Raw genomic sequence first — 55,525 nt, forward strand, 5'->3', positions numbered from 1 at the left:
TGATCTACCGCGTCTGGCGCCCGGTGCAGCTCTGGGCCATCCTGCGCGACGGCCTGCGCGAGTCGGGCATGCTGCTGCTGATCATCGGCACCTCGATCCTGTTCGGCTACATGATGAGCTCGCTGCAGGTGACGCAGTCGGTGGCGGAGTCGATCGCCGCCATGGAGGTCAACCGCTGGGTGGTGATGGCGGCGATCAATGTCATGCTGCTGGTGGCCGGCTGTTTCCTGCCGCCGGCGGCAATCATCCTGATGACCACGCCGATCCTGATGCCCGTCATCACCGCTGCCGGCTTCGACCCGATCTGGTTCGGCGTGATCCTGACCATCAACATGGAGCTCGGTCTGATCACGCCGCCGGTGGGGCTGAACCTGTTCGTCATCAACGGCATCGTGCCGGACGTGCGCCTGCCCACCATCCTGCGCGGCGCCTTCCCCTTCATGCTGTGCATGGTGGCAGCGATCGTGATCCTGTGCGTGTTCCCCGAAATCGCCACCTGGCTGCCGGCCAAGGTGATGGGCTGAGGACTGAACAATAACCGGACGCGAAGGACGCGAAAGGAAACCTGTCTTTTCTTGATTCAGGCTTCTTCTGCGTCCTCTGCGAAACCTTCGCGTCCTCTGCGTATGGATGTCCGGTGTTTCAGTGTCCGCCAATCATGCTCATGCCTTGGGTGCACGCACCGCGCTCTTGGGCCGGAACGCCTTGCACACCGCTTCGTCGGTCTCCAGGTAGGGCCCGCCGATCAGGTCGATGCAGTAGGGCACGGCGGCGAAGATGCCGTGCACCTTCGGCTTGCCGTCCGCGTCCTTCAGGCCCTCCAGCGTCTCCGCGATCGCCTTGGGTTGGCCCGGCAGGTTGATGATCAGCGACTTGCCGCGGATCACCGCGACCTGCCGCGAAAGGATGGCGGTGGGCACGAAGGCCAGGCTGATCTGGCGCATCTGCTCGCCGAAGCCGGGCATCAGCTTGTCGGCCACGGCCAGCGTGGCCTCCGGCGTGACGTCGCGCGGCGCGGGGCCGGTGCCGCCGGTGGTGAGCACCAGGTCGCAGCCGGCGTCGACCAGCTCGACCAGGGTGTGGCTGATGCGCTCCTGGTCGTCGGCGATCAGGCGCGGCTCGAAGCGGATCGGATTCTTCAGCGCGCGGCTCAGCCAGTCCTGCAGCGCGGGCAGGCCCTTGTCTTCGTAGGCGCCACTCGCCGCGCGGTCGCTCACGGAAACGATGCCGATGGTGACGGAGTCGTGGTTGGTTGCCATGTCCTGCTTGTCCGTAGGGGGTGGGCGTTCAACCGGCGCGACTGTCGTCCACGTAGGCTGCATCGCTGCCGGGCAGCGTATCGGCGCGCTCCGCGCGCTCGAGCGCGGACTGGATGAACTGAAACAGGCTGCGAAACGCGCGCCCCTGGCGCACGCCCTGGCCGCTGGCGCGGGCCGGTTCGCCGGCCTGGAGCGAGGGTGCTTCCTTGCGCGCCTGGCGCAGCAGCGTGCGCAATTGCTGTGCGTCCGTGTCCGGAAACTGCATCATCCAGGCGCCCAGTGTCGCGTCGTCGGCCAGCAGGCGCTCGCGCCAGCGCTCGGCGGCATGCAGGCGCAGGGTGTCGCGCGCCGCGCCGCGTTGCTGCTGCTCCAGTGCGGCTCGGATGGCCGCGACGCTCTCGCCCGGCAGTCGACGCATCAGCTTGCCCACGTACTGGCCCTGGCGGCGCCGCCCTTCGAAGTCGCGGATGCGGCGCAGTTCCTCCAGCGACTCGAGCAGGCGCTCGGGCAGGGCGAGCGGCGCCAGCAGGTCGGCGCGCAGTTCCAGCAACTGCTCGCCCAGCGCCTGCAATTCGCTGCTTTGCGCCTTCAGCTCGGTCTTGCTCGGGCCGTCGGCACGTTGCTCGCGCTGCAGTTCGGCGTCCAGTTCGCTGCCCGTGGCGACGAACTGGCCGCGCACGAAATAGCCTTTGCGGGGTTTGCGGGTCATGCGTCGAAGGTCCAGGATGCGCAAGTATGATAGCCGCCACCATGACGCAATCCTCCAGGCCCCTGCCGGGCTTCTCCTATTCCCGTGCCTTCTTCGAGGACCTGGTCGACAGCGCGCTCGCGCACGCGCACCGGCTGGGCGCGAGCGATGCCGGTGCCGAGGCGTCCGAGGGCGTCGGGCTGTCGGTCGGGGTGCGCAAGGGCGAACTCGAGTCGGTCGAGCGCAATCGCGACAAGTCGCTCGGCGTCACGGTCTACCTGGGCCAGCGACGCGGCAACGCCAGCACCTCCGATTTTTCGCGCGCCGCGATCGAGGCCACGGTACAGGCGGCCTACGACATCGCGCGCTTCACCGCCGAGGACCCGGCGGCCGGGCTGCCCGACGTGGAGGACGTGGCGACCGAGATCGTCGATCTCGACCTGTTTCACCCCTGGACCCTGGACAGCCAGCAGGCCACTCGCATCGCGCTGTCCTGCGAGCGCGCCGCCTTTGCGGTGGACCGGCGCATCGGCAACAGCGAGGGGGCGAGCGTATCGGCCCAGCAAAGCCATTTCTTTTCCGCGCACACGCATGGCTTTCGGGGCGGCTACGCCAGTTCGCGCCACAGCCTGTCGGTCGCGCCGATCGCCATCGAGGGCGACGACATGCAGCGCGACTACTGGTACAGCTCGATGCGCGATGCCAGGCAGCTTGCCAGCCCCGAGGCCGTGGGACGCTATGCCGCCGAGCGCGCGCTGTCGCGCCTGCGCGCGCGCAAGATCGCGACGCGCGAATGCCCGGTGCTGTTCGAGTCGACGCTGGCGGCCGGCCTGTTCGGCAGCTTCGTGCACGCCGTCAGCGGCGGCGCGCTGTACCGGCGCACCTCGTTCCTGCTCGACTCGCTCGGGCAGTCGGTGTTTGCCGACCATGTCGACCTGGATGAAGACCCCTTCGTGCGCGGCGGCAAGGGGTCGTCGCCGTTCGATGACGAGGGCGTGCGCGTGCAGCGGCGCCGGGTGGTCGATGCGGGGCGTTTGCAGGGCTACTTCCTCAGCACCTATTCCGCGCGCAAGCTTGGCCTGAAGACCACCGGGAATGCGGGCGGCTCGCACAACCTGCGCCTGGCCTCGCGCCGCACGCAGCCGGGTGATGACCTGCCGGCGATGCTGCGCAAGCTCGGCACCGGCCTGTTCGTGATCGAGCTGATGGGGCAGGGCGTGAACCTGGTGACGGGCGATTATTCGCGTGGCGCCAGCGGCTTCTGGGTCGAGGGCGGCGAGATCGCCTACCCGGTGCACGAGATCACCATCGCCGGCAACCTGCGTCAGATGCTGCGCGGCATCACGGCGATCGGCGCCGATGCCTACACGTTCGGCGCCAAGACCGTGGGTTCACTGCTGGTCGACCGGATGACAGTGGCCGGCAGCTGAGGAGCGGGTCGGCGGCTTTCCTGGATGGCCCACGGGGCAGAGGCTGCCGTGGCTCGCACGGACCAGGCTCCCATCCTGGAGCAACGCCACGAGCGCCTGGCACGCCGCGCATCCCTGCCCGGGGCGGTCTGCTTCGTTGCAAATGCTCGCGAACCCCAGCCAACGCTGCGTCTCGCTCTTGCGGGGCGCGGTCGACCTTGTTGCGCCGGCTCGGCGCGGGGCCGCCGTGCCTGCGCCGCCCGTGCGCCGCGGCGCATGCGTGTCACTGGGAACTGAACTCGGGGCGGCCGTGCCGGCCGCCCGCAGGCTCCTCACGCTGTTGGCGGTGGCCCTCGGATCGTCCGGGTCTGTGCTCCTCGTTGGCCTGCTGGCGCGGCTGTGGCGCGCGTGCACGACCGGCGAACGGGGCCTCCTGCCGCCACGCCGCCTGCGCTCGTTCCGCCGATCTGCCCGCCGTCGGTGTCCGCGGGGCGGACCCGAGCTCTTCCTGCGGTCGGGTGGGGCGCCCGGGCGTCGGAGCCGCGCCGCGCTCGCCCGGGTCGAAACCGGGTGACTCACGCTCCAGGCGCCGGCTCGGTGCCCGTGGTTGTGGCGTTTCGGTCGGCTGCGCGCCGGGCGACATCAGCCGCCGCTCCTGTGTCGCGTCGTCCCGACGGTCGCGATCGCGTTCCCACTGCGGCCTGGGCTGGCGTTGCTCCGGGACCTGGCGGCGCCCGTCGGGTCGTGCCTGCCCTGGCGCCGCTTGCGTGGGCGGCGTCACCGGGGGCGCCGGCCGGCTGGCATCGCGCGTGCGTGGTGGCGGCTCCTGCCTGGACAACCCGCGTTCGGAGCCTTCGGGCACGAATGGGCGTTCCGCTGGAACCGGGCGCCCGTCGGGCCGCGTTCGTGGCTGTGGCCGACCCGCGGGAGCCGCGCCGGGGACTGGTGCGCGCGCTGGTGGCGGAGTCACCCGGCTGGCGCGCAGCCAGTCCGCGGGCAGGTCGCGACCATCGCGAAAGTGCGGCCGGGCCCCCGGCGCTGGCGGCCGGTCGAACGACCCGTGCGGCGCCACGCTGATGGCACCGGGTCGGTGCTGAAAGAAGTAACCGTCGCCGTGCGGCCGCGCCGTGGCGCGCCAGCGGCTCCAGTCGTTGATGCGGCGGAGATAGCGCGGGCTGGCATGGTAGTGCGGCTGCCACGCCTCGCCGGGGGCGAGCGGGAACCACGCCACGCCCAGCGGGCTGCTGCCGATGCTCACGCTCCAGCCGCTGCCGCTCGCAAAGAACTGCACCAGCGCCGGCGCATACACTGGCCGGCGCACCAGTGGGCCAGGCACCCAGGCCCAACGCATTCCGATCTGGATCCAGCGGCCGTAGTGAAACGGGGCGAAACCCCAGGGCGCGTCATCCACCCAGGTCCAGCCCCAGGGGTCGATCCAGATCCAGCGCCCGTAGCGGTAAGGGGCCCAGTCGACGATGATGATGCTGGGGTACCAGACCGGGCCCCAGGTGGCGTCCCGCGCCCATTGCCCATGTGCGTCCAGTTCCTGGTAGCCGGGCATGTCGCGCGGCAGGTAGCTCGCCGAGAGCGAGCGGTCCTCCTGCGCGTCTCGCAGGGCCACCCATTGCTCGAAGGCATCACGCCCAGGCGCCGCGCCCTGGGCCAGCAGCCCCAGGCTGCGGCCGGAAACCAGCACCTGGCTGCCGCCCGCCAGCGGCATGGCCTGTCCGGCCTCGCCGTAGAGCAGGGCCGCGCCGGCGCGCACCGTCACGCGGGTGGTGCCCGCATCGGGGTCGACGTCGACCCGGTATTCGCCGGGCTGCTGCGCGACCACCGCCAGTTGCGGGGTGTCGATCTCGACCCGCTCGCCCGCCTCGAGTTCGCGCAGGCGCAGCGACAGGCTGCCCGACGTCAGCGCCACCTGGGTCGTGCTGTCGTCCAGCACCGTGGTGTCGAGGTCGGCCGCACCCTGCAGGCGCAGTACCAGCCAGCCACTGTCCAGTTCTACACGGCTGCCCGAATCGACCTGCAGTTGCGTGCCCGTGGTGATCGGCCAGTTCAGTGTCGCAGGCGCCCACTGCGTCCGGTCGGGGGCCTGGCTGATTTCAGCCGTGCCCTCCAGCGCGCTGACATAGGCGACGCGGCTGGGCGGATCCGCCTGTGCCCAACCCAGCGTACCGGTGCCCAGCAGCAGGGCCGCGATCAGGCCGCGCATCCCGCGGCGCCAGGAAAAGGTAACGAAAGGGTGCATGTCGGAGACTCCGGCAGACGCAGGTCGCGCCTGCGGACACCCATTTAACGCGCGAGCCGGAGTCCGGGCTTGTCTCCGCACCTGGCTTTGTGCAAAGTTGGCTGCCAGGGTGCAACCAGATGCAAGCGCCCCGCGGCGATGCTTGGTCGGCCCGGTGCTCAGCGCCCGAGGGCGGCCTTCACCGTGGCACTGACCGTGCCCATGTCGGCCTTGCCCGCCAGGCGCTGCTTCACCGTGCCCATCACCCTGCCCATGTCGCCGGGGCCGCTGGCGCCCAGTTCGGCGACGATGGCTTGCACGGCGGCGCGGACCTCGTCCTGCGACAGGCGCGCCGGCAGGTAGGCCTGCAGCACCAAGATTTCGGCGCTTTCCTGGTCGGCCAGGTCCTGGCGCCCGGCCTGGGCGAAGGCCGCGACGCTGTCCTTGCGCTGCTTGATCAGCTTGTCGATGGCGGCGATCACCGCCGCGTCGTCCAGCAGCACGCGCTCGTCGACTTCCTTCTGCTTGATGGCCGCCTGCAGCAGGCGAATCGTGCCCAGGCGCTGGCTCTCGCGCGCGCGCATGGCTGCCTTCATGTCTTCAGTGATGCGATCCTTGAGTGTCATGGTTCAACCTGAATCGGGTGGTTGGGCGTGCCCGGCGATGTCGTCATCAGCGTGCCAGGCGAGGGAGGGCGCGAGCGGGTTCGGCCGGCGGCCGCGGGCCGCATCCTGCAGGGGCCAGGCCGCCATGCACGCGTGCGCGCCATGCCGCGGCGAAGGCGCGTTGGCGGGGGGGCGCGGCGCTCTGGCCGAACGTGCCGGCGTCGCAGCGGCCGCCAGACCGTGCGTCCATGCATGCTTTCAAGACGTTGACGAGCGTCAATCGCCGGATTGGGGTTGACTTGCTCCCGCAGAAACGACGAAGGCTCGCTGAGCGTCCTCGGCGAGCCTTCGAAAACGGCGCGGAAGCCGCGGGCGTTCAATACAGCTTCTTGGGCAGCTGCATGCTGCGCACGCGCTTGTGGTGGCGCTTGACGGCTGCGGCCTTCTTGCGCTTGCGCTCGGCCGTCGGCTTCTCGTAGAACTCGCGCGCACGCAGGTCGTTGAGCAGGCCCAGTTTCTCGATCGTGCGCTTGAAGCGGCGCAGCGCGACGTCAAACGGCTCGTTCTCTTTAACGCGGATGGTGGTCATTCGGTGACTGTGTCTTCGGTTTGCGGCCAGAGGGCGGGAAGGAGGACTCGACTTCGCGCCATGCACCGCAGGATTGCGCCCCGCCGAGCCAGGTTGGCAGGCGAAGCTTTTGCCAGCAAAGCCATGCATTATAGCATTGAACACCGAGGCCACCAAGATACCCTGCGGCGCTACCTGGCGCGGGCTGCCAGCGCATCCGCGCACGCGGCGCCACTGGCCCAGGCCCACTGGAAGTTGTAGCCCCCCAGCCAGCCGGTGACGTCGACCACTTCGCCGATGAAGAACAGGCCCGGCTGGCGACGTGCCTCCAGGGTCTGCGACGATAGCTCGCGCGTGTCGACACCGCCCACCGTCACTTCCGCCTTGCGGTAGCCCGCGGTGCCACTGGGCGTGAGCGACCAGTGCGCAAGCTGCCCGGCCAGGCGCGCCAGGGCCGCATCGGGCACCTCGTTGATCGGACGCTGCCAGCGCGCATCGCCGGCGCACCAGTGTTCGGCCAGGCGGGCCGGAAGCCAGGCCGCCAGCTCGTGGGCCAGGCGCCGGCGCGAACGCGCCTTGGCGGCGCCCAGTTCGGCCTCCAGGTCCACCTCCGGCGCCAGGTCGATCACGATCGGCGTGCCGGGTTGCCAGTAGCTGGAGATCTGCAGCACGGCGGGCCCGGACAGGCCGCGGTGGGTGAACAGGAGGTCCTCGCGGAACGTCACGGCGCCACGGTTCGTGCCGGTTCGAATGGCCACGGGCAACGACAGGCCGGCCAACTGGGCGAATGGCGTCCAGGACCGCGCGTCGAAGGTCAGCGGCACCAGGCCGGGGCGCGTGTCCGTGCAGCGCAGGCCGAACTGCCGGGCCAGCGCCAGGCCGAAATCCGACGCCCCGATGGCCGGGATCGACAGGCCGCCGGTCGCCACCACCAGCGCCGGGCTGCGCACTGACCCGCGCTCGGTCTCGATCCGGAAGTGTCCGGCGGCATCCGTCGTCGCAGGTGCGTGGTCGACCTGGCGCACGGTGCAGGGCTGCCAGCGTTCCACCCGGCCGGGTCCCAGCGCCGGCGCGGCCTCGCACTCGGTCAGCAGCAGCGTGATCAGATCCTGCGCCGAGCGGTCGCAGAACATCTGGCCACGGTGCTTCTCATGGAAGCCGACATTGTGGCGGCGCAGCAACGCCATCATGTCTTCGGGGCCGAAGCGCGCCAGGGCTGAGCGGCAGAAGCGCGGATTGCCACTGAGGAAATGGCGCTCCGGCGCCGACGTGTCGAGTGCGCGATTGGTGAAGTTGGCGCGTCCGCCCCCCGAGATGCGGATCTTCTCCGCCAGGCGCGGCGCGTGATCGATCAGCAGCACCTGCAGGCCGCGCTGCGCAGCCCGCCCGGCACAGAACAGGCCGGCAGCACCGGCGCCGAGGATGACCGCGTCCGGCGCGAGCACCCGCTTCAGGCGTTGCGCGCCAGTAGAGCCAGCAGCAGGGCACTCACCAGGTTGTGCACCAGCACCTGGGCCAGCGACAGCGTGTCCGGCGCCAGCAGCAGGCCGTTCGTGAGCTGCAGGGCGAGCAGGCCGGCCAGCAGCACGGCCAGCAGCCGCCGGCGGTCGAGCAGCGCGCGGCCGGCGGCGAGCAGGCCCGCGCCCAGCACGACCCAGGCGCCAGCGCGATGCAGCCACTGCAGCCAGGCGCCGCGCGGGTTCCCGGGCAGCAGGGCATCCGGAGTCGGGGCCAGCCAGGGATCGAGCAGGCGCCAGCCCCAGTCGGCGCCGCGCGCGGCCTGCGCGCATTCGCTCCAGCTCCCGCAACTCGTGGCGCTGAAGCTCGCGCTGACCAGGCCACCCAGGCAGGCCTGCACCAGCACCAGCAGCAGCGCCAGGCGCAGCCAGCGTCGCAGGGCGGGCGAGGGCGCTGCGGCGTCGTTCGCCACTGCCGCCAGGCGCGCACAGAGCGCCAGCGTCAGGAAGCCCCCCAGCAGGTTGCCCAGCACCACGGCGGGCAGGGTGGACCCGCGGGACGCCACGCCCAGCGCCGCCAGCGCCAGGGTCAGCACGAGCACGCCCAGGGCCAGCCGTCCTTCGCGGCGCAGTCGCGGTCGCGGCCCGAGGGTGAGCACGCCCAGGGCCAGCGCCAGCAGCAGCATCGCGGAGGCCGCGAGCCGATGCGCCTGGCGTGCCGCCGCCGTTGCTGCGTCCGCCACCACGCCGGTTGGCCCCGGACCGAGGATCGCGCCGTAGCAGGCCGGCCAGGGACTGCAGCCCAGCCCCGCCTGGCGCAGGCGCAGGTACGCGCTGAGGCCAACGATCGCAAACATCAGTGCCGCGCCAGTCCAGGCCAGCCAACCGGTCAGGCGGCGGCGCGTGGTGCCGGGCGGGCGCCGGGGGGTGGACGCGGCGGCGTCGCGCGTCACTTCGAGCGAGGGGGGCGGGGCGGTCATTGAACCTGAAAACGGCAGTTGGACGCGCTCTCACCCAACAGGTGGAGGTGATCGAAGCAGCGGAAGTCAGGGCTCATGCGGATCTCGTGAAGAAGGCAAGCGGTCAACTGCCGTTTTCAGGTTGAATGGGCGTGTGACAGGCAGGGCCGCCATGTTAGGGCAAGGTGGCTGCGTCGGATGGCCTGTGCAGACCTGCCGAGACTGCCACGCAGACGCGCCGCTACCACAGATCCGCCGTCCCAGCCAGACCCCGCCCGACCCGAAACAGCCCGATTGTTTGACTTAGTTCAAATTCAAAAACGTGACTCGCGTTAAGAATCGCCGGCAGCTTGGAAAAGTTTTTCCGATTGATCTGTATCCAGGCGTTTCGAGGAGTTTCTATGTCTGCGCCCGATCACGACGACCTCAACGACCCCAACGCGCCCATTCCGTGGATGCAGGAGCTGCTCGACAGCCCGCTCATCCTGCTCTTCCTGGGCGTGATGATCCCCATGGTCCTCTACAACCTCTGGGGCGTGGTCGAGATCCTGCTGGTACCTCTGTCCAAGTAAAAGAACCCTGGAGCACCTTCACATGAGCGCCATACTTCCTCCGGCAGACCGGCTCTGGTACAAGCACCCGATCGACCGCGTCGAGGGCACCTGGATCGCCATCGCGCTGATCTGGTGCCTGATCCTGTTCTTCATGATGGTCGGCTGGCATATCTGGGGCAACCAGAACCTCTCGACCGAGACCTACCGCACCAAGCCCGACCAGTTCATGGCCAAGGCGCAGGCGGTGGTCGACAAGTACACGGTGCGCACCGAGACCGACGAGAAGATCCCGGTCGTTGCGCCGCCGCCGGGCAGCGACGTCTACCTGCAGGGCCACCTGTGGGGCTTCTGGCCGATCCTCGAGCTGGAGAAGGACAAGACCTATCGCCTGCACATCACGGCCATGGACTACAACCACGGCATGTCGATCCAGCCGGCCAACATCAACATCCAGCTGGTGCCCGGTTTCGAGCACGTGGTGACCGTCACGCCGAACCAGGCCGGCACCTACTCGATCGTGTGCAACGAATACTGTGGCATCGGTCACCACCGCATGGTGAGCCGGCTGTACGTCAAATAAGGGGACAACGCAAATGGCTACCGTGGCTACCACCTACCGCACCTGCCCGCGCTCGGGGCTGCAGTTCGAGCGCCAGGCCGAGCAGCTGATCAAGGCACACGCCTTCTTCGGCGTGCTCTGGCTCGCCATCGGCGGCGTGCTTGCCATCGGCGTCGTGCTGACGCGCTGGCCGGCCGTGCGCTGGCTCGAGGCCGACACCTTCTACATGGTGCTGACCGCGCACGGCCTGGACATGCTGATCTTCTGGCTGATCTTCTTCGAGGTCGCCCTGCTGCACTTCTGCTCGTCCGTGATCCTGCGCAGCCGCATCGCGGCGCCCAAGATCGCCTGGCTCGGCTTCGCGCTGATGGTGATCGGCTCGATCGTCAACAACGTCGCCGTGTTCCGCGGCAGCTCCAGCGTGATGATGACCAGCTACGTGCCGATGATGGCCGAGCCGGCGTTCTACCTGGGCATCATCCTGTTCGCCGTCGGCGCGCTGATCGGATGCGGCGTGTTCTTCGCCACCCTGGTGGTGGCGCGGCGCGAGAAGACCTACGAGGGCTCGGTGCCTCTGGTGACCTTCGGTGCCACCACCGCCGCCATCATCGCCGTCTTCACCCTGCTGTCGGGTGCCATCATCATCATCCCGGCGTGGCTGATGTCGATGAACCTGATGACCGTCGATCCGCTCATCTACCGCACCGTGTGGTGGGCGCTCGGCCATTCGTCGCAGCAGATCAACGTTGCCACCCACGTCACCGTGTGGTACCTGGTGGCCGCCATCGCCCTGGGCGCCAAGCCGATGAGCGAGCGCGTCAGCCGCTTCGCCTTCTTCCTCTACATCCTGTTCCTGCAACTGGCGAGCGCCCACCACCTGCTGGGCGACCCGGGCCTGGGCACCGCCTGGAAGGTCGTCAACACCAGCTACTTCATGTATCTGGCGGTGCTGGCCTCGATGCTGCACGGCCTGACGGTGCCGGGCGCGATGGAGGTGGCGCAGCGGCAGAAGGGCTACACCAAGGGCCTGTTCGAGTGGCTGCGCAAGGCGCCCTGGGGCAACCCGACCTTCTCGGGCGTGTTCATCTCGATCATCGGCTTCGGCTTCCTCGGCGGCATCACCGGCGTGATGATGGGCACCGAGCAGCTCAACCTGATCATCCACAACACGATCTACGTGCCGGGCCACTTCCACGCCACCGTGGTGGTGGGCACCACGCTGACCTTCATGGCGCTGACGTTCTACCTGATCCCGGTGCTGTTCAAGCGCGAGATGATCGCGCCGACCCTGGCCAAGTGGCAGCCCTACCTGTTCGGCTTCTCGATGTATTTCTTCTGCCTGGTGATGATGGGCGCCGGTACCCTGGGCGTCTCGCGTCGCCACTGGGACATGGCGTTCCAGGGCGCGGCACTGGCCTATGAGTGGCCGGGCGCGGCCTATCTGATGATGGCGCTGGTTGGCATCAGCGGCGTCGCGGCGGTGGCCGGGGGCATCATCTACATCTACATCACGGTGGGTTCGCTGCTCTGGGGCCGCAAGCTCGAGGGCGGTGCCACCAGCCCGACCTTCACTCGCCTGGAGCGTGCCGCGCCGGCCGCCGCGGTGCAGACCTACGGCTCGTCCGGCTTCACGGCGCCGGGCACCTTCGTGCTGGCGATGGTGTTCCTGGTGGCCTTCGTGCTTTACTACTTCATCAACTGGAAGTACCTGTCGACGCTGTGGGGCCTGAGCTGAAGCGCGACAATCGGCCGGTCCTGTCGCATCGTCCACGCCGGAGCACGCCATGAACCACGTCGAGTCGCCCCTGGTCGCCAGCGCGGGTGCCAACGCACCCGCCCGGGTCGGATGGCGGGTGGTGCTCGGCGTGTTCAAGCTGCGCATCGGCGTGCTGATCACGCTGACCGCGATCGCCGGCCTGGCGATCGTGCCCGGCGGCTCGATCACGCGCTGGCAGGCCCTGGTGCTGGCACTCTCGGTGCTGGTGGCCTCGGCCAGCGCGGGCGCCTTCAACCAGTACTACGAGGCGACCAGCGATCGCCTCATGGCGCGCACGCGTGGCCGCGCCTTTGCCAGCGGCGTGCTGACGCCGGGGCCGGGCTGGCTGCTGCTGATGGCGGCCATGCTGGCGGGCGCCGTGTCCGCCGCGGCGTGGTGGGTGAACCCGGTGGCAGCCGGCTTCGTGCTGCTGGGTGCGCTCACCTACGCTTTCGTCTACACCGTGGGCCTGAAGCGCCGCACGCCCTGGAATATCGTGATCGGCGGCCTGGCTGGCAGCTTTGCCGCGCTCGCGGGCAGCGCTGCGGTCGACCCGCAGCTCGGGCCCCTGGCCTGGCTGCTGGCGCTGGTGCTGTTCCTCTGGACGCCGCCGCATTTCTGGAGCCTGGCGATCGCCACGCGGGCGCAATACGAGGCGGCCGGCATCCCCATGCTGTCGGTCGTCGTGGGCCCCGCCCGCGCGGCCCGCATCGTGCACGCGAGCGCCGCGCTGCTGGTGGCGGCGACGCTGCTGCCCCTGGCCTTCGGTGCTGGCTGGGCCTACGGCCTGGGTGCCGTGGTCGGTGGCGTGCACTTCCTGCGCAAGACCGCTGCGCTCGCGCGCCAGCCCGCGCGCGAGCAGGCGATGGCGGCGTTCTTCGCCTCGATGGTGCAACTCAGCGCGCTCATCGTGGGGATCCTGATCGATGCCGCAATCCGCTGAGGCCGGGTTTGGCGTGCGCCTGGCGGGCACACTCGGCGGCTGGCGTGCGCTGCTGTGCGGCGCCGCGTTCGCGCTGCTGGCGGCCGGCGCCTGGGCGCATGGCGGGTCCGCCGTCGCGCCCCGGTCTCCCGGTGAAGTGCCTCGGCTCGACGAAGCCAGGGCCGTGGAGCTGGCCAACGCCGCGCTCGGGCGCACGGTGCCCGACATCGAGATGCGCGATCGCCGCGACCGCCCGGTGCGGCTGTCTGCCTATCGCGGCAAGCCGCTGCTGGTGAGCTTCATCTACACGGGCTGTTTCGAGGCCTGCCCGACGCAGACGCGCACCCTGTATGAGTCGGTCAAGGGTCTCGATGTCATGCTGGGCGAGAGCCAGTTCAACGTGGTCAGCATCGGCTTCAACCAGCCGTTCGATTCGCCCACCGCGATGCGCGCGTTTGCCGCCCAGCACCGCATCGCCTACCGCAACTGGGAATTCCTCAGCCCGCCCGCCGACCAGGTCGAGGCGCTGATGGCGGCGTTCGGCTTCAGCACGGTGGCGACGCCGGCCGGCTTCGACCACGTGCTCGGCGTGACCGTGGTCGACGCCGAGGGCCGCATCCACAGCCAGGTGCTGGGCGACATCGTGCGCGCCGACCGCCTGGGCGTGCCGCTGCGGCGCCTGCTGCTGTATGACCAGCCGCTGCCGACCCTGGGCAAGCTGGAAAACCTGGTCGAGCGCGTGCGCATCCTGTGCACCGTCTATGACGAGGAGACCGGCCTGTACCGCTACGATTACAAGCTGGTTCTGGTGATCGTGAGCGGCGTGCTGTTCTTCCTGTCGACCCTGATCTACCTGGGGCTTGAATTGCGCAACCAGTGGCGTCGCAAGCGCCGATCGCGAGCGTCATGTCCAGCAGTTCCCCAGCCAGCATCCGGTCATGGGGCCTGAACGGCTGGCGCGCGCTCGAGCGGCACTTCGACTGGGCGTTCGGATCGGCATTCAACCCGCTGCGTCACCTCGGGCCGATCGGCTTCCTCGCCTTGTGGCTGCTGGTGGCCACCGGCGTGGTGCTGTTCGCGCTGTTCGATACCTCGGTCACGGGGGCCTACGAGTCGGTGCAGCGGCTGGCCGGCGCTCCGCTCGGCCTGGGCCGGCTGCTGCGCGGCGTGCACCGCTACGCCGCCGACACGCTGATGCTGGTGATGCTGCTGCACATCCTGCGTGAATGGCTGCATGGCCACGAGCGGGGGGTGCGGCGTTTTCACTGGCTCACCGGCGTGCCGCTGGTGGTGTTCTGCTTCGCCAGCGCGATTGGCGGCTTCTGGCTCGCCTGGGACCGGTTGAGCCAGTATTCGGCCCTGGCGATGGCCGAATGGCTGGATCTGCTGCCCCTGCTGGCGACGCCGCTGGCACGCAATTTCCTCACCGTGCATGCAGTCAGCGATCGCCTGTTCTCGCTGTTCATCTTCGTGCATCTGGGCGTGCCGGTGCTGTTCCTGTTCGGCCTGTGGTTCCACATCCAGCGGCTGGCCCACGCCTCGGTGCTGCCACCGCGCCGGCTTGCGCTCGGCCTGGTTGGCGTGCTGGCGCTGCTGGCGCTGGTGCGGCCGGTGCTGAGCGACGCACCCGCCGCGCTGGATCAGGTGCCGTCCGTGCTGCACCTCGACTGGCTGCTGCTGTGGCTGCATCCGCTCACCGACGCGACCTCGCGCGGCTTCACCTGGGCACTGGTGGCGGCGGCGCTGCTCCTGCTGCTGGCGTTGCCGTTCCTGCCCCAGCCGGCGCGCGCCGCGGTGGCGGTGGTCGATCCGGACAACTGCAGCGGCTGCCAGCGCTGCTTCGCCGATTGCCCCTATGCGGCGATCACCATGGTGCCGCATCCCGGGCGCAGCCCGGGCCACCAGCTGGCACAGGTCGATGCCGACCTGTGCATCGGTTGCGGCATCTGCGCTGGCGCCTGTCCCTCGTCGACGCCGTTTCGCGGCATGGCGCGGTTGGTGACCGGCATCGACATGCCGCAGCTGCCGGTCGACGTGTTGCGCCGCGACCTGCGCCAGGGACTGGCGGCGGCGCCGGCCGTGCCGCCGGTGGTGCTGTTTGCCTGCGCGCATGGCGCGCCACCGGCGGAGAGCCTGGGTCCCGGCGTGCAGGTGCATGCGCTGCTGTGCGCCGGCCAGTTGCCGCCGTCCTTCGTCGAATACGCGCTGCGCGACGGCGCGGCGGGGGTGCTGGTGGCAGCCTGCCCCGAAGGCGGCTGCGAATTCCGCCTGGGCGAGCGCTGGACGGCGGAACGCCTGGCGCGCCGGCGCGAGCCGCATCTGCGGGCCCGCGTGCCCGCGGAGCGGGTGGAACTGGTGCACGCCGGTTCGGGCGACCAGGCGCTCCTCGGGTCCGCCCTGGAGCGCTTGCGCCGACGCCTGCAAGGCCTTTCCGATGACCAGAGAATCTCGACCGATGAACGCTTCGACCCAACCTGATGCACGCGAGCGCGTCACCACCAGCAGCTATGGACCGCTGCAATGGGCCGGGCAGGTGGCCCTGTACGGCTTGTTTGCGCTGGTGATCGGCGTGTTTGCCCACTGGCCTCCCTATCACCCGATCGGCGCTGACCAGGCGTTGATCAAGATCAGCGTCTCGCGCCTCGGGCAGCCGGTGGGCGAGTGCCGGCGCCTCAGCGAAGAGGAACTGGCGAAGCTGCCGCCCAACATGCGCGACCCGGTGCAGTGCCCGCGCGAGCGCTCGCCGCTGACGATGGAGGTCGAGGTTGGCGGCGCCAGCGTGCTCAAGCGCGTGGTGCAGCCCACGGGGCTGTCACGCGACGGCGCGGCGTCGATCTACGAGCGGCTCACGGTGCCGGCCGGTCCGCAGCAGATCGACGTGCGCTTCAACGACGACGTGCGGCCCGGCGCACAGACCTATCACCGCACGGCCAGCGTGGAGCTCAAGCCCGGGCAGGTGCTGGTGGTCGACTTCGACGCCGAGAAAGGCGGCATCACCTTCGAATGAGCACCGACCCTTTCCTGACCCGCGCGGCCGGGCTCCGGCTGGCGCCGCCCGGCCCGCACGCCGACCGCGTCACGGCGTCGACGCCGGCGCGCTACGAACTGCCCGCGGTGACGGCCGAGGGGCGCGCGCTGGCACGTGGCTGGCTGCTGCTGGCGCTGGCGGCGCTGCTGGGTTCCGGCCTGTTCTCGATCCTGCTGGTGCTGGCGCGTACGCCCGGCATCAATGCCTGGCTGCCGGCCGGTGACTTCTTTCGCGTGGCGCTGGTGGTGCACGTCGACCTGTCGGTGCTGGTCTGGTTCGTCGCGGTTGCCGGGCTGCTCTGGAGCCTCAACCTGCGCCCGCCCGGTTCGCCTGGCGGGCGGCGCCTGACGCGCCTGCCGCTGGTGCTGTGCGGACTCGGGGCGCTGGGCATGGCGGTGGCGGCCTTCGTCGATCCGGGCGAGGCGGTGATGGCCAACTACATCCCGATGCTGGACAGCGCCACGTTCCGCGCCGCGCTCTGGTTGTTCGCCGCGGGTGGCCTGGTGCTGGTGCTGCTGGCCCTGCTGCGCACCGTGCCCGTGGGGCCGGCCGTGAACGGCACCGGGGCCCTGCGCTTCGGCCTGCACGCCAGCGCCGTGGCGGCGGCCGTGGCCCTGCTGGCGTTTGCCTGGTCGCTCGCGGAGGTGCCGACCACGCTGCCGGCCAAGGCCTATTACGAAATCCTCTACTGGGGCGGCGGCCACGCGCTGCAGTTCACCTGGACCCTGCTGATGCTGGTGTCCTGGCTGGTGCTGGTGCAGGCCTGCGGCGGCCAGGTGCCGCTCAGCCCGCGCGTGGTGCTGCTGCTGTTCGCGATTGCGCTGGTGAGCGTGTTCGTCACGCCACTGGCCTATCTCGCGCACGATGTCAGCAGTGTCGAGCACCGCGACATGCACACCTGGGGCATGCGCTTCGGCGGTGGGCTCGCGATTGCGCCGCTGGTGCTCGCGGTGCTGCTCGGCCTGGCGCCGCCGCGCCGCCTGGCGCCCAGCCGGCGCCCGCTGCGCGCGGCGGTGCTGGCCTCGATGCTGCTGTTCGTCGCCGGCGGCGTGATCGGCCTGACCATCGATGGCAGCAACGTCAAGATCCCGGCGCACTACCACGGCTGCATCGTCGGCGTGACGCTGGCCCTGATGGGCATGATCTACCACCTGCTGCCGGCGCTCGGCTACCGCGCGCCGGCCGGCCGGCTCGCGGTGCTGCAGCCCTGGGTCTACGGCATCGGGCAGTTGCTGCACATCATCGGCCTGGTGTGGTCGGGCGGCTACGGCGTGCAACGCAAGGTGGCGGGGGCGGAGCAGGTGCTGCGCTCGACCGGCGAGGTCTGGGGCATGGGTCTGATGGGGATGGGCGGGCTGCTGGCCATCGTGGGCGGCCTGCTGTTCGCGCTGGTGGTGATCCGGGCGATGCGGGGCGGCGCCGCGGCGCGGACGGAGGAAGAACAATGATTGCAATCGTGCAGCGCATCCTGCGCGCCGCGTTCATGGCGGCCGAGGCGGTGTTCAACCGCGCCTTCGGCGATCGCATGAACCCGTACTACCACCTGGGCAAGATCACCTTCTACCTGTTCTGGATCGTGGCCGGCACAGGCCTGATCCTGTATGCCTTCTTCGACACCAGCGTCGATGGTGCGTATCGCTCGGTCGAGGCCATCACGCATGGCGCCTGGGGCCTGGGCGGGCTGATGCGCTCGCTGCACCGCTACGCCTCGGACGCCATGGTGCTGTCGATGCTGCTGCACATGCTGCGCTACTTCGCCTTCGACCGGCTGCGCGGCTTCCGGGCCTTCTCCTGGGTCACCGGCGTGGCCCTGCTGTGGCTGACCTACGTCTCGGGAGTCAATGGCTTCATGCTGCCCTGGGACCGACTGGCGCAGTTCGTCACGCAGACCAGCTTCGAATGGCTGGACTGGCTGCCCGGATTCCAGGGCCGCCTGATCCGCAACTTCATCCTGCCCGAGCACGTCACCAACCGGTTGTTCTCGCTGCTGGTGTTCATGCACATTGGCGTGCCGCTCGTGCTGCTGCTGATGATGTGGGTGCATGTGCAGCGCGTGCCCAAGGCGGCGATGACGCCGCCCAAGCCGATCACGATCGCGCTCAGCCTCACCCTGATCCTGCTCTCGCTGGTGGTTCCCGTGCTGAGCCAGGGGCCGGCGGACCTGCACTCCGAACCGCTCGAACTGACCTTCGACTGGTTCCTGTTGCCGGTGTTCGCGCTGGTCGGCTCGATGCCGCTGGGCCTGCTGTGGGGGCTCACGGTCGGCCTGACGGCGCTGGGCATCATCCTGCCCTGGTTGACGCTGCGCCGCGGCAGCAGGGCCTCGCACCAGCTCAATTTCCACCCAGGGCCGGCGCTGGCCACGGCGCGCGCGGGTGAGACCCTGCTGGACGCCGGCCTGCGCGCCGACCTGGCGCTGCCCTACGACTGTCGCTCGGGCGGCTGCGGCGTCTGCGTCTGCACCGTGTTGAACGGCAAGGTCGACCTGGGCAACTACCAGGAAGCTGCCCTGACGCCTGCCATGCGCGCACGCGGCCAGGCGCTGATGTGCTGTGCGGTGGCGCTGGAGGACGTGGAGATCGAGGTCGAGGGCGTGACCTCGCTCGCCAAGGAGGATGCGCAGGCGCTGCGCCGGGTGAAGGCGCGCGTGCAGACCCTGGAGCCGCTCGCGCCCACGGTGATGCGGGTGGTGCTGGCCCTGCTCGACGGCGGGCCGCTGAAATTCACGGCCGGCCAGTACGTCAACATCATCCTGGAGGATGGTGCCAAGCGTGCGTTCTCGTTTGCCAACGCGCCGGCCGATCCGGCACAGCCCTTCCCGCTGCCGACCGACAACCTGGTCGAATTGCACGTGCGCCTGATCGAGGGCGGGCGTTTCACCACCCACGTGTTCGAGCAGATGAAGGTGGGCGACGTGCTCGAGCTGGAAGGGCCCATCGGCCGCTTCACGCTGCGCGAGAGCGAGCGTCCGATCCTGATGATCGCCGGCGCGACCGGATTCGCGCCGATCAAGAGCATCCTGGAGGACGCCTTCCGCCGCGGCATCCAGCGGCCGATCGCGCTTTACTGGGGCGTGCGCCAACAGGATGACCTCTACATGCAGGACCTGCTGGCCAGGTGGCAGCAGCAGCACGCCAATTTCCAGTATATCCCGGTGCTGTCCGACATCGCCGACGACGACCCCTGGACCGGGCGGCGCGGCTTCGTGCACGAATCGCTGCTGGCCGACCACCCCGACCTGACGGGCTACGAGGTCTACGCCTGCGGCTCGACGCGCATGGTCGAGGCGGCCGTGCCCGACTTCATCGCGCACGGCCTGGGCGAGCAGTTCTGCTTCTCCGACGCCTTCGTGCCGAGCGCGCCGACACCGGCGACGACGCCGCCCGCCTGAACGGTGCGCGCCGCCACGCGGCGGCGCGCACCGGCTCGGGTACATCGCCAAACACCCGGGCCCTGCGGTGGTCGGGTGTCGGATGGCCGCGTTTCAGCCCGGCGGGGATGCACGGTCGCGACCGATGCGGCCGATGTCCACCTGCCGTGCCCACGCGGATTTTGCGATGGCGCCCGAGCGGCCCGTTGCCAGAGCCTGGGGGCAATGCCTTTCGCACGACCCTGACGGCTCGCCGGGGCGTCGCGTTCGGAAATCTGGCCCATCTCGCCGGCTCGCGCCGGCCTGACGAATGGCAGCCCTGCCGTTCGTGCAGAGCGACGTCGTCCCTGATCCTGGAAACGGCAGTTGACTGCTTGGAACCTTCTCCAAACCCGCATGGCCATGGACGTTGGTGGCTTCTCTTTCGTTCACCACATGGGTGACGCGTCCAACTGCCGTTTCCAGGCTGATTCGCGATTCGAACGCGATTCCGTGCAAGCCATTCGCCGCGGCTTGGACCGGGATGCCCGGTGTTGTCGAGGCCGCGGCGGGGCAGGGCGTCGCGGGGGCGGGCGAGGCTGCGGCGCGAAGGGGGTCCATCCCACCGGCCCGTGGCCGTCCTCGCCATGTCGTTCGGCAGGCGGAAAAAGCCGCGGGAGCTTGCGGCTCCTGCGGCTCGAATGGCTTGCGCCCGCTCGCCGAGGGGGCGGTGCGGGCGCGGGTTCCCGTCAGTACACGTCGTGCTGCGTGTTGTAGACGTTGAACTTGCCGGTCGGCGTGATCAGCCTCGGATCCTTGAGCACGGTCTTGCAGGTGCGGGTCTTGTCGTCGACCACCACGATGGCCGACTGCTTGTCCTTGGCACTCCAGACCGAGAACCAGACCTCGTCGCCGGCCTTGTTGTACTCCGGCTGCACCACGCGCTTGGCGCCGTCGTCCTTCAGGTCGGCACAGGCGGCGATGTCGATGATCTGCGGCTCCTTGGACAGGTCGCGGATGTCGAACACGGCCACGCTCTGGCTCAGCTTCGGATCGGGGTTGAGCGTGGTGTCGACCCACAGGTTGTGGGACTTCGGGTGCGTCTTGATGAACAGCGATCCGCCACCCTGGCCCTTGAGCGACTGCACCACCTTCCAGGCGTTGGCCTTGTGGCCCTTCGGGTCGGTGCCGATCACGGCGATGCTCTCGTCACCCAGGCCCGAGGTGGCCCACACCGGGCCGTACTTCGGATGCTTGAAGTTGGCGCCGCGACCCGGGTGCGGGATCTTGCCCACGTCGATGATCGCTTCCAGCTTGCTCTTCTTGGTGTCGACCACCACGATCTGGTTGGACGAGTTGGCTGCCGTCAGGAAGTAGCGCCGCGTGCTGTCGAAACCACCGTCGTGCAGGAACTTGGAGGAGTCGATCTGCGTCGTCTTCAGGTTCTCGAGGTCCGTGTAGTCGACCATCCAGATCTTGCCGGTTTCCTTGGCGTTGACCAGGAACTCGGGCTTCTCGTGACTCGAGACGATGGCGGCCACGCGCGGCTCGGGGTGGTAGACGTTGTCGATGTCCTGGCCGCGCGTGCCGACGACCTTGCGCGGCTTGAGCGTGTCGCCATCCATCAGCACGAATTGCGGCGGCCAGTAGGTGCCGGCAATCGCGATCTTGTCTTCCCAGCCCTTGAACTTGCTGGTCTCGACCGAGCGCGCCTCGAGGCCGACCTTGATCTCGGCCACGTTGTCGGGCTTCTCCATCCACAGGTCGATCAGGTTCAGGCGGGCGTCGCGGCCGATCACGTACAGGTAGCGTCCCGAGGCCGACAGGCGCGAGATGTGCACCGCGTAGCCGGTCTTGATGATGTTGATGATTTCCTTGGTATCGCCGTCGATCAGCGCGATCGTGCCGTCGTCACGCAAGGTCACCGAGAAGATGTTGTCGATGTTGTACTTGTTCATCTTCTTGGTCGGACGCTTGGCGACCGGGATGTACTCCTGGCGCGTCTTCTCCATGTCCTCGAGCGAGAACTCGGGCGGCGTCGGCGGCGTGTGCTGCACGTAGCGCGCCATCAGGTCCACGGTGGCTTCGTCGAAGTCACCCGAGGTCAGCCAGTTCGGCATGCCGGCCGGGGAACCGTAGGCGATGAAGACCTTCAGGTACTCGGTGCCCTTCTCGAGCGTGATGTCGGGCGTCAGCGCCTTGCCCGTAGCGCCCTTGCGCAGCACGCCGTGGCAGCCCGCGCAGCGCTCGAAGTAGATCTGGCGCGCACGGTCGAATTCCTCCTGCGTCATGGCAGGCATCTTCGGATCGTCCGCTCGGTGCATTTCCTGGCCGGACATCGAATACGGGGCGCCGCGGAACTGTGCTTCGGGGCTCTTGACATCGGTGGTGGGGCCGCCGGGCTTGGCCGGTTCACCACCCGCCTGTTGCGCCGTCGCGGTGAAGGCCAGGGAGGCCAGGGCCAGCGCCACGAGGCTTGCCAGCTTGCGGGTTTTCATGAATTGGCTCCTTCAACTGCCGCAGCCCATGGACTTGACCCCGGTTCAGGATTTCCCGTCGGGGGCTGCGACGCCAGGGGCCGACGGGGGTTTTTCCCTATTGTTTCTGTGGTCAGCATGGTCTTTATTGATCCAAAGCAAATCGCGACGCTTCCGTGCCGTGAGGGTCTCTTTTTGTCCAATAATCGCGGCGCTCCCCTCACCTGGGCGTGCCTTTCTCATGGCGCGCCAGTCTTCTGCGATGATCCGTCCACGAATCTTCCCCGCTGCGGTGCCCGGTGCCGCAGTCTTGCCCACGCTTGGCCTGGCGTTGGCGCTCCTGCACGCCCCGATCGTCCAGGCACAAGCGAACGCCGGGGGCGCAGCCGATGGCAGCTTGCCGGAAGTGGTGGTCTCTGGCGCGGGCAATCACGAACTCGCCGACGAGTTGCCGATGTCGTTCGACGTCCTTGGTGCGGACGCCTGGACCGATCGTCAGGACGAGACCCTGGGGCAGGCGCTGCGCGACCTGCCCAATACCTCGGTACGCAGTACGCCGGCACGCCTCGCGGTGGGCGCGGCCTCGTCCGCCTTCGCGCGCGACGGCAACACCGACATCAACATCCGGGGCCTGGGCGGCAACCGCGTGCTGATGACGGTGGATGGGGTGCGCATGCCGCGCAGCTATGTCTCGCGCTCGGCCATCTTCGACCGCGAATACCTGTCGCTCGAGCTGTACAAGCGCATCGAGCTGATCCGCGGGCCGGCATCGGCGCTGTACGGCTCGGACGGCATGGCCGGGGTCGTCAATTTCGTCACCTGGGATCCCTGGGACTTCCTGCGCAGCGCCGACGGCGGCCCGGCCAGGACCGTCGGTGGCCGGGTTTCCACCGGCTGGAGCCAGGAGGACCGCGGCCGCAGCCTGGCCGCCACGGTGGCGGGTCGCGCCAGCGACAACGTGCAGTGGATGCTCACGGCGGCCGGGCGCGCCGCGCACGGCATCGAGACCCGCGGCACCAATGCGGAGCCGAATGCCAACCGTACCGTGCCCAACCCCGAGCGCGACCGCGACCAGGCGGTGCTGGGCAAGCTGGTGCTGTCGCCCAGCGCCACGCAGCGCCACGTCCTGAGCTTCGAGCACACGCGGCGCCGGTCCGACATCGACCTGCTGTCGAGCCGCGCGCCGGTTCCCACGCGACCCAACGACGTGCTGGACGAGCAGACCGCCTATACCGGCCAGCGCGATCGCCTGGCCTGGGATGGCCGCTTCGAGCCGAATGCCGGCTGGGCCGACAGCGTGCGAGCGCTGCTGGCGCTGCAGCATTCGGATTCGCACCGCATCGGCACCAGCGATCTGTTCGATGGCACCCACCGGGTGCGCGACAACCGCTACCGGGAGCGCGCCTGGCAGGCCGGGCTGCGCGCCGACAAGGTGTTGCGCACGGGCGCGGCGGCGCACCGCATCACCTACGGCGTGGACTACGTGCGCAACCGCATCACCAACCTGTACGACGGGGTCGCGCCGCTGCCGCCCGAGACCTTCCCGCTCAAGCGCTTTCCGGACACGCGCGAGACCTTCAGCGCGCTCTATCTGCAGGACGAATCGATCATCGGCGACTGGACCCTCACGCCGGGCCTGCGCTTCGATCATTTCGCCATCGACGTGACGAGCCAGGACGGCTACTACCCGCCAGCCAGCCAGCCGGGGCGCTCGCTTTCGGGTTCGGCGCTGTCGCCCAAGCTGGGCGTGCTGTACCGCGTCACGCCAGCCTGGAGCGTTTATGGCCAGTTCGCCACCGGCTTTCGCGCGCCCGAGGCGGGACAGCTGAACGACCATTTCGAGGCGCTGGCGCCGTCGCCGGTCGGCCCACCCATACACGTCGTGATCCAGCCCAACCCCGACCTCAAGCCCGAGAAGAGCCGCGGCTTCGAGCTGGGCGTGCGCGGCCGGCTCGAGCGTCTGAGCCTGGACGTCTCGGCCTTCAGCAACCGTTATCGCAACCTGATCGTCGACGCCGAGTTCGTCGAGCAGGTCGGCACCAATCGCCTGTTCCAGTCCGTCAACATCGGGCGCGCGCGCATCCACGGCTTCGAGCTCAAGGGCCGCTACGACTGGGGCCGGGTGGCCGGCGGCGAACTCGTCAGCACCTTCGCCTGGGGCATGGCGCGCGGCAGCAACCGCAGCAGTGGCAAGCCGCTGAACTCGATCGACCCGGCGCAGCTCAGTGTCGGCCTGCGCTACGACGCGGCGCGCTGGAGCGCGTATGCGGACGTGCGCCACCACCGGGCCAAGAAGCCGGGCGACATCGACAGCACCGCAATCATGAATGCGCGCGACGGCATCCAGTTCGCGCCGCCGTCGGCCACCACGCTCGACGTCGGCCTGCAATGGCGTCCCCGCAAGGACCTGCGCCTCAACCTGGGCGTGCGCAACCTGACGAATCGCAAGTACTGGCTGTGGCCCGGCGTCTACGGCGTGGCCGGCACCTCGACCATCCGCGATGCCTATACCCAGCCCGGCCGCAGCGCCTTCGTGTCGCTGGTGATGGACTTCTGAGGGCAGTTCGGGAGCCCTTGTGACAATCGCAAACCGTTCGGGCTGGCGCATCGGAGCCGCTTCTGGCACGATGCGGGGTGCGTGACTGACTGAAGGTGATTGCCGTGAACAACATTGCCCACGTCCTGGCCTCCAAGAAGCAAGCGCCCATGGCCTGGCTGCCGCCCACCGCCACGGTGCGCGAAGCCCTGCAGCTGATGGCCGACCGCGAGATCGGTGCCGTGCTGATCATGCAGGGCGAGGCCCTGCTGGGCATCTTCACCGAACGCGACTACGCGCGCAAGATCGTGCTCAAGGGCCTGTCCTCGATCGATGCCCTGCTGGCCGACGTCATGACGGCACGCCTCTACGTGGTCGGGCCGAACCAGCTGGTCGAGGAATGCATGGACATCATGACCAAGGCCCGCGTGCGTCATCTGCCCGTGGTCGAGGCTGGTGCCGTGATCGGCCTGGTGTCGATCGGCGACCTGGTCAAGACCCAGCTGGAGGAGCAGCGCTTCCACATCGAGCAGCTCGAGAGCTATATCGCGGGCAACCTCGCCTGATCGCGCCTGCCGGGCCCATCCGGCGTGACTGCCGGGCGGGGCGGGGCCCCACGCGATCCGGCAGGCCGGACCGATAATCGGGCCCCATGTCTCTCCTGGTTCTCGGCATCGAATCGTCCTGCGACGAAACCGGCGTGGCCCTGGTGCAGGCCGAGGCCGGCCAGGCGGTGCCGCGCCTGCTGGCGCAGGCCCTGCACACGCAGGTGGCGCTGCACGCCGACTATGGCGGCGTGGTGCCCGAACTGGCCAGCCGCGACCACATCCGACGCGTGCTGCCGCTCGCGCGCCAGGTGCTGGCCGAGGCCGGTCGCACGCTGGCCGAACTCGACCTGGTGGCGTACACGCGCGGGCCCGGGCTGGCCGGCGCGTTGCTGGTGGGCGCCGGCATCGCCTGCGCGCTGGCGGCGGCGCTGGAGCGTCCGGTGCTGGGCGTGCACCACCTGGAAGGTCACCTGCTGTCGCCCTTCCTGAGCGATGATCCGCCCGAATTTCCCTTTGTCGCGCTGCTGGTGAGCGGCGGCCACACCCAGCTCATGCGGGTGGACGGGGTGGGGCGCTACAGCCTGCTCGGCGAAACCATCGACGATGCCGCGGGCGAGGCCTTCGACAAGTCGGCCAAGCTGCTCGGCCTGGGCTATCCGGGTGGACCGGCGCTGGCGCGGCTGGCGGATTTCGGCGACGCCAGCGCCTACGCGCTGCCGCGCCCGCTGCTGCGCGCGGACAACCTCGATTTTTCCTTCGCCGGTCTGAAGACCGCCGTGCTGATGAAGGCGCGCGAGCTCGAGGGCCTGCCCTGCGAGCAGCCGCGCGCCGATCTCGCGGCCAGCACGCAGGCCGCCATCGTCGAGGTGCTGGTGAAGAAGTCGCTGCGGGCGCTGGACGCGACCGGCCTGGATCGTCTGGTGGTGGCGGGTGGCGTCGGGGCGAACCGGGAACTGCGCGCCCAACTGGACCAGGCCTGTGCCAGCCGCGGCGCGCGCGTGCACTACCCACAGCCCGAGTATTGCACCGACAACGGCGCCATGATCGCGCTGGCGGCCGCCATGCGCCTGCAGGCCGGCATTGCCCAGGCGAGCCGCGACTACGCCTTCGATGTGCGCCCGCGCTGGCCGCTCGAGCAGGCGTGAGCTGGGTGGCCGGCGCCCGCACGCCCCACCTGCGGTGCTGGCTTGGGCACGCCGCCGCGGCTGGCGTCCCGGTTCGGCGTAGCATCGCGAGTCTTTCCCGATGATGCCCTGGTCGATGTCGTTTCGTTTCCCGCTGCGTGCCGCCGGCGCCGCGCTGATGACGCTGGCCCTGCTGGGCTGCACTTCGCTCAACCGGACGCCGGTGACGCTGGTGGACTACCAGCCCGAGGCGTTCGACGCCACCACGCACGCGCGCCATTACCTGGGCTCGCCGGGGCGCACCTGCGAGGCCGCGCGCCGCGCCCTGCTGAGCCAGGGCTACGTGGTCACGGCGGCCACGGAGGACGGCGTGGTGGCGCGCAAGTACTTCCAGCCTGACGCCGAGCACCATGTGCAGCTCGAGTTCCGCGTGGTCTGCGCGCCCGAGGGGGCGCAGCCGGGCGCCAGCGTCGCCTTCATCAGCGGCCTGAAGGAGCAGTACATCGTGCGCAAGGTCAAGGAGTCGGCCTCGCTCGGCGTGGGCGGCATCGGTTCGCTCTCGCTGCCGGTCGAAGGCGGCATGGATTCGATGGTCAAGGTGGCCAGCGAAACCATCACCGAGGCCGGCGTCTATGATCGCCTGTTCACCCTGATGGCGGGCTTCTTCGACGCCATCGGGTCGCAGCCCAGGACGACCGTCCAGGCGACCTCCGAGTAGCTCGCGCGATCCAGGCCGCGGCCACGACCGTCACCCTGAAGGACGCTTCCCGATGCCATCCGTTTCTTCGCGCCGGGCGTGGCTTGCCGCCGCGCTGGCCGGCTTGTGCGGGCGCGTGACGCCGGCCGCTTCCGCGCCGCCAGCCGATGAGCCGGCTCCGATCCGGCTGGCCCTGGTCGAATCGCTCAGCGGCCCGTTCGCCAACACCGGCGAGGCAGTGGCGCGCAACCTGGCCTGGTCGGTCGAGCGCATCAACGCGCGCGGCGGCGTGCGCACCGCGCAGGGCCTGCGCCCGTTGATGCTGGAACGCTACGACAACAGCGGCCAGACCGAGGAGGCGCTGATCATGCTGCGCACCGCGATCGACCGGGGTTGTCGCATCGTGCTGCAGGGCAATTCCTCCGCCGTCGCCGCCATGCTGGTCGATGCCATCGAGAAGCACAACCAGCGCGACCCGGCGCGGCGCGTGGTGTTCCTCAACTACTCGGCGGTGGATCCGATCCTGACCAACGCGCGCTGCAGCTTCTGGCACTTCCGCTTTGACGCCCACGCCGACATGCGCATGGCGGCGCTGATGACGGTGCTGCGCGAGGATGCCCGGCTGCGCCGCATCTACCTGATCGGGCAGGACTACAGCTTCGGCCAGGCGGTGCTGCGCGAGGCGCGGCGCCAGCTCGGCCTGCAGCGGCCCGACGTCGCCATCGTCGGCGACGAGCTGCACCCGATCGGCAAGGTCAAGGACTTCCTGCCCTATGCGGTGAAGATCCGCGCCAGCGGCGCCGACGCCGTGCTGACCGGCAACTGGGGCAACGACCTCACCCTGCTGGTGCGCGCGGCGCGCGAAGTCGGCTTCGAGGGGCGCTTCTACACCTTCTACGGCAACGCGCTGGGCGCGCCGGCGGCGATCGGCGCGGCGGGCGTGGGCAAGGTGGTGGCCGTGGCCGACTGGCTGCCCAACGTCGCGACGCCGGAAAGCGAGGCCTTCTACGCCGCCTTTCGCGAGCGCTTTCCCGATCCGCGCGACGACTACGTGCACCTGCGCATGGCGCTCATGATGGAGGCGCTGGCCCAGGCCATCGAGCGCGCCGGCAGCGACGACGCGCTGGCGCTGGCGCGCGCGCTCGAGCACGCCGACGTCACCCTGGCGGGGCGGCGCGGCGTCATGCGCGCCGGCGACCACCAGTTCCAGCAGCCGCTGGTGGTCGGCATGATGGAGCGGCAGGGCACGCCCGGCGTGCCGCACGACGTCGAAGGCTCGGGCTACGGCTTTCGCGTGGTGCGCGAGATCAGCGCCGCGCAGGCCGAGCTGCCGTTCAACTGCCACATGGTGCGGCCGTGAAGTGAAACACCCCCGTTGCTCCACTCGCTGCGCGATGTTGCGCCTCCCCCCTCAAGGGGGCGCGGCCAGTGGCCAGGGAGACCCCGGCCACGGCTGCCGCTGGTGTGGCCTGCTCCGCGGCCATGGGAGCAGAGCCGTTTCATGCGCCCTGGGTGATGCGCAGCGCCATGAAAAAACCGACACGAACTGGCGTTCGAATGACGAAATGACCTGAATTCGTCATGCGCCACCAGGCGCGCCATCGAAGTGCAGCGAGGTCATTCTTCATGGCATGGCGCGCGCCGCCGCCTCGTCCCAGCCCTCGATCAGCAGCCGCACGCGCCGCGCGCCCTGCCATTCGTCGACCTCGAGCCGGAACGCCAGCAGGGCGCGCGCCGGCAGCGGCTCGGTGCGGCCGAACCAGATGCCGTCCACCGGCTCGCCCTGGTGGCGCAGCTTGAGCGCCAGGTGGCGCTCGCCCACCAGGCGCTGGCTGATGACCTCCAGCTCCTCGCTGAACACCGGCGGCGCGAAGCCCTGGCCCCAGACGCCGGCGCGCAGGGTTTCGGCGACGTCCGGGCGCCGGTAGGCGGCGGGCAGCGCGCCGTCGGTGGGCAGGCGCCGCGTCAGCGTGGCCTCGTCCAGCCATTCGGCGGCGATCTGCTGCAGCGCCTGCTCGAAGCGCTCGAACTGGTCCTCGGCAATCGTGCAGCCGGCCGCCATCGCATGGCCGCCAAAGCGCAGCAGCACGCCGGGCTGGCGCTTGCTCAGCAGGTCGAGCGCGTCGCGCAGGTGAAAGCCGGCGATCGAGCGGCCCGAGCCCTTGAGCTCGTGCGCCTTGCCCGGCGCGCCGCTGGGCGCGAACACGAAGGCCGGCCGGTGCCAGCGCTCCTTCAGGCGCGCCGCGACGATGCCGACCACGCCCTCGTGGAACTCGGGATCGAACACCGCCAGGGCGCAGGGCGGGTCGGCCTGCGGGTCCAGCACGCCTTCGGCGATCTGCATCGCCTGCTCGCGCATGCCGCCCTCGATCTCGCGGCGCTCGCGGTTGATGGCGTCGAGCTGGCGCGCCAGCTCCTGCGCGCGCCCCGCGTCGTCGGTCAGCAGCAGCTCGATGCCCAGCGTCATGTCGGCCAGCCGCCCGGCGGCGTTGATGCGCGGCCCCAGCGCGAAGCCGAAGTCGAAGGTGCTGGCGCGCCGTGCATCGCGGCCGGCGACCTCGAACAGCGCGGGCAGGCCGGCCGGCATCTGGCCAGCGCGGATGCGGCGCAGGCCCTGCGCCACCAGGCGGCGGTTGTTGGCGTCCAGCGGCACCACGTCGGCCACCGTGCCGAGCGCGACCAGCGGCAGCAGCGCATCCAGCTTGGGTTGCAGTACTTGGCTCCCACGCTGCGCGGCTTCGCCGGCGGCGCCCGGGTCGGCAAAGACGCCGCGCTCGCGCAGCTCGGCGCGCAAGGCCAGCAGCACGTAGAACATCGCGCCCACGCCGGCCAGCGCCTTGCTGCCGAAGCCGCAGCCCGGCTGGTTCGGGTTGACGATGACGTCGGCGGCCGGCAGCTCGGACCCCGGCAGGTGGTGATCCGTCACCAGCACCTGCAGGCCGAGCGCACGCGCGCGCGCCACGCCGTCGACGCTGGCGATGCCGTTGTCCACCGTGACCAGCAGGTCGGCGCCGCGCGCGGCCACGCGCTCGGCAATCGGCGGCGTCAGGCCGTAGCCGTCGACCACGCGATCGGGCACCAGGTAGTCGAGCCGGCGCGCGCCCAGCAGGCGCAGCCCGCGCAGCGCCACGGCGCAGGCGGTGGCGCCGTCGCAGTCGTAGTCGGCGACGATGCAGATGCGCCGGTCGGCGGCGACGGCATCGGCCAGCAGGCGGGCGGCCTCGGCCACGCCCTTCAGGCCGCCTGGGGGCAGGAGCTGGCCCAGGCCCTCGTCCAGCTCGCCGGGGTGGGTGACGCCACGCGCTGCGTAGAGCCGCGCCAGCAGCGGGTGCACGCCGGCCTGCTCGAGCGCCCAGGCGCTGCGCGGCGGCACGTCACGAACTTCGATCTTCATAATCCTTCGCGCAATTGTGCCAAGCGCTGCGGCTGGATTCGCGTGCCGATCCAGTGCCTCAGGCCGTGGCCGGTCGCCAGCGTGACGGCACGGCGCGGGCCGCACAGCGTGATGCGCACCTTTTCGCCCGCGCGCTGCCGGGTCGCCAGCGGCGCCATGGCCTCGGCATCCAGCGCGCGCCAGGCCGCGGCATGCGCCTCGGCGCTGGCCTGCGCTGGCGGCCGCGCGAGCCGGGTGTCGCCGTGCACGCCGGCGCGTGGTGCGTGCGTCTCGGCCAGCGCGCCGGCGCCGTCGATCCAGAGCGCATTGACGGTCCAGCGCCCGACCTGCTCGCGCGCCTCGTTCACCGGGTGGTTGTGGAGCAGCATCTGCAGTTCGCTTTGCAGGCGGCGCAACCGGGCGTGTTGCGCTGGGTCTGGCGTCCGCGCCAGCTGCCCGCGCGTGACCGGCTGCTGCAGCGCGCGGCGCAGCGACCAGCAGGTCAGTCCCCGCAGCAGCTCGCCCTGTGCCAGCCAGGCGTCGGGGCGCTCGCATTGCACGCGCACGCCAGCTTCGGCCAGCAGGGGCTGCAGGCCCGCGAGCAGGGCGCGTGCCTCGCTCTCGTCCAGCAGCAGCTCGTCCGGATCGGCCAGGGTCACGCTGTCCATGCCCATCTGCCAGTGGCAGGGCACGAGCCAGGCGCAGGGCGTGCCGACGGTGCCGGTCTCGAACGCGGCCCACGGCGTGTGGCCCGCCGCCCCCGGGAGGCCGTGGGCGCGTGCCAGCGCCAGCTCGAAGGGGGTTTCGGGGCTGTCGTCCTCGATCTCCAGCGTGTCGACGACGCGCATGCGCGCGAGCAGGGCGTCCAGCTCGGGCAATTCGGGCAGGGGCGGCTGGGTCGTGCCCGTGGGCAGGGCCAGGGCGGCGCCGTCGACCAGCAGGTGCGGCGGCGCGGAATCGGAGGCGGGCATGGCGCGATTGTCCGGGATGCCACAATGGCGGGCTTGTCTGCCTGCGCGATCCCACCGCCCACCTGATGTCTCTGGCCCGACGCCTGCCGTATGAATGGCTGCTTGGCTGGCGCTACACGCGCGCCGGCCGGGCCAGTCGGCGCAACGGCTTCATTTCCTTCATCTCGGCGGCGTCGATGCTCGGCATCGCCCTCGGGGTGGCGGCCCTGATCGTCGTGCTGTCGGTGATGAACGGCTTTCGCCAGGAGGTCACGGAGCGCATGCTGAGCGTGATTTCCGACGTCGAGGTGTTCTCGCCCGATGGCGAGGCCCTGGCCGATCCGGCGCGCACCCTGGCCGAGATCCGGCGCAACTCCGAGGTGGTGGGTGCGGCTCCCTACATCGGCGCCCAGGCGCTGCTGGCGCGCGGCGAAGCGATGCAGGGCGCGATGGTGCGTGGCATCGACCCGGCGCAGGAGCCGGCGGTGACCGAGGTCGTCGCCCAGATGCGGGATACGCTGTTGCCGCGGCTCGCGCCGGGCAGCTTTGGCGTGATCCTGGGCAGCGACCTGGCGCGCAAGCTGGGCGTGGGCGAAGGTGACGTGGTGACGCTGATCGCGCCCAGCGGCCAGGTCACGCCGGCGGGCGTGGTGCCGCGCCTCAAGCAGATGACGGTGCTGGGCACCTTCAGCAGCGGCCACTACGAGTACGACTCGGCGCTCGCCCTGCTTCACGTGGACGATGCAGCGCGCATCTTCCGGCTGGAGGGGCCGACTGGCATCCGCGTCAAGCTGCGCGACATGGACCGGGCGCGCGAAGTGGCCGACGAATTCGCGCAAACACTCAGTGGCCATCTGCTGATCCTCGACTGGACGCGCCAGAACCGGACCTGGTTTGCCGCCGTGCAACTCGAAAAGCGCATGATGTTCATCATCCTGACGCTGATCGTCGCGGTGGCGGCCTTCAACCTGGTCAGCACCCTGGTCATGACGGTGCAGGACAAGCGCGCCGACATCGCCATCCTGCGCACGCTTGGAGCGAGCCCGGCCAGCATCATGAAGGTGTTCGTGGTGCAGGGTGCGCTGGTGGGCGTGATCGGCACCCTGGCGGGGCTGGCGCTGGGCCTGGCGATCGCCTTCAACATCGATGTCATCGTGCCGGCGCTGGAGCGGCTGTTCCACGCCAGCTTCCTGCCCAAGGACGTCTACCTGATCAGCCAGATGCCGAGCGACCCGCAGGCCGGCGACATCGTGCCGATCGGCGTGATCTCGCTGCTGCTGTCGTTCGTGGCCACGATCTACCCCAGTTGGCGCGCCAGCCGCGTGAACCCGGCCGAGGCCTTGCGGTATGAATGAATCCCCCCTGAGGCGCTGCGCGCCATCCTCTCAGGGGGACAAGGCTGGGGGCCAGGAGGACCCTGGCCTCGGCCTTCTGGCGTCGCCCGCTTCGCGGCGATTCGGGGGGCCTGCTGCGCGGCCCGGATGGTCCGGGTTGGGGTGCCTGTCTGGTGCGCAAGCGTTGTCGTGTCGGACCGGGCCATCATGAACGCGGGCACTGTTTCTGCGCTGCCGGCCCGCGACGGCGCGGTGCTGGAGGCCGAAAACCTGGGCAAGCGCTTCCAGGAGGGGCCGCTCGACGTCACGGTGCTGCAGGGCATCGACCTGCGCGTGCAGCGGGGCGAGACGCTGGCCATCGTCGGCCAGTCGGGTTCGGGCAAGAGCACGCTGCTGCACCTGCTCGGCGGTCTGGATGCACCGACGACCGGGCGCGTGCGACTGATGGGGCAGGACTTCGCCAGCCTGTCACCCGCCGCCCAGGGCACGCTGCGCAACCGGCACCTGGGCTTCGTCTACCAGTTCCACCACCTGCTGCCCGAGTTCAGCGCGCTGGAGAATGTCGCGATGCCGCTGTGGATCCGACGCGGCTCGCGTGCGCAGGCGGCCGAGGTGGCCCGGTCCATGCTGGCCCAGGTGGGGCTGGCCGAGCGTGTGCACCACCGCCCGTCGGAACTCTCCGGCGGCGAGCGCCAGCGCGTCGCCATCGCGCGCGCCCTGGTCACGCAGCCGGCCTGCGTGCTGGCCGACGAACCCACCGGCAACCTGGACCGCGCCACCGCGGACGCGGTGTTCGCCCTGATGCTGGAACTCGCCGCGCAGCACGGCACGGCCTTCGTGGTAGTGACGCACGACGAGCAGCTCGCGGCGCGTTGCGCGCTGGCGCTGCGGCTCGAGCACGGCGTTCTGCTGTGACTCCGGGGCCTCTCGGAGCTCGGCAGCGCCGGCTGGGTGACCACCGCAGCGGCCCATGTTGCGCCGACCTTGTGCGCCCTGGGGCTTGCCGTGGGACTGGAATGCTGGCGGCCGGGCGCTGCATCGGACATCGGGGCGCAGGGCCAGCGCGCGGCGGGGGCGGCCCGCGAACCGCGTCATCCTGGGGGTGCCGGCAGGCGAGCGCGGTCGAAGGGATCGAGGTTCATGTCCACACGCGCTCTGCGGTGTTCACAAGCGGTCAACTGGCGGATTGAGGTGCAAGTCCCGGCCAGGTGCCCATGCTGCCGGCGCGAGCCTGCCCGGCTTCGCCTGTGGCGCGGAAAAACCGGGGCCGTGCCGGATCAGAACACCAGTGCACGCCAACTGCGGTCGATGGCACGCGCCATGAACTGCACGGCACCGCCGCGGCCGCTGCACTCGGGAATCAGGGCCGTGCCCGCGAGTCCTTGCGCCTGCAGCGCGTCGCTGCAGGCATAGAGGCGCGCACCCAGGGACACCGCTTCGCGCAGGTTGTCACCAATCGTCTTGGCCATGTCGGGGCTGGCGCGCAGGCGCTCGGCCACGCCCGGCACCAGCAGGTGCACGCTGGCTGCGCTGAAGTAGATCTCGACCGGCACGTCCATGGCGGCCGCAGCGGCGGCGTGGAAGAAGGGCGTGGCCAGGCGTTCGGGCTGCGCCGCGTCGACAGCCCAGAGCAGGATGGCGACGCCTTCGACGCCGTGCTCGACGAAGCTCATGGGGCGCGTTGCAGCGTGGTGGCGGGCACCAGCTCGAGCCGGCGCGCGCGCGCCTCCTCGGCGGTGGCCGCTTGCGCCGCGGCGCCCGTCAGCAGCGCCGGGCGGTCGAGCTCGAAGTCGTTGAGTTGCAGGCGTGCGATCCAGCCGGTACCGAAGGGGTCTCGGTGTACCAGCTGCGGCCGCTCTTCCAGCGCCGGGTTGCCCTCGATCACGGTGCCGCTGACAGGGGTCTTGACCGGCACGATCGCCTTGGCCAGCTCCACCACGGCCACCGTCTCGCCCTGCGCCAGCGCCGTGCCCGGGCGCTTGGGCCGGCACATGTAGATCTCGCCGGAGAGCTGGATGCCGAGTTGCGTGATGCCCACGGTGGCCGTGCCGTCGCCTTCGAGCCGGGCCCAGACCTGGTGTTCCGGCAGGTAGTGCAACTCTGGCGGGCAGGCGGGTGGAACGGCGCGGTCGCTCATGGCCGGATGGTGACGTGGCGGAAGGAAATGGGAGTCGAACCCACCCGGCGACGCTTGGCGCCACCCACCGGGTTTGAAGCCCGGCCGACCCACCGGGATCGTGTTCCTTCCTGAAGTCTGGTCTGCCCCCGTCGCGCGCAGCGCCTTTCGCCCGCCGCGAGGATACCGTCGTTGGCCGGCGCAGGTCCGGTCACGGGGTTTACCGAACTGGCCTGCGGCGCGGCTCGCGGACGCGCGCGACGGACGGCGACGTTGCGTCGGCGGAGCAGCATGGCAGGGGGCAGGTTCATGTCTCGTACAACTGCGTGTCGGCGCGCAGCAGGTGGGCGTCGCCCACGCGGCGCGTCAGTCCGACACGGTCGAAGTATTCCAGAATCTGGATCGCCCGCTTGCGACCCAGGTTGGTGGCGTCGCGCAGCTCGGCCGCGCGCACCGCGCCACCCTGCTGCCCCGCGATCTCGCGCGTGAGCGCCGCCAGTCGCGCGACGACATCGGGCGCGAAGAACAGATCCTTGACGATCTGGTGCAACTCGCCGCGACGCGCCAGCCGCGCCAGGGTGGTGCGCACCAGCGGCTCGGATTCGCCACTGTCGCGCGCCAGGTCGCGCGCCCAGGCGCCCTGGAAGCCGGCCGCGGCCAGCAGCGGCGCGGTCTTCTGGGCGATGCGCAATTCGGTGGCCGAGAGCTGCACGGCATGCTGTGGCAGGTGCACCACGGGGCCGTGCAACACCACGGTGCCATCGCCGGCCAACCGCGCCAGCAGCAGCTGCCAGGCCTGCGGCGCCAGGCGCGGCGCGGCCAGGCGCCGCAGGCGCGCGGCGTCCGGTCCCAGCTCGTCGGGTTGTTGTGCGTGAAAGTGCGCCAGCGCTTCCAGCACCTGCTGCTGCAACGCCGCGACCTGCGCCGCGCCGATGGCCCATGTCCCGGGACTGGCGAGCGCCGGCGCGGGCAGGATGTCAGCGGGCAGGGCGTGCAGGCCTTGCGCCTGCGCGAAGCGCTGCAGGTCGACGCCTTGTGGCGCGACGTCGAGCAGGGCGGCGAGCCGCTCCGCGGGCACTGCTGCCTCCAGTGCCGCCAGCTCGCGCAGGCGCTGCGGCGTGCGACGGTAACGCGTCGGGCCGAACGGGTCGAGCACCACGCCGCCGGCCAGCGTACGGCTGGCGGCGGCATCGCGCAGCAGCACGCGGTCGCCGTGCCAGGCGCCGATCGGCGCCTGCGGCACGAGCTGCACCAGGGCACTGGCGCCGGGGGCCAGTTGGTCGCAGTCCAGCAGCGCCAGCGTGGCGTTGACGTGGGTGGCGCCCAGGTGCAGCTGCACGTGCGCGCCCGAGACCAGTGAGCGGCTTTCGCCCGGCCACAGGGCCAGGCGTGCGTCGAGGCGGCTGGTCGCGAAGGCCAGCGCGGGATCGGCGAGCCACTGGCCGCGACCCGCTTCATCACGCGCCAGGCCCACCAGCGCCACGGCGCAGCGCTGGCCGGCGTAAGCCTCCTCCACGGCCTGGTTCTGGGCATGCAGGCTGCGCACGCGCGCTCGTCGCACGGCGCCGCGCGCGGCCGGGGTCAGGGCCAGCTCATCGCCCACCCGCACGCGTCCTGCGTGGATGGTGCCAGTGACCACGGTGCCGGCGCCCGGCAGGCTGAAGGCGCGGTCGATCGCGAGCCGGAACCCCCGCGCGTCGACGTGCTCGACGATCGCTTGTTGCCAGCGTTCGGCCTGCTCGAACAGGTGACCCCGCAAGACGTCGATGCCGGCCCCGGTAGCTGCCGAGACGGCAAGCAATGGCGCGTCCGCCAGCGGCGTGTCGGCCAGCAGGGCGCGCATCTCGGCTTCGACCTCGGCGATGCGATCGGGCGTCGCGCGGTCGGTCTTGGTGATCACGATCGCGCCGCTGCGGATGCCCAGCAGCGACAGCACCGCGAGGTGCTCGCGCGTCTGCGGCATCGGCCCGTCGTCGGCTGCCACCAGCAGCAGTGCGTGGTCGATGCCGCTCGCGCCCGCCACCATGGTGTGCACCAGGCGCTCGTGGCCGGGCACGTCGACGATGCCGATGCGCACGCCGTCCGGACCAACCAGGAAGGCGTAGCCCAGGTCGATGCTGATGCCGCGCTTCTTCTCCTCTGGCAGACGGTCGGTGTCGACGCCGGTGAGGGCGCGCACCAGGGTGGTCTTGCCGTGGTCGATGTGGCCGGCGGTACCGACGATCATGGCGCGACTCCGGCAAGCTCAGAAAGAGTGAATGAACCCGGCGTGGCCGAGAGGGCCGTCAAGGCCGGCCCGGCTCAGGCCGGGCGCCGTGTCTCCAGCGGCGCCTGCGTGCCACTGGACGGCACGAGGAAGATCGGTCCCGGGCCGGTCCGCCCCGTGCACGAACAAGGCGCGGCCGCAGCTCGGGCCGCGGCGAGCCTCTGCAACGCAGGGCGGGCGGGTTTGCGCGGTCAGGGCGGGCATGGGGGATTCGCTCACGGCTTCTCAGGGCAGCACCAGCCCGGCGGCGCGCAGCAGGCGCGCGGTACGGATCAGGGGCAGGCCCACCAGCGCCGTCGGGTCGTCGCTGTGGATCGCCTCCAGCAGGGCGATGCCCAGACCCTCGCTGCGGGCGCTGCCGGCGCAGTCGTAGGGGCGTTCGGCCAGCAGGTAGCGTTCGATCTCGGCATCGTTCAGCGTGCGGAAGCACACGCGCACCGGCGCCAGTTCGGCCTGCTCGAAGCCGCGTGCCTGGCAGACCACGGCCAGCGCGGTCTGGAACACCACCGTCCGGCCGCTCATGCGGCGCAGCTGCAGGCGCGCGCGCTCGTGCGTGCCGGGCTTGCCGAGCGGTTCGCCCGCCAGGTCGGCCACCTGGTCCGAGCCGATCACCAGCGCGTCCGGATGGCGCGCGGCCACCGCCTGCGCCTTCGCCAGCGCGAGCCGGGCGGCCAGCGCCGCCGGTGTCTCGCCGGCGCGCGTGCTCTCATCCACCTCGGGGGCTTCCCAGGTGAAGGGCAGGCCCAGGCGCGCCAGCAGCTCGCGGCGATAGGGCGAGGAGGAGCCGAGGATCAGGGCGGGCGGTTGGGCGCGGGGCGGCGGCGAAGCGAGCATCGGCGTGATTCTCTTACACTGCCCGCATGTCGTCCTCCTTCGATCCCCATCGGCTCGACGTCGAGGCTTTCGCGCAGCAGCAGGCGCTGCTCTCGGGCCACGCGTCACTTGCCGATTACCCCCGCCTGGCGAGCGAGGCACGGCCGTCCCCGGAGCAGCCGGAGGCGACAGCCGACGAACGGGCCGAGGTGACCTGGCAGGCCCGAGGCGAACGTCGGCGCGGCGCGGATGGGGTTACCTATCCGGCGTTGCACCTGCAGGCCGATGTGCGCCTGGCGCTGACCTGCCAGCGCTGCCTGGGCGCGGTGCAGGTGCCGCTGCGGGTGGATCGTCACTTCCTGTTCGCCGCCGACGAGGCCGCGGCCGCCGCGCTCGACGAGGCCTGCGACGACGACGTGCTGGCGCTGGCGCACGATTACGACCTGCACGCGCTCATCGAGGACGAACTGCTGATGGCACTGCCTCTGGTGCCGCGCCATGCCGAGTGCCCCGAAGCGGTGCGCCTGTCGGCGCAGGATGCCGGCTTCGAGGCCGCGCTGGCCGAAAAGACCCAGCCCTTTGCCGCGCTGGCGGCGCTCAAGGGCAGAAAAGCCCACTGAATCACACTATAATCAGCGGTTTTTCGCGGCTTGCACGCCAGGGCGTGCGAGGCTGGGCATCGGGATGCGAGATCACCCGGCGCGCGGCCGGAGCGAATTTCCCCCGATCGGGTGCCAGGTCGCCCATTGCACGAATGATCCGGCTCGAGGGCCGGATCGAATTGACGACGAAGGAGCCATCATGGCTGTTCAGCAAAACAAGAAGTCGCCCTCCAAGCGGGGCATGCATCGCTCGCACAACGCGCTGGCGAGGCCTGGCGTCGCGGTCGAGCCGACCACGGGCGAGACGCACCTGCGCCACCACATCAGCCCGAACGGCTACTACCGCGGCCGCCAGGTCATCAAGCCCAAGGCCGAGGCCTGATCGCCGGCATGCCGGGCCGGTCCGCCGGGCGCGCGTGATGGCGGGCCCGGGCGCGGCGCTACCGGTCGCCGGTTCTATACTTGACGAGCCCGGATCCGCGCTGGCGGCTGCGGGCTCGTTTCATTCCCGACTTCGGTTTTCTTCTTACTCGCGGATGCCGCTGCGGCTTCCGCAGGGGCTCGCATGATCGTCTTGGCTGTCGATTGCATGGGTGGGGATCATGGCCCCGCGGTGACCCTGCCAGCCTGTCGCGAATTCCTCGAACGCCACCCCGACAGCCAGCTGCTGCTGGTCGGCCAGTCGCAGCCGCTGGCCGCGTTCCAGCACCCGCGCGCCCGCGTGGTCGCGGCGCGCGAGGTGGTGGGCATGGACGACTCGATCGAGACGGCGCTGCGCAAGAAGAAGGGCTCGTCGATGCGCGTGGCGATCCAGCAGGTGAAGGACGGTGCCGCCCAGGTGGCGGTGTCGGCCGGCAACACGGGCGCGCTGATGGCGATCGCCCGCTACCTGCTCAAGACCCTGGAGGGCATCGAGCGACCCGCCATCGCGACCCAGATTCCCAACATGCAGGGCGGGGCGACGACGGTGCTCGATCTCGGGGCCAACGTTGACTGCTCGGCTGAGCACCTGCTGCAGTTCGCCGTCATGGGTTCGGCCCTGGTGTCGGTGCTCAAGGGGGAGGCCCACCCCACCGTCGGCCTGCTCAACATCGGCGAGGAAGCCATCAAGGGGGGCGATGAAATCAAGCGCGCCGGCGAACTGCTGCGCGCCGCCGCCGCCGCGGGCGACCTGAATTTCGTCGGCAACGTCGAGGGCAATGACATCTTCACCGGCGTGGCCGACATCGTCGTGTGCGACGGTTTCGTCGGAAACGTGGCGCTCAAGACCATCGAGGGGCTGGCGACCATGATCGGCGGCTTCCTCCGGGAAGAGTTCTCGCGCAACCTGCTGACCCGGCTGGCCGCCGTCGTGGCCTATCCGGTGCTCAAGGCGCTGAAGCGCCGTACCGACCACCGGCGCTACAACGGCGCGGCGCTGCTGGGGCTGCGCGGCCTGGTGTTCAAGAGCCATGGCTCGGCCGACGCGCTGGCTTTCGGCCAGGCACTCGAGCGCGCGTATGATGCGGCGCACAACCGGCTGCTGGATCGTGTGCAGGAGCGCATAGCCCATGCGGCGCCGGTGCTTGCGCCGCGTGCGGCCAGCGAGGCGGGTGCGGCACTGGCCGGGCCGGCCGGCGGCACCGGATCGTGAGACCTGTTCCCCGAACCCGATGACGCGACGCTACTCCCGCATCACCGGCACCGGCAGCCACCTGCCGCCCCGCCGCGTAACCAACGCCGACCTGGCGGCCGAACTGGCCGCGCGTGGGATCGAGACCTCCAACGAATGGATCGTCGAGCGCACCGGCATCGAGGCGCGGCATTTCGCCGCGCCCGACGTGCTGGCCAGCGACCTGGCGGTGCCGGCCGCGCACGCGGCGCTGGCGGCGGCCGGCCTGCAGCCCACCGACATCGACCTGATCGTGGTGGCCACCTCGACGCCGGACATGGTGTTTCCCTCCACCGCCGCGATCGTGCAGCACAAGCTGGGCATCAGCGGCTGTCCGGTATTCGACGTGCAGGCCGTGTGCAGCGGTTTCGTCTACGCGCTCACGGTGGCCGACGCACTGATCGCCAACGGCACGGCGACGCGCGCGCTGGTGATCGGCACCGAAGTGTTCTCGCGCCTGCTCGACTTCGACGACCGCGGCACCTGCGTGCTGTTCGGCGACGGCGCCGGCGCCGTCGTGCTCGAGGCGTCCGAGCAGCCGGGCATCCTGGCCACCGACCTGCATGCCGACGGCAAGTACGTCGACATCCTGTGCGTGCCAGGGCATGTTTCCGGCGGTTCGGTGCTGGGCGACCCGCTGCTGCGCATGGACGGGCAGGCGGTGTTCAAGCTGGCTGTGGGGGTTCTCGACAAGGCGGCCCGCGCGGTGCTGGACAAGGCGGGCGTGCCGGCTTCGGACATCGACTGGCTGGTTCCGCACCAGGCCAACATCCGCATCATGCTGAGCACCGCGAAGAAGCTGCACCTGCCGCCCGAGAAGGTGATCGTCACGGTTCAGGAGCACGGCAATACCTCGGCGGCCTCGATCCCGCTGGCACTCGACCACGGCGTGCGCACCGGCCAGGTCAAGCCCGGCCAGGTGGTGCTGCTGGAGGGTGTCGGCGGTGGCTTTACCTGGGGCGCGGTGCTGCTGAGGATGTAGCCGGGCGGTGCAGCGGGGCGCTGCGTGGGAACTTTGGAACAGCAAGGCAGGAGGCGCATGAAACCGTTTGCATTCGTATTTCCCGGCCAGGGCTCGCAGTCGGTCGGCATGCTGGACGCCTGGGGCGAGCACCCGGCCGTGCGCGAGACGCTGCGCGAGGCGTCCGATGCGCTGGGCGAGGATCTGGCGGCGCTGATTGCCGGGGGCCCGAAGGAAGCCCTGGCGCTCACCACCAACACCCAGCCCGTGATGCTGGTGGCCGGCGTGGCCTGCTGGCGCGCCTGGCGCGCCGCGGGTGGGGCGCTGCCCGCCGCGCTGGCCGGGCATTCGCTGGGTGAGTACTCCGCCCTGGTCGCGGCCGAGGCCCTGAGCCTGGCCGACGCCGTGCCGCTGGTGCGCCTGCGCGCCGCCGCCATGCAGGAGGCAGTGCCCGTGGGCACCGGTGCCATGGCGGCCATCCTCGGCCTGGACGCGGCCAGGGTGCAGGCCGGCTGCGCCGAGGCCACGGCCGCGCTCGGCCAGCCGGGCGAAGTCGTCGAGGCCGTCAACTTCAACGATCCGGTGCAGACCGTGATCGCCGGCTCGAAGGCGGCGGTCGACAAGGCCTGCGAGCTGCTCAAGGGCCTGGGCGCCAAGCGCGCGCTGCCGCTGCCGGTGTCGGCGCCGTTTCATTCCAGCCTGATGAAGCCGGCGGCCGAGAAGCTGCGCACGCGCCTGGCCGAGGTGGCGCTGGCGGCGCCGCGCATCCCGGTCGTCAACAACGTCGACGTCGCCATCGAATCCGATCCCGATCGCATTCGCGACGCACTGTACCGCCAGGCCTTCGGCCCGGTGCGCTGGGTCGAGTGCGTGCGAAAGATCAAGTCGCTCGGAGTCGCCACCGTGGTCGAGTGCGGCCCGGGCAAGGTGCTGGCAGGCATGACGCGGCGCATCGATGCCGAACTGGCGGCGGCGGCCCTGTACGATCCGGCCACGCTGGCCGAGGTCCAGGGCCTGTTGGCCTGAACCCGGGAGAGTGACATGAGCGAACCCGCAATGGCTGGCCAGGTGGCCCTGGTGACCGGCGCGTCGCGCGGCATCGGCGCCGCGATCGCGCAGGAACTGGCGACCCGCGGCCTGAAGGTGGTCGGCACCGCCACCACGGAGGACGGTGCCGCACGCATCAGCGCCGCGCTGGCGGCGCATCCTGGCTGCCGCGGCGCGATGCTGGACGTCAACGATGCGCCGGCCGCCGAGTCCCTGGTCGAATCCATCGTCCGGGAGCATGGCGCGTTGCACGTGCTGGTCAACAACGCCGGCATCACGCGCGACATGCTCGCCATGCGCCTGAAGGACGAGGACTGGGACGCGGTGCTCGACACCAACCTGAAGGCGGTGTTTCGCCTCTGTCGTGCCGTCATGCGTCCGATGATGAAGCAGCGCTACGGGCGCATCGTGAGCGTCACCAGCGTGGTCGGCGCCTCGGGCAACCCGGGCCAGGCCAACTACGCGGCGGCCAAGGCCGGCGTGGCCGGCATGACGCGCGCGCTGGCGCGCGAACTCGGCAGCCGCGGCATCACCGTGAATTGCGTGGCGCCGGGCTTCATCGCCACCGACATGACGGCGGCGCTGTCGGACGAACAGAAGGCGGCGTTGACGGGCCAGATTCCGATCGGCCGCCTGGGCCGGCCGGCCGACGTCGCGCACGCGGTCGCCTATCTCGCCAGTCCCGAGGCGGCCTACGTCACCGGCCAGGAACTGCACGTCAACGGCGGCATGTACATGGCATGATCGGCGCGTTGCCACCGAACGCGGCCCCGGGTCGGGCACCTTACCCGGCCGGCTAGAATCCAGTCTTTTTCCAACCCTCAGAGGGAACCCATGAGCGATATCGAAGCACGTGTCAAGAAAATCATCGCCGAGCAACTCGGCGTGGAAGAGTCCCAGGTGACCAACGAGAAGGCCTTCGTGGCCGATCTGGGCGCCGACTCGCTCGACACCGTCGAATTGGTGATGGCGCTGGAGGATGAGTTCGGCATCGAGATTCCCGACGAGGACGCCGAGAAGATCACCACGGTGCAGGCCGCGATCGACTACGCCAACAGCAAGAAGGCCTGATCGCCCATGTTCCGGCGCCGAGTCGTCGTCACCGGATTGGGCTGCGTCGGCCCCGTGGGCAACACGGTGGCCGAATCCTGGGCCAGCCTGCTGGCCGGGCGTTCCGGCATCGATCGCATCACGCAGTTCGATGCCAGTGCCTACGCCTGCCAGTTCGCGGGCGAAGTCAAGGGCTTCAACGCCGCCGACCACATCCCGGAAAAGGAAGCGCGGCACATGGACCGCTTCATCCACCTGGGCCTGGTGGCGGCGGCACAGGCGGTGGCGGATGCGGGGCTGCGCACCGGCGAGGCGCTCGACCCGGATGAGGCGGCTCGCATCGGCTGCAACATCGGTTCGGGCATCGGCGGCCTGCCGCTGATCGAGCAGACACAGATCGAACTGTCGAATCGCGGGCCACGGCGTATTTCGCCATTCTTCGTTCCGGCCTCGATCATCAACATGATCTCGGGCCACGCCTCGATTCGCTTCGGCTTCAAGGGCCCGAACATCGCCACCGTCACGGCCTGCACCACCGGCCTGCACGCGATCGGCGTGTCGGCCCGCCTGATCGAGCATGGCGACGCCGACGTCATGGTCGCCGGTGGGGCCGAGGCCACGGTCTCGCCGCTGGGCGTCGGCGGCTTTGCCGCGGCGCGCGCCCTGTCGACGCGCAATGACGATCCGAAGACGGCCTCGCGTCCCTGGGACAAGGATCGCGACGGCTTCGTGCTGGGCGAGGGCTCGGGCGTGCTGGTGCTCGAGGAATACGAGCATGCCAAGGCGCGCGGGGCGCGCATCTACGCTGAGCTCGCCGGCTTCGGCATGAGCGGTGACGCCTTCCACATGACCGCACCCGACGTCGACGGGCCGCGCCGCTCGATGGTCAACGCCCTGCGCGATGCCGGCATCAACCCCGACCAGGTCCACTACCTCAACGCCCACGGCACCTCGACGCCGCTGGGTGACGTGAACGAGACCAATGCCATCAAGGCGGCGCTCGGCGACGCCGCGCGCCAGGTGGTGGTGAATTCGACCAAGTCGATGACGGGCCACCTGCTGGGCGGCGCCGGCGGCATCGAGAGCGTGTTCACCGTGCTCGCCGTGCACGAGCAGAAGAGCCCGCCGACGATCAACATCTTCCACCAGGATCCCGAGTGCGACCTGGACTACTGTGCCAACACGGCGCGTGACATGAAGATCGAGGTGGCGCTGAAGAACAACTTCGGCTTCGGCGGCACCAACGGCTCCCTGGTATTCAAGCGCATCTGACCTCCAGGCCGGGTGATTCCGGCGCGGATCGGGCGGCACCCGGCCTGCAGCCGGCTGGCGCACCGGCGGTCCGTCATGCGGTCGGGCCCACGCCCTGGCTGGCGCGCCTGTTGCTGGCGCTCTGGCTCGCGGGTGTCGTGGCCGCGGCGGCCCTGCTGCTGGCAGGGGGCGCCAGCCGGCTGCCGGCACCCCGGCTCGCCCTGCTGCTGGCGGCGGCGCTTGGCACCGGCCTGGGCCTGCGCCGGTTCTGGCGCGGCCAGCAGGCTGGCGAACTGGTATGGGATGGCGCCAACTGGTGGTTGCACGTGGATGGGCGCGAACGCCCGCTGGCCAGCGTGGAGGTGCGGCTCGACCTGCAGCGCGCGCTGCTCCTGCACGGCGTCGACCTGGCCGGCGTCGGCGGCCGCTGGTGCTGGGCCCAGGCCGCACGGCACGGTCCGGCGCGCTGGCACCTGCTGCGCTGTGCGCTATATTCCGGCAGCCCACCCCGCCACGGCCCGGCATCGTCGTCCGAGGCCGCTTCCGGCTGAGTGGGTTTTTCGTTCGCGCAGCGCGTGCCACCTCGTGTCCGACCCGTCACCCGCCTCTCCCGCCGACAGCGAAGTGCTGCTGGTGCAGCGTGCCGCTGCGGGGGATGCGCGTGCCTACGAATTGCTGGTGATCAAGTACCAGCGCCGCATCGAGCGCCTGATCGGCCGCTTCGTGCGCGACGTCGACCTGGTGCCCGATATCGCGCAGGAGACCTTCATCCGTGCGTGGCGCGCGTTGCCGCAGTTTCGCGGCGAGGCGCAGTTCTACACCTGGCTCTACCGAATTGCCGTGAACACGGCGAAGAAGACCCTGCTCGAACTCAAGCGTGATCCGGTGGTGACCGAGTCGGCGCTGCGTTCGTCGGAGGACGATGATGAAACTTCCCGACGCGAAAATGAACTAATTTCGGAGTCCACGCCCGAGTCGGAATTGGCGGCGCGGGAAATCGCCGCTGCCGTCAACGCCGCCATGGAGGCGCTGCCCGATGACCTGCGCCAGGCCATCACCCTGCGCGAGATTGAAGGCCTGAGTTACGAAGAGATCGCACAAGCCATGAATTGCCCGATCGGTACCGTGCGCAGCCGCATCTTCCGGGCCCGGGAAGCCATCTCGGCACGGGTGCGGCCGCTGCTGAGCCACCAGTCGGGCAAGCGGTGGTGACCGCCGGTGGCGGCGGTTCGAGCAAGAAGAAGGTCCCCATGCAGCCAGACAGCGACATCATTCCCGAGAACGCCCGGATTTCCGATCTGGTGGACGGCCGGCTGGCCGGCGCCGAGTTCGAAGCGGCGCTGAGCACGTTGGCACACCGCGAGGCACGCGAGTGCTGGCATGTCTACCAGCTCATCGGCGACGTGCTGCGCGCACCGGAACTCGCGGCCTGGGACCGGGGTGCTGACGTGCTGCCGGACCTGGGCGAGTCCGGCCTGCGCGCGGCCAGGGCGGCGGCGCTGCCCGACCCCACCCGGCCAGCCGCCAACGACGCGGTGTTTCGCTGGAAGCTGGTGGCGGGCCTGGCCTCGTTCGCGGCCGTCGCAGTGCTGGGCTGGGGTGCCCTGGCGGGCCTGGCACCGGCCCCCGGGGGTGCTCAGCTGGCGCTGCAGCAGCCGGCGCCGGACGCGGCGGCCGGAGCCGAGCGCACGCCGCGCCCGGTGCTGGCGGATGCGTCCGTCGCGGGCCGCAACACGGTCATGCTGCGCGACCCCGAACTCGACCGCCTGCTCGCCGCGCACCAGCAGAGCAGCGGCGTGGCTGCGTTCGGCAATCCGTCGGGCTTCCTGCGCAGCGCGACCTTCGAGGGATCCGGGCGTTGAGTGCGGTGGTGGTGGACCTGCGGAGCCTGCCGCGCCGCCAAGGCGCGGCGCGGCGCGCCTGCCTGCGAGGCCTGCATCGACTGGCCCTGCTGTGGTGCGCGGGCGGCGTGCTGGGACTGGCGGCGGCGGCGCCGTCCCAGCCAGACTATGGCCCGCCGCAACGCGGCATCGAGCAATGGCTGGAGCGGCTGCAGCACGGTACCACCGTCGCCAGCTATGTTGGCACCTACGTGGTCTCGTCGGCGACCGGCGCGATGTCGAGTGCGCGCATCTGGCATGCGTGCGAGGGCCGCGAACAGCTCGAGCGGGTTGACACCCTGACCGGCGCGCCGCGCAGCACCTTTCGCTACAACGATCAGGTCACGACCCTGTTGCCGCAAAGCCGCCGCATTCGCTCCGAGCAGCGCGATCCGGGGGGCGTTTTTCCGAACCTGCTGCGTCCCGGCGGGAGCGACTCGATCGCTGACCATTATGGGGTGCACGAACTCGGGCAGGGACGCGTCGCCGGCCTGGATGCCGACATTGTCCTGTTCCGCCCGGACGACGATCTGCGCTTTGGCTACCGCATCTGGAGCGAGCGGCAGACCGGGCTGGTCCTGAAGACGCAGACGCTGGACGCCAGCGGCCAGGTGCTCGAGCAGTCGGCCTTCTCGGAACTGCGGCTCGACGTGCCGTTGGAGGCGGTCCGCCCGCACCTGGCGCTGCCCAGTGCCGATGGCTTCCAGAGCGAGCAGGTGGAACGCCATCGTGTCGACGCCGCGGCCACCGGGTGGATCATGAAGCAGCCGGTGGCCGGATTCCAGCCACTGGCGGCCTACCAGCGCCAGATTGCCGGTTCGGCGCAGACCCTGCAATGGGTGTTCTCCGATGGCCTGGCCACGGTGTCCCTGTTCATCGAGCCGTTCGATCCGCGACGCCACCGGCAGGAAGGCATGTCGGCCATGGGCGCCACCCATGCCATGAGCCGTCGCTGGCCGGACGAGGCCGGCGCGTGGTGGCTGACCCTGGTGGGCGAGGTGCCGTCGCTGACCCTGACGCGCCTGGCCGAAGGGTTGGCGCGCGACGGCCAGTGACGATGAATCAACCGCCGGCCGCGGCCGATCGCGATGCATTCTGCTTTTCCAGTTCGTACTCTCCCTTGGTTTTAGTCCATGCGCTTTCTTGATTTCACGCGACGTGCCGCAATCGCCGTCTCCCTGCCCTTGCTGCTGAGCGGTTGCGGCCTGCTGGTGGCGCCCGCGGTGCAGGCCCAGCCCGCGGCGGTGCAGCGCGGCCTGCCCGATTTCACCGACCTGGTGGAGCAGGTCAGTCCCACCGTGGTCAACATCCGAACCCGCGAGCGGGTGCGCATGGGCGATGCCGGCGAGGGCCAGATGGACGAGGAGATGCGCGAGTTCTTCCGCCGCTTCTTCGGCGTGCCGCTGCCCAACCTGCCCAGGCCGGCGCCGCGCCAGAATCGTCCCAGCCCGCAACTGCCCGAGCAGGAGGTGCCGCGTGGCGTCGGTTCGGGCTTCATCCTGTCGGCCGATGGCTACGTGATGACGAACGCGCACGTGGTGGACGGCGCCGACGAGGTGCTGGTCACGCTGACCGACAAGCGCGAATTCAAGGCCCGTATCGTGGGTGCCGACAAGCGCACCGACGTCGCGCTGGTGAAGATCGAGGCCACCGACCTGCCGTTCGTGCGCATCGGCGACGTGAACCGCCTGCGCGTCGGCGAATGGGTGCTGGCGATCGGCTCGCCATTCGGCCTGGAGAACACCGTCACCGCCGGCATCGTCAGCGCCAAGCAGCGCGATACCGGCGACTACCTGCCCTCGATCCAGACCGACGTGGCGGTGAATCCTGGCAACTCGGGCGGGCCGTTGATCAACATGCGCGGCGAGGTGGTCGGCATCAACAGCCAGATCTACTCGCGCTCGGGCGGCTTCATGGGCATTTCGTTCGCCATTCCGATCGACGAGGCGATGCGCGTGAGCGAGCAGTTGCGCAGCTCGGGCCGCGTCACGCGCGGGCGCATCGGCGTGCGCATCGACCAGGTGACGCGCGAGGTGGCGGAATCGATCGGCCTGGGCCGGCCGCGCGGCGCGCTGGTGCGCAACGTCGAGGCCGATTCGCCGGCCGAGAAGGCCGGCGTGGAGGCGGGCGACATCATCGTGCGCTTCGACGGCGCGGCGATCGAGAAGGCCTCCGATTTGCCGCGCCTGGTGGGCAACACCAGGCCCGGCACGCGCAGCCGCATGACGGTGTTTCGCCGCGGCCAGGAGCGCGAGCTGACGATCACCATCGCCGAACTCGAGCCCGAGCAGGTCGCCGCGAGCCAGCAGCCCGCTCCCGCCGAGAGCGCGGCGGTGCCGACGGGCAAGGCGCAGGCGCTGGGCCTGACGGTGGCTGACCTGACGGCGGCCGAGCGCAAGGAATTGCGGCTGCGTCACGGGGTGCGCGTCGAGGCGGCGACCGATGCCGCCGCGCGAGCCGGCCTGCGCGAGGGCGACATCGTGCTGGCCGTGGGCAACATCGAGGTCGGCAACGTGCGCGAGTTCGAGGCTGCGGTGGCCAAGGTCGACACGGACAAGCTGGTCAACATGCTGGTGCAGCGCGGCGAGTTGGTGCAGTTCGTGCTGGTGCGACCGGCGCGGTGAGGGAAGACGCCCCCCATGGCGCTGCACGCCTTGCCCTGGAAGGGGGATGCGCGAAGCCCCGCTTCGGGGCCTCCGGAGTCGCGGCCCCTCATGCGTTGCGCGTGACTCGGCGCGATGGGCATCCGGGAGTGGGTGTCAATGTTGTTTTATTGCAACGTTTCCAGTTACCAACTGGGGACTTGGGCACGCCAGCTTTTTGCCTACAATGACATTCCAACCATCGCAGTTGCCATAGATTGTTGGTTCAGGGCGCGTCAGCTCAACGGCGCGCCCTTTTTTCGTGGGTCTCCCACCGGGGCCCCGTTGTCACTGGCTCTTGTTGCCGCATGGATCACATCCGGAATTTCTCGATCATCGCGCACATCGATCACGGCAAGTCGACCCTGGCCGACCGCCTGATCCAGCGTTGCGGCGGCCTGGCGGAGCGCCAGATGCAGGCCCAGGTCCTCGACTCGATGGAGATCGAGAAGGAGCGCGGCATCACCATCAAGGCGCAGACTGCCGCGCTGCAGTACACGGCGCGCGATGGTCAGGTCTACCACCTGAACCTGATCGACACGCCGGGCCACGTCGACTTCTCCTACGAGGTCAGCCGCTCGCTGTCGGCCTGCGAGGGCGCGCTGCTGGTGGTCGATGCCTCGCAGGGCGTCGAGGCGCAGACCGTGGCCAACTGCTACACCGCGCTCGAGCTCGGGGTCGAGGTGCTGCCGGTGCTCAACAAGATGGACCTGCCGCAGGCCGATCCCGAGAACGCCAAGACCGAGATCGAGGACGTGATCGGCATCGATGCGAGCGAGGCGATCGCGATTTCGGCCAAGACCGGCATGGGCATCGACGACGTGCTGGAACTGATCGTGGCCAAGGTGCCGCCGCCGCGCGGCCAGCCCGAGGCGCCGCTGCGCGCCATGATCATCGATTCGTGGTTCGATGCCTATGTCGGCGTGGTCATGCTGGTGCGCGTGGTCGATGGCCAGCTGAAGAAGGGCGAGCGCTTCAAGATGATGGCCACCGGCGCCGCCTACGACGCCGGCCAGCTCGGCGTGTTCACGCCGGCGCAGCAGCCGCGCGACGTGCTGCGCGCGGGCGAGGTCGGCTACATCATTGCCGGCATCAAGGAGCTGAAGGCGGCCAAGGTCGGCGACACCATCACGCTGGAGAAGAAGCTGCCGAACAACCTGGGCCCGGCGCGGGAGCCGCTGCCAGGCTTCAACGAGGTGCAGCCGCAGGTGTTCGCCGGGCTCTATCCGACCGAGGCCAACCAGTACGACCAGTTGCGCGACAGCCTGGAGAAGCTCCAGCTCAACGACGCCTCGCTGCACTACGAACCCGAGGTCAGCCAGGCGCTGGGCTTCGGCTTCCGCTGCGGCTTCCTCGGCCTGCTGCACATGGAGATCGTGCAGGAGCGGCTCGAGCGCGAGTTCGACCAGGACCTGATCACCACGGCGCCAAGCGTGGTCTATCAGGTCGAGAAGGCCGATGGCGAGGTGATCCAGGTCGAGAACCCGTCGAAGATGCCCGACCCGGACCGCATCCAGGAGATCCGCGAACCCATCGTCACGGTGCACCTGTTCATGCCGCAGGACTACGTCGGCCCGGTGATGACGCTGTGCAACCAGAAGCGCGGCGTGCAGCTCAACATGCAGTATCACGGTCGTCAGGTGATGCTCTCCTATGAACTGCCGCTGGGGGAGATCGTGCTCGACTTCTTCGATCGCCTGAAGTCGGTCAGCCGCGGCTACGCCTCGATGGACTACGAGTTCAAGGAATACCGTCCGTCGGACGTGGTCAAGGTCGACATCCTGCTCAACGGCGAGCGCGTCGATGCGCTCTCCATCATCGTGCACCGCAGCCAGGCTCAGGCGCGCGGCCGGGCGGTGGTGGCGAAGATGCGCGAAATCATCAGCCGCCAGCAGTTCGACGTCGCGATCCAGGCCGCGATCGGCGCGCACATCATCGCGCGCGAGAACATCAAGGCGCTGCGCAAGAACGTGCTGGCAAAATGCTACGGTGGTGATGTCTCGCGCAAGCGCAAGTTGCTGGAAAAGCAGAAGGCAGGCAAGAAGCGGATGAAGCAGATCGGATCGGTGGAAGTACCGCAGGAGGCGTTCCTCGCCATCCTGCAGGTGGAGGAATGATGCCCCTGCTCACCGCCGTGGTCCTCGCGGCCTTCGTCGCCTACGGCGCCGCCTGGTATGGCGGCGCGATCGAGGGCAATTTCGCGCTGCTGCTGCTGCTGGCGACGGTGGTCACCGGGGTCTACTGGGTCGCCGAGCGGCTGCTGTTCCTGCCGCGCCGCCGCGCCGCCGTGGCGAAACTGGAGGCGCAGCGCGAGCGACGCCGCGCCGAACTGGCGGCCCGGGGCATCAGCCAGGTCGATGACGCGGAGCTCGCGGCGGCGCGCGAGCGCCTGCTGCACCAGCCCTGGTGGCTGGACTGGACGGCCGGGCTGTTTCCGGTGATCCTGATCGTGTTCGTGCTGCGCTCGTTCGTGTTCGAACCGTTCAAGATCCCGTCGGGTTCGATGATCCCGACCCTGTTGGTGGGCGATCTGATCCTGGTCAACAAGTTCACCTACGGCCTCAAGCTGCCGGTCGCCAACACGCGCATCACCGAGGGCAAGCCGATCCAGCGCGGTGACGTGGTGGTGTTCCGCTACCCGCCGCAGCCCAGCATCGACTACATCAAGCGCGTGATCGGCCTGCCGGGCGACGAGGTGGCCTACCTGGACAAGCGCCTGACCATCAACGGCGAGGTGGTGCCTGAAACCGCGCTGTCGGACTTCTTCGACGAGTCGACGATGACGTATTTCAAGCAGTTCGAGGAGCGCCTGGGTGCCAACAATCACCGAATCATCGTCGATCAGCGCCGTGCCGCGCTGATCGGCAACCCCGATGCCTTCGAATACCGCGACAATTGCCGCTACAGCGTCGAGGGGGTCACCTGCAAGGTGCCCGAAGGGCATTACTTCATGATGGGCGACAACCGCGACAATTCACTCGATTCACGCTACTGGGGTTTCGTGCCGGACGCCAACATCGTGGGTCGGGCCTTTTTCGTGTGGATGAATTTCGGCAACCTGGGGCGCATCGGATCGTTCCAGTGATTTGGGAAGGGAGCAACCGTGAAACATTCGATGGCAGCGTCGCAGCGTGGCATTTCCTTCATCGGCCTGCTGTTCCTGGGCGTGGTCCTGGCCTTCGCCGCGATCGTCGGCGCCAAGGTGACGCCCACCTTCACCGAGTTCATGTCGATCCAGAAGGCGGTCAAGAAGGCGGCGGCCGACGGCGACACCGTGCCGGCGGTGCGCGCCTCGTTCGACCGCACGGCCGCGGTCGACTACATCGACTCCATCACCGGCAAGGACCTGGAAGTCACCAAGGTGAATGACAAGGTGGTCGTCAATTTTGCCTACGACAAGGAAATCCCGCTGTTTGGTCCGGCCTACCTGCTGATCAAGTACCGCGGCTCATCGGCGAGTGGTTACAACTGATCGAGGCCAGGCCCCGGTGCGCGCGCCAGATCGGGCGCACGCGCCCTTGCAGGTGCTGCAGCAGCGGCTGCACTATCGCTTTCGCGACATCGCGCTGCTGCAGCGCGCACTGACGCATCGCAGCTTCTCGGCCGACCACAACGAGCGCCTGGAATTCCTCGGGGATTCGGTGCTGGGCCTGGCGGTGGCGCACCTGCTGTACGACGCGCTGGGCGAGTTGCCCGAGGGCGACCTGTCACGCGTGCGCGCGCAACTGGTGCGCCAGGACAGCCTGCACCGACTGGCCCTCGACCTCGACCTGCCGGCCCTGATGCGGCTGGGCGAGGGAGAACTGCGCTCGGGCGGCCAGCGCCGACCCTCGATCCTCGCCGACGGGCTCGAGGCGGTGATCGGCGCGGTCTACCTGGACGGTGGCTTCAGTGCCGCGGCGGCGCTGGTGGGACGGCTGTTCGACGCCGTCGAGATCACGCCGGCGCTTTCCAGCGCCGCCAAGGATGCGAAGACGAGCTTGCAGGAATGGCTGCAAGGCCGCAAGATGCACCTGCCGCACTATGAGGTGACGGATGTGCTGGGCGCCGCCCACCGGCAGACCTTCGAGGTCGCGTGCCGGGTCGCTGAACTGGGCCTGCAGACGCTGGGCCAGGGTGCGTCGCGCCGTGCTGCCGAACAGGCCGCCGCCGCCATCATGCTGCGCGAGCTGCAGAGTCGAGGATGAAACCGCCGGACCCCGTGACCGAGCCAACCGCGCCCAGTGACGCGCCGCAGCCTCCCGCGCTGCCGACCGCCGGCGCGCAGGGCGTGCAGCGCTGCGGCCTGGTCGCCATCGTCGGGCGTCCCAACGTCGGCAAGTCGACGCTGCTGAACGCCCTGGTCGGGCAGAAGATCAGCATCACCAGCCGCAAGGCACAGACCACGCGCCACCGCATCACCGGCATCCGCACGCTGGAGGACGGGCAGGGTGGCGGCACGCAATACGTGTTCGTCGACACGCCCGGCTTCCAGACGCGGCACGGCACGGCCCTCAATCGCTCGCTCAATCGCGCCGTGCTGGGCGCCATCGACGGCGTCGACCTGGTGCTGTTCGTGGTCGAGGCCGGCAACTTCACGCTGGCCGATGCCAAGGTGCTGTCGCTGCTCAGGCCCGGCACACCGGCGCTGCTGGTGGCCAACAAGCTGGATCGCGTGCACCGGCGCGCCGAGCTCGCGCCCTGGCTCAAGGGCATGCAGGAGCGCCACCCGTTCGCCGAATTCGTGCCGATGTCGGCGAAGAACCCGCGCGACGTGCAGCGGCTGCTCGAGGTCTGCGCGCGCTACCTGCCCGAGCAGCCCTGGTGGTACGCTGCCGACGAACTGACCGACCGCAGCGAGCGCTTCCTGGCTGGCGAGGTGGTGCGCGAGAAGCTGTTTCGCCTCACCGGCGACGAACTGCCCTACACGTCGACCGTGGTGATCGACCGCTTCGACGAGGAGGAGAGCCGCGCGCACGGACGCATGGTGCGCATTGCCGCCAGCATCGTGGTCGAGCGCGAGAGCCACAAGGCGATGGTGATCGGCCAGCAGGGCGAGCGCCTGAAGCGCATCGGCACCGAGGCGCGCCAGGAGCTCGAGCGCTCGATGGACTGCAAGGTCCATCTCGAGCTCTGGGTCAAGGTGCGCTCCGGCTGGGCCGACGACGAGGCGCGGGTGCGCAGCTTCGGCTACGAGTGATCCGGGCTGCGCGTGCGCATCTGGACCCTTCATCCACGCTACCTCGACCCCAAGGGGCTGGTGGCGCTCTGGCGTGAGACGCTGCTGGCGCGCGCCGTGCTGGCCGGCCGCACACGCGGCTATACGCAGCATCCGCAGTTGCAGCGCTTTGCCGTCCAGCCTTTCCCCCTGGCCGCCATCGACGGTTATCTGGCCAGCGTGCTGACCGAGTCTGTACAGCGGGGCTATCGCTTCGATGCAAGCAGAATCGGCGTCGTGTCCTCTGTGGTGGTGCCGATTTCCGCCACCACGGGCCAGCGTGATCACGAATGGCGCCACCTGCGCGCCAAGCTGGCCGTGCGCAGTCCCGACTGGCTCGCACGCTGGGCGGACGTGGATACGCCGGCGCTGCACCCACTCTTTGCTCTCACGGCCGGCCCCATTGCGCCGTGGGAGCGGCCGTGAGCCGCTGCAGCACGGTCGGAGCGTGGCGAGGGCGGGCGCCGTGAAGCGCGTCACCCACGAGCCCGGCTACGTGCTGCACCACTACGACTGGAGCGAGTCCAGCGTCATCGTCGAGGCTTTTACGCGCCAGTACGGCCGCGTCGCACTGGTGGCCAAGGGGGCCAAGCGGCCCTCGTCCAACTTCCGCCCGGTGCTGCTGCCGCTGCAGCCGCTGCGCCTGTCCTGGACCGGTGATGCCGAGATTCGGACGCTCAAGGGCGCGGAGTGGGGCGGCGGCCTGGTGATGCCCACGGGTGAGGCCCTCCTGTCGGGTTATTACGCCAACGAGTTGCTGCTGCGCCTGCTGGCGCGCGAGGATCCCTTCCCGCGCCTGTTCGACGCGTACGCGGCGCTGGTGCAGGTGCTGGCCTCGGGTGCTGGCGAGGCGGCAGCCGGTCCGGCGCTGCGCGCCTTCGAACTGCTGCTGCTGCGCGAGAGCGGCCACCTGCCGGCGCTGGACGTCGAGACCACGACCCTGGCCGCGCTGGACCCGGATCAGCGCTACCAGTTGCTGGCGGAGGTCGGCCTGCGTGGTGTGGAAGCCGACGAGCCGGCCGGGCTGGCCGGCAGCGCGTGGTGCGCCCTGGCTGCGGCGCTGGCGCAGGAGGCGCCCTTCGGCGCCACGCTGGAGGCGGCTGCGCGCCTGCCGGCACCCCAGCGGGCGCAACTGCAGCGTCAGTCGCGTGCGCTGCTGCACTACCATTGCGGCGCGGGCATGCTGCGCACGCGCCAGCTCATGCTGGACCTGCAGCGCCTGCGCGCACGTCCATCGCCATGACCGTCCAGCTTTCCGTCAACGTCAACAAGGTCGCCCTGGTGCGCAACACGCGCCATCTGGGCATTCCAAGCGTGACTCGCGCCGCCGAGCAATGCCTGGCCGCGGGCGCACACGGCATCACCGTGCATCCACGCCCCGACCAGCGCCACATCCGCCCGCAGGACGTGTTCGATCTGGCCGCGCTGATGCGGTCCTGGCCACGGGCCGAGTTCAACATCGAGGGCAACCCGACGCAGAACCTGATGGACTTCATCCGCCAGGTGCGGCCGCGGCAGGCGACGTTCGTGCCCGACAGCGAGGACCAGTTCACCAGCGACCATGGCTGGAGCCTGCCCGAGGAGGCCGAGCGCCTGGCGCCCCTGGTGGGGGAGTGCCGCGCACTCGGCGTGCGCGTCAGCCTGTTCATGGACCCGCTGCCGGAGCA

The 55,525-nt window shown here is 69.9% G+C and carries 54 protein-coding genes and 1 tRNA gene (2 of these 55 cut by a window edge); 39 read left to right on the forward strand and 16 right to left on the reverse strand.

From position 1 onward, the window contains the following. Positions 1-524 carry the end of a TRAP transporter large permease gene (locus PKA16_RS03425; RefSeq protein WP_324400420.1) on the forward strand. The gene continues 784 nt to the left of window position 1, outside the view, so the window shows 524 of its 1,308 coding nt (coding positions 785-1,308); the start codon falls outside the window, past its left edge; its stop codon occupies positions 522-524. A gap of 138 nt (positions 525-662) precedes the next feature. Here PKA16_RS03425 and mog read toward each other — a convergent pair whose 3' ends face one another. Both mog and yjgA read right to left on the reverse strand, forming a co-directional pair. Then, positions 663-1,259, reverse strand: coding sequence for a molybdopterin adenylyltransferase (mog, locus tag PKA16_RS03430; RefSeq protein WP_324400422.1), 597 nt, complete (start codon positions 1,257-1,259; stop codon positions 663-665). A 28-nt stretch (positions 1,260-1,287) separates the two neighbouring features. Beyond that, positions 1,288-1,968, reverse strand: a complete 681-nt coding sequence (gene yjgA / locus PKA16_RS03435) for a ribosome biogenesis factor YjgA (protein WP_324400424.1) — start codon at positions 1,966-1,968, stop codon at positions 1,288-1,290. A gap of 41 nt (positions 1,969-2,009) precedes the next feature. Between yjgA and pmbA the strand changes: the two genes are divergently transcribed. After that, positions 2,010-3,377, forward strand: coding sequence for a metalloprotease PmbA (pmbA, locus tag PKA16_RS03440; RefSeq protein WP_324400426.1), 1,368 nt, complete (start codon positions 2,010-2,012; stop codon positions 3,375-3,377). Between the two features lie 262 nt (positions 3,378-3,639). Here the strand turns inward: pmbA and PKA16_RS03445 are convergent, their stop codons facing one another. The 5 genes from PKA16_RS03445 to PKA16_RS03465 form a co-directional block, all read right to left on the reverse strand. Further along, positions 3,640-5,607 carry a DUF6600 domain-containing protein gene (locus PKA16_RS03445; RefSeq protein WP_324400428.1) on the reverse strand — a complete coding sequence of 656 codons (1,968 nt, stop codon included), beginning with the start codon at positions 5,605-5,607 and terminating at the stop codon, positions 3,640-3,642. 158 nt (positions 5,608-5,765) lie between these two features. Next, positions 5,766-6,212, reverse strand: coding sequence for a GatB/YqeY domain-containing protein (locus PKA16_RS03450; RefSeq protein ID WP_324400430.1), 447 nt, complete (start codon positions 6,210-6,212; stop codon positions 5,766-5,768). A gap of 355 nt (positions 6,213-6,567) precedes the next feature. After that, positions 6,568-6,780 (reverse strand): 30S ribosomal protein S21, encoded by a 213-nt coding sequence (rpsU, locus tag PKA16_RS03455; protein ID WP_324400431.1) that lies wholly within the window; start codon positions 6,778-6,780, stop codon positions 6,568-6,570. A 170-nt stretch (positions 6,781-6,950) separates the two neighbouring features. Beyond that, the gene (locus tag PKA16_RS03460; protein WP_324400534.1) at positions 6,951-8,213 is read right to left on the reverse strand and encodes an NAD(P)/FAD-dependent oxidoreductase; all 1,263 of its coding nucleotides are present in this window, start codon (positions 8,211-8,213) and stop codon (positions 6,951-6,953) included. Next, positions 8,210-9,196 (reverse strand): COX15/CtaA family protein, encoded by a 987-nt coding sequence (locus PKA16_RS03465; RefSeq protein ID WP_324400433.1) that lies wholly within the window; start codon positions 9,194-9,196, stop codon positions 8,210-8,212. The genes PKA16_RS03460 and PKA16_RS03465 overlap by 4 nt, the downstream gene beginning before the upstream one ends. Before the next feature lie 380 nt (positions 9,197-9,576). On the opposite strand from PKA16_RS03465, the gene PKA16_RS03470 reads away from it, so the two are divergent. Genes PKA16_RS03470 through PKA16_RS03510 form a run of 9 tightly spaced genes read left to right on the forward strand, consistent with a single transcriptional unit; the run spans position 9,577 to position 19,385 of the window. Then, positions 9,577-9,747, forward strand: a complete 171-nt coding sequence (locus PKA16_RS03470) for a hypothetical protein (RefSeq protein ID WP_324400435.1) — start codon at positions 9,577-9,579, stop codon at positions 9,745-9,747. Positions 9,748-9,769: 22 nt separating this feature from the next. Next, a complete protein-coding gene (locus tag PKA16_RS03475; protein WP_324400437.1) occupies positions 9,770-10,309 on the forward strand; it encodes a cytochrome C oxidase subunit II in 540 nt (179 codons plus the stop codon). A gap of 13 nt (positions 10,310-10,322) precedes the next feature. Continuing rightward, a complete protein-coding gene (locus PKA16_RS03480) occupies positions 10,323-12,023 on the forward strand; it encodes a cbb3-type cytochrome c oxidase subunit I (RefSeq protein WP_324400438.1) in 1,701 nt (566 codons plus the stop codon). A gap of 49 nt (positions 12,024-12,072) precedes the next feature. Beyond that, positions 12,073-12,987 (forward strand): heme o synthase, encoded by a 915-nt coding sequence (gene cyoE / locus PKA16_RS03485; RefSeq protein ID WP_324400440.1) that lies wholly within the window; start codon positions 12,073-12,075, stop codon positions 12,985-12,987. Next, positions 12,971-13,915: an SCO family protein gene (locus PKA16_RS03490; protein WP_324400442.1), complete on the forward strand. Its 945-nt coding sequence runs from the start codon at positions 12,971-12,973 to the stop codon at positions 13,913-13,915. The genes cyoE and PKA16_RS03490 overlap by 17 nt, the downstream gene beginning before the upstream one ends. Continuing rightward, positions 13,873-15,444, forward strand: a complete 1,572-nt coding sequence (locus tag PKA16_RS03495) for a hydrogenase iron-sulfur subunit (protein ID WP_324400444.1) — start codon at positions 13,873-13,875, stop codon at positions 15,442-15,444. Before PKA16_RS03490 ends, PKA16_RS03495 begins: the two co-directional genes overlap by 43 nt. Continuing rightward, positions 15,422-15,973, forward strand: coding sequence for a hypothetical protein (locus PKA16_RS03500; protein WP_324400446.1), 552 nt, complete (start codon positions 15,422-15,424; stop codon positions 15,971-15,973). The genes PKA16_RS03495 and PKA16_RS03500 overlap by 23 nt, the downstream gene beginning before the upstream one ends. Next, positions 15,970-17,442, forward strand: a complete 1,473-nt coding sequence (locus PKA16_RS03505; RefSeq protein ID WP_324400448.1) for a cbb3-type cytochrome c oxidase subunit I — start codon at positions 15,970-15,972, stop codon at positions 17,440-17,442. Before PKA16_RS03500 ends, PKA16_RS03505 begins: the two co-directional genes overlap by 4 nt. Beyond that, positions 17,439-19,385, forward strand: coding sequence for a 2Fe-2S iron-sulfur cluster-binding protein (locus PKA16_RS03510; protein WP_324400450.1), 1,947 nt, complete (start codon positions 17,439-17,441; stop codon positions 19,383-19,385). The genes PKA16_RS03505 and PKA16_RS03510 overlap by 4 nt, the downstream gene beginning before the upstream one ends. 707 nt (positions 19,386-20,092) lie before the next feature. Here PKA16_RS03510 and PKA16_RS03515 read toward each other — a convergent pair. Beyond that, positions 20,093-21,841 (reverse strand): cytochrome D1 domain-containing protein, encoded by a 1,749-nt coding sequence (locus PKA16_RS03515; RefSeq protein ID WP_324400452.1) that lies wholly within the window; start codon positions 21,839-21,841, stop codon positions 20,093-20,095. Positions 21,842-22,130: 289 nt separating this feature from the next. On the opposite strand from PKA16_RS03515, the gene PKA16_RS03520 reads away from it, so the two are divergent. The 5 genes from PKA16_RS03520 (at position 22,131) to PKA16_RS03540 (ending at position 28,085) form a co-directional block, all read left to right on the forward strand. Then, on the forward strand, positions 22,131-24,377 hold the full coding sequence (locus PKA16_RS03520) for a TonB-dependent hemoglobin/transferrin/lactoferrin family receptor (RefSeq protein ID WP_324400453.1): 2,247 nt from the start codon (positions 22,131-22,133) through the stop codon (positions 24,375-24,377). 104 nt (positions 24,378-24,481) lie between these two features. Then, complete coding sequence (locus PKA16_RS03525; RefSeq protein WP_324400455.1) at positions 24,482-24,922, forward strand: CBS domain-containing protein; 441 nt, start codon at positions 24,482-24,484, stop codon at positions 24,920-24,922. Between the two features lie 86 nt (positions 24,923-25,008). Continuing rightward, positions 25,009-26,049: a tRNA (adenosine(37)-N6)-threonylcarbamoyltransferase complex transferase subunit TsaD gene (gene tsaD / locus PKA16_RS03530; RefSeq protein WP_324400456.1), complete on the forward strand. Its 1,041-nt coding sequence runs from the start codon at positions 25,009-25,011 to the stop codon at positions 26,047-26,049. Between the two features lie 115 nt (positions 26,050-26,164). Continuing rightward, positions 26,165-26,746 carry a DUF2242 domain-containing protein gene (locus PKA16_RS03535; protein ID WP_324400458.1) on the forward strand — a complete coding sequence of 194 codons (582 nt, stop codon included), beginning with the start codon at positions 26,165-26,167 and terminating at the stop codon, positions 26,744-26,746. 52 nt (positions 26,747-26,798) lie between these two features. After that, positions 26,799-28,085 carry a branched-chain amino acid ABC transporter substrate-binding protein gene (locus tag PKA16_RS03540; protein ID WP_324400460.1) on the forward strand — a complete coding sequence of 429 codons (1,287 nt, stop codon included), beginning with the start codon at positions 26,799-26,801 and terminating at the stop codon, positions 28,083-28,085. 139 nt (positions 28,086-28,224) lie between these two features. On the opposite strand, the gene PKA16_RS03545 is transcribed toward PKA16_RS03540, so the two are convergent. The 3 genes from PKA16_RS03545 to PKA16_RS03555 are packed head-to-tail and all read right to left on the reverse strand — an operon-like array spanning position 28,225 to position 31,069. Further along, entirely contained in the window at positions 28,225-28,353 is a 129-nt protein-coding gene (locus PKA16_RS03545) for a hypothetical protein (RefSeq protein ID WP_324400462.1), read from the reverse strand. Beyond that, complete coding sequence (gene recJ, locus PKA16_RS03550; protein WP_324400464.1) at positions 28,350-30,119, reverse strand: single-stranded-DNA-specific exonuclease RecJ; 1,770 nt, start codon at positions 30,117-30,119, stop codon at positions 28,350-28,352. Before recJ ends, PKA16_RS03545 begins: the two co-directional genes overlap by 4 nt. Continuing rightward, complete coding sequence (locus PKA16_RS03555; protein WP_324400466.1) at positions 30,116-31,069, reverse strand: phosphoglycerate mutase; 954 nt, start codon at positions 31,067-31,069, stop codon at positions 30,116-30,118. Before PKA16_RS03555 ends, recJ begins: the two co-directional genes overlap by 4 nt. Positions 31,070-31,134: 65 nt before the next feature. Between PKA16_RS03555 and PKA16_RS03560 the strand changes: the two genes are divergently transcribed. Further along, complete coding sequence (locus PKA16_RS03560) at positions 31,135-32,403, forward strand: lipoprotein-releasing ABC transporter permease subunit (protein ID WP_324400468.1); 1,269 nt, start codon at positions 31,135-31,137, stop codon at positions 32,401-32,403. A 186-nt stretch (positions 32,404-32,589) separates the two neighbouring features. Then, complete coding sequence (lolD, locus tag PKA16_RS03565) at positions 32,590-33,297, forward strand: lipoprotein-releasing ABC transporter ATP-binding protein LolD (protein WP_324400470.1); 708 nt, start codon at positions 32,590-32,592, stop codon at positions 33,295-33,297. 362 nt (positions 33,298-33,659) lie between these two features. On the opposite strand, the gene PKA16_RS03570 is transcribed toward lolD, so the two are convergent. The 5 genes from PKA16_RS03570 to PKA16_RS03590 form a co-directional block, all read right to left on the reverse strand. Then, positions 33,660-34,055 carry a DsrE family protein gene (locus tag PKA16_RS03570; protein WP_324400472.1) on the reverse strand — a complete coding sequence of 132 codons (396 nt, stop codon included), beginning with the start codon at positions 34,053-34,055 and terminating at the stop codon, positions 33,660-33,662. Beyond that, the gene (locus PKA16_RS03575; protein ID WP_324400473.1) at positions 34,052-34,519 is read right to left on the reverse strand and encodes a glycine cleavage system protein H; all 468 of its coding nucleotides are present in this window, start codon (positions 34,517-34,519) and stop codon (positions 34,052-34,054) included. Before PKA16_RS03575 ends, PKA16_RS03570 begins: the two co-directional genes overlap by 4 nt. Positions 34,520-34,534: 15 nt before the next feature. Continuing rightward, positions 34,535-34,630: transfer RNA gene (locus PKA16_RS03580), tRNA-Sec, on the reverse strand. A 175-nt stretch (positions 34,631-34,805) separates the two neighbouring features. Further along, positions 34,806-36,725: a selenocysteine-specific translation elongation factor gene (gene selB, locus PKA16_RS03585; RefSeq protein WP_324400475.1), complete on the reverse strand. Its 1,920-nt coding sequence runs from the start codon at positions 36,723-36,725 to the stop codon at positions 34,806-34,808. Positions 36,726-36,989: 264 nt separating this feature from the next. Further along, on the reverse strand, positions 36,990-37,598 hold the full coding sequence (locus PKA16_RS03590) for a Maf family nucleotide pyrophosphatase (protein WP_324400477.1): 609 nt from the start codon (positions 37,596-37,598) through the stop codon (positions 36,990-36,992). A gap of 26 nt (positions 37,599-37,624) precedes the next feature. Between PKA16_RS03590 and PKA16_RS03595 the strand changes: the two genes are divergently transcribed. The 21 genes from PKA16_RS03595 to PKA16_RS03695 form a co-directional block, all read left to right on the forward strand. Beyond that, positions 37,625-38,197: a DUF177 domain-containing protein gene (locus tag PKA16_RS03595; RefSeq protein ID WP_324400479.1), complete on the forward strand. Its 573-nt coding sequence runs from the start codon at positions 37,625-37,627 to the stop codon at positions 38,195-38,197. A gap of 181 nt (positions 38,198-38,378) precedes the next feature. Then, the gene (rpmF, locus tag PKA16_RS03600; RefSeq protein WP_324400480.1) at positions 38,379-38,561 is read left to right on the forward strand and encodes a 50S ribosomal protein L32; all 183 of its coding nucleotides are present in this window, start codon (positions 38,379-38,381) and stop codon (positions 38,559-38,561) included. A 183-nt stretch (positions 38,562-38,744) separates the two neighbouring features. Further along, positions 38,745-39,812: a phosphate acyltransferase PlsX gene (gene plsX / locus PKA16_RS03605; RefSeq protein ID WP_324400481.1), complete on the forward strand. Its 1,068-nt coding sequence runs from the start codon at positions 38,745-38,747 to the stop codon at positions 39,810-39,812. A 19-nt stretch (positions 39,813-39,831) separates the two neighbouring features. Further along, on the forward strand, positions 39,832-40,812 hold the full coding sequence (locus tag PKA16_RS03610; protein WP_324400483.1) for a beta-ketoacyl-ACP synthase III: 981 nt from the start codon (positions 39,832-39,834) through the stop codon (positions 40,810-40,812). Positions 40,813-40,869: 57 nt separating this feature from the next. After that, positions 40,870-41,817: an ACP S-malonyltransferase gene (fabD, locus tag PKA16_RS03615; RefSeq protein WP_324400485.1), complete on the forward strand. Its 948-nt coding sequence runs from the start codon at positions 40,870-40,872 to the stop codon at positions 41,815-41,817. Between the two features lie 15 nt (positions 41,818-41,832). After that, on the forward strand, positions 41,833-42,582 hold the full coding sequence (fabG, locus tag PKA16_RS03620; protein ID WP_324400487.1) for a 3-oxoacyl-ACP reductase FabG: 750 nt from the start codon (positions 41,833-41,835) through the stop codon (positions 42,580-42,582). Positions 42,583-42,672: 90 nt separating this feature from the next. After that, a complete protein-coding gene (gene acpP, locus PKA16_RS03625; RefSeq protein ID WP_106703654.1) occupies positions 42,673-42,909 on the forward strand; it encodes an acyl carrier protein in 237 nt (78 codons plus the stop codon). A 6-nt stretch (positions 42,910-42,915) separates the two neighbouring features. Beyond that, entirely contained in the window at positions 42,916-44,160 is a 1,245-nt protein-coding gene (gene fabF, locus PKA16_RS03630) for a beta-ketoacyl-ACP synthase II (protein WP_324400491.1), read from the forward strand. Positions 44,161-44,270: 110 nt separating this feature from the next. Next, the gene (locus PKA16_RS03635) at positions 44,271-44,690 is read left to right on the forward strand and encodes a hypothetical protein (RefSeq protein ID WP_324400493.1); all 420 of its coding nucleotides are present in this window, start codon (positions 44,271-44,273) and stop codon (positions 44,688-44,690) included. Positions 44,691-44,724: 34 nt separating this feature from the next. Then, complete coding sequence (gene rpoE / locus PKA16_RS03640) at positions 44,725-45,351, forward strand: RNA polymerase sigma factor RpoE (protein ID WP_324400495.1); 627 nt, start codon at positions 44,725-44,727, stop codon at positions 45,349-45,351. Between the two features lie 38 nt (positions 45,352-45,389). Next, positions 45,390-46,001, forward strand: a complete 612-nt coding sequence (locus PKA16_RS03645) for a sigma-E factor negative regulatory protein (RefSeq protein WP_324400497.1) — start codon at positions 45,390-45,392, stop codon at positions 45,999-46,001. 8 nt (positions 46,002-46,009) lie between these two features. Next, positions 46,010-47,074: a MucB/RseB C-terminal domain-containing protein gene (locus PKA16_RS03650; RefSeq protein WP_324400499.1), complete on the forward strand. Its 1,065-nt coding sequence runs from the start codon at positions 46,010-46,012 to the stop codon at positions 47,072-47,074. A gap of 78 nt (positions 47,075-47,152) precedes the next feature. Next, a complete protein-coding gene (locus PKA16_RS03655; RefSeq protein ID WP_324400501.1) occupies positions 47,153-48,643 on the forward strand; it encodes a DegQ family serine endoprotease in 1,491 nt (496 codons plus the stop codon). A gap of 326 nt (positions 48,644-48,969) precedes the next feature. Continuing rightward, a complete protein-coding gene (lepA, locus tag PKA16_RS03660) occupies positions 48,970-50,778 on the forward strand; it encodes a translation elongation factor 4 (RefSeq protein ID WP_324400503.1) in 1,809 nt (602 codons plus the stop codon). After that, entirely contained in the window at positions 50,778-51,746 is a 969-nt protein-coding gene (lepB, locus tag PKA16_RS03665; protein ID WP_324400505.1) for a signal peptidase I, read from the forward strand. Before lepA ends, lepB begins: the two co-directional genes overlap by 1 nt. A 30-nt stretch (positions 51,747-51,776) precedes the next feature. Beyond that, a complete protein-coding gene (locus PKA16_RS03670; protein WP_324400536.1) occupies positions 51,777-52,133 on the forward strand; it encodes a DUF4845 domain-containing protein in 357 nt (118 codons plus the stop codon). 16 nt (positions 52,134-52,149) lie between these two features. Then, the gene (gene rnc / locus PKA16_RS03675; RefSeq protein ID WP_324400507.1) at positions 52,150-52,848 is read left to right on the forward strand and encodes a ribonuclease III; all 699 of its coding nucleotides are present in this window, start codon (positions 52,150-52,152) and stop codon (positions 52,846-52,848) included. Between the two features lie 59 nt (positions 52,849-52,907). Further along, entirely contained in the window at positions 52,908-53,840 is a 933-nt protein-coding gene (era, locus tag PKA16_RS03680; protein ID WP_324400538.1) for a GTPase Era, read from the forward strand. 12 nt (positions 53,841-53,852) lie between these two features. Further along, the gene (locus tag PKA16_RS03685; protein ID WP_324400509.1) at positions 53,853-54,284 is read left to right on the forward strand and encodes a pyrimidine dimer DNA glycosylase/endonuclease V; all 432 of its coding nucleotides are present in this window, start codon (positions 53,853-53,855) and stop codon (positions 54,282-54,284) included. Between the two features lie 22 nt (positions 54,285-54,306). Further along, positions 54,307-55,101, forward strand: a complete 795-nt coding sequence (gene recO, locus PKA16_RS03690) for a DNA repair protein RecO (protein WP_324400510.1) — start codon at positions 54,307-54,309, stop codon at positions 55,099-55,101. Continuing rightward, on the forward strand, positions 55,098-55,525 hold the 5' portion of the coding sequence (locus PKA16_RS03695; protein ID WP_324400513.1) for a pyridoxine 5'-phosphate synthase. It continues 322 nt past the right edge of the window; only the first 428 of its 750 coding nucleotides appear in the window; its start codon is at positions 55,098-55,100; its stop codon lies off the right edge, out of view. Before recO ends, PKA16_RS03695 begins: the two co-directional genes overlap by 4 nt.

It is taken from the genome of Ottowia sp. (assembly GCF_035325765.1).
Lineage (GTDB): Bacteria > Pseudomonadota > Gammaproteobacteria > Burkholderiales > Burkholderiaceae_C > Ottowia.

What these genes read in the sequence shown, in the direction of transcription:
- mog (WP_324400422.1), bottom strand. Translation starts at nt 1,259, where the DNA reads ATGGCAACCAACCACGACTCCGTCACCATCGGCATCGTTTCCGTGAGC.
- yjgA (WP_324400424.1), bottom strand. Translation starts at nt 1,968, where the DNA reads ATGACCCGCAAACCCCGCAAAGGCTATTTCGTGCGCGGCCAGTTCGTC.
- pmbA (WP_324400426.1), top strand. Translation starts at nt 2,010, where the DNA reads ATGACGCAATCCTCCAGGCCCCTGCCGGGCTTCTCCTATTCCCGTGCC.
- PKA16_RS03445 (WP_324400428.1), bottom strand. Translation starts at nt 5,607, where the DNA reads ATGCACCCTTTCGTTACCTTTTCCTGGCGCCGCGGGATGCGCGGCCTG.
- PKA16_RS03450 (WP_324400430.1), bottom strand. Translation starts at nt 6,212, where the DNA reads ATGACACTCAAGGATCGCATCACTGAAGACATGAAGGCAGCCATGCGC.
- rpsU (WP_324400431.1), bottom strand. Translation starts at nt 6,780, where the DNA reads ATGACCACCATCCGCGTTAAAGAGAACGAGCCGTTTGACGTCGCGCTG.
- PKA16_RS03465 (WP_324400433.1), bottom strand. Translation starts at nt 9,196, where the DNA reads ATGACCGCCCCGCCCCCCTCGCTCGAAGTGACGCGCGACGCCGCCGCG.
- PKA16_RS03470 (WP_324400435.1), top strand. Translation starts at nt 9,577, where the DNA reads ATGTCTGCGCCCGATCACGACGACCTCAACGACCCCAACGCGCCCATT.
- PKA16_RS03475 (WP_324400437.1), top strand. Translation starts at nt 9,770, where the DNA reads ATGAGCGCCATACTTCCTCCGGCAGACCGGCTCTGGTACAAGCACCCG.
- PKA16_RS03480 (WP_324400438.1), top strand. Translation starts at nt 10,323, where the DNA reads ATGGCTACCGTGGCTACCACCTACCGCACCTGCCCGCGCTCGGGGCTG.
- cyoE (WP_324400440.1), top strand. Translation starts at nt 12,073, where the DNA reads ATGAACCACGTCGAGTCGCCCCTGGTCGCCAGCGCGGGTGCCAACGCA.
- PKA16_RS03490 (WP_324400442.1), top strand. Translation starts at nt 12,971, where the DNA reads ATGCCGCAATCCGCTGAGGCCGGGTTTGGCGTGCGCCTGGCGGGCACA.
- PKA16_RS03495 (WP_324400444.1), top strand. Translation starts at nt 13,873, where the DNA reads ATGTCCAGCAGTTCCCCAGCCAGCATCCGGTCATGGGGCCTGAACGGC.
- PKA16_RS03500 (WP_324400446.1), top strand. Translation starts at nt 15,422, where the DNA reads ATGAACGCTTCGACCCAACCTGATGCACGCGAGCGCGTCACCACCAGC.
- PKA16_RS03505 (WP_324400448.1), top strand. Translation starts at nt 15,970, where the DNA reads ATGAGCACCGACCCTTTCCTGACCCGCGCGGCCGGGCTCCGGCTGGCG.
- PKA16_RS03510 (WP_324400450.1), top strand. Translation starts at nt 17,439, where the DNA reads ATGATTGCAATCGTGCAGCGCATCCTGCGCGCCGCGTTCATGGCGGCC.
- PKA16_RS03515 (WP_324400452.1), bottom strand. Translation starts at nt 21,841, where the DNA reads ATGAAAACCCGCAAGCTGGCAAGCCTCGTGGCGCTGGCCCTGGCCTCC.
- tsaD (WP_324400456.1), top strand. Translation starts at nt 25,009, where the DNA reads ATGTCTCTCCTGGTTCTCGGCATCGAATCGTCCTGCGACGAAACCGGC.
- PKA16_RS03535 (WP_324400458.1), top strand. Translation starts at nt 26,165, where the DNA reads ATGTCGTTTCGTTTCCCGCTGCGTGCCGCCGGCGCCGCGCTGATGACG.
- PKA16_RS03540 (WP_324400460.1), top strand. Translation starts at nt 26,799, where the DNA reads ATGCCATCCGTTTCTTCGCGCCGGGCGTGGCTTGCCGCCGCGCTGGCC.
- PKA16_RS03545 (WP_324400462.1), bottom strand. Translation starts at nt 28,353, where the DNA reads ATGAAGAATGACCTCGCTGCACTTCGATGGCGCGCCTGGTGGCGCATG.
- recJ (WP_324400464.1), bottom strand. Translation starts at nt 30,119, where the DNA reads ATGAAGATCGAAGTTCGTGACGTGCCGCCGCGCAGCGCCTGGGCGCTC.
- PKA16_RS03555 (WP_324400466.1), bottom strand. Translation starts at nt 31,069, where the DNA reads ATGCCCGCCTCCGATTCCGCGCCGCCGCACCTGCTGGTCGACGGCGCC.
- PKA16_RS03560 (WP_324400468.1), top strand. Translation starts at nt 31,135, where the DNA reads ATGTCTCTGGCCCGACGCCTGCCGTATGAATGGCTGCTTGGCTGGCGC.
- lolD (WP_324400470.1), top strand. Translation starts at nt 32,590, where the DNA reads ATGAACGCGGGCACTGTTTCTGCGCTGCCGGCCCGCGACGGCGCGGTG.
- PKA16_RS03570 (WP_324400472.1), bottom strand. Translation starts at nt 34,055, where the DNA reads ATGAGCTTCGTCGAGCACGGCGTCGAAGGCGTCGCCATCCTGCTCTGG.
- PKA16_RS03575 (WP_324400473.1), bottom strand. Translation starts at nt 34,519, where the DNA reads ATGAGCGACCGCGCCGTTCCACCCGCCTGCCCGCCAGAGTTGCACTAC.
- selB (WP_324400475.1), bottom strand. Translation starts at nt 36,725, where the DNA reads ATGATCGTCGGTACCGCCGGCCACATCGACCACGGCAAGACCACCCTG.
- PKA16_RS03590 (WP_324400477.1), bottom strand. Translation starts at nt 37,598, where the DNA reads ATGCTCGCTTCGCCGCCGCCCCGCGCCCAACCGCCCGCCCTGATCCTC.
- PKA16_RS03595 (WP_324400479.1), top strand. Translation starts at nt 37,625, where the DNA reads ATGTCGTCCTCCTTCGATCCCCATCGGCTCGACGTCGAGGCTTTCGCG.
- rpmF (WP_324400480.1), top strand. Translation starts at nt 38,379, where the DNA reads ATGGCTGTTCAGCAAAACAAGAAGTCGCCCTCCAAGCGGGGCATGCAT.
- plsX (WP_324400481.1), top strand. Translation starts at nt 38,745, where the DNA reads ATGATCGTCTTGGCTGTCGATTGCATGGGTGGGGATCATGGCCCCGCG.
- PKA16_RS03610 (WP_324400483.1), top strand. Translation starts at nt 39,832, where the DNA reads ATGACGCGACGCTACTCCCGCATCACCGGCACCGGCAGCCACCTGCCG.
- fabD (WP_324400485.1), top strand. Translation starts at nt 40,870, where the DNA reads ATGAAACCGTTTGCATTCGTATTTCCCGGCCAGGGCTCGCAGTCGGTC.
- fabG (WP_324400487.1), top strand. Translation starts at nt 41,833, where the DNA reads ATGAGCGAACCCGCAATGGCTGGCCAGGTGGCCCTGGTGACCGGCGCG.
- acpP (WP_106703654.1), top strand. Translation starts at nt 42,673, where the DNA reads ATGAGCGATATCGAAGCACGTGTCAAGAAAATCATCGCCGAGCAACTC.
- fabF (WP_324400491.1), top strand. Translation starts at nt 42,916, where the DNA reads ATGTTCCGGCGCCGAGTCGTCGTCACCGGATTGGGCTGCGTCGGCCCC.
- PKA16_RS03645 (WP_324400497.1), top strand. Translation starts at nt 45,390, where the DNA reads ATGCAGCCAGACAGCGACATCATTCCCGAGAACGCCCGGATTTCCGAT.
- PKA16_RS03655 (WP_324400501.1), top strand. Translation starts at nt 47,153, where the DNA reads ATGCGCTTTCTTGATTTCACGCGACGTGCCGCAATCGCCGTCTCCCTG.
- lepA (WP_324400503.1), top strand. Translation starts at nt 48,970, where the DNA reads ATGGATCACATCCGGAATTTCTCGATCATCGCGCACATCGATCACGGC.
- lepB (WP_324400505.1), top strand. Translation starts at nt 50,778, where the DNA reads ATGCCCCTGCTCACCGCCGTGGTCCTCGCGGCCTTCGTCGCCTACGGC.
- PKA16_RS03670 (WP_324400536.1), top strand. Translation starts at nt 51,777, where the DNA reads ATGGCAGCGTCGCAGCGTGGCATTTCCTTCATCGGCCTGCTGTTCCTG.